The organism is Burkholderia cepacia, assembly GCF_001039005.1.
Taxonomy (GTDB): domain Bacteria; phylum Pseudomonadota; class Gammaproteobacteria; order Burkholderiales; family Burkholderiaceae; genus Burkholderia; species Burkholderia theae.
Genome location: NZ_LDWR01000012.1, coordinates 57,672 through 115,342, shown reverse-complemented (window position 1 = coordinate 115,342; position 57,671 = coordinate 57,672). Strand labels below are relative to the sequence as shown.

At 65.5% G+C, this 57,671-nt stretch carries 47 protein-coding genes and 3 pseudogenes (1 of these 50 only partly in view); 27 read left to right on the top strand and 23 right to left on the bottom strand.

Features of this window, described 5'->3' with window-relative positions:
• From VL15_RS07685 to VL15_RS07660, 6 genes and pseudogenes are all read left to right on the top strand, one after another.
• A protein-coding gene (locus tag VL15_RS07685) for a penicillin-binding protein 1A (protein ID WP_155420147.1) crosses the window boundary here: on the top strand, window positions 1-1,050 show its end. It extends 1,488 nt beyond the left edge of the window; only the last 1,050 of its 2,538 coding nucleotides appear in the window; its start codon lies off the left edge, out of view; the stop codon is at window positions 1,048-1,050.
• Between the two features lie 79 nt (window positions 1,051-1,129).
• Window positions 1,130-2,005 (top strand): PilZ domain-containing protein, encoded by an 876-nt coding sequence (locus tag VL15_RS07680; protein ID WP_048244554.1) that lies wholly within the window; start codon window positions 1,130-1,132, stop codon window positions 2,003-2,005.
• Between the two features lie 224 nt (window positions 2,006-2,229).
• Window positions 2,230-2,556, top strand: coding sequence for a DUF4148 domain-containing protein (locus VL15_RS07675; RefSeq protein ID WP_048244552.1), 327 nt, complete (start codon window positions 2,230-2,232; stop codon window positions 2,554-2,556).
• Between the two features lie 226 nt (window positions 2,557-2,782).
• A complete protein-coding gene (locus tag VL15_RS07670; RefSeq protein ID WP_329955935.1) occupies window positions 2,783-5,155 on the top strand; it encodes an RICIN domain-containing protein in 2,373 nt (790 codons plus the stop codon).
• Window positions 5,155-5,614: pseudogene (locus VL15_RS07665) on the top strand (hypothetical protein); the annotation flags it as partial. The gene VL15_RS07670 and the pseudogene VL15_RS07665, both read left to right, overlap by 1 nt.
• The gene (locus VL15_RS07660) at window positions 5,607-6,200 is read left to right on the top strand and encodes an SCO family protein (RefSeq protein ID WP_048244547.1); all 594 of its coding nucleotides are present in this window, start codon (window positions 5,607-5,609) and stop codon (window positions 6,198-6,200) included. The pseudogene VL15_RS07665 and the gene VL15_RS07660, both read left to right, overlap by 8 nt.
• Before the next feature lie 76 nt (window positions 6,201-6,276).
• Here the strand turns inward: VL15_RS07660 and VL15_RS07655 are convergent, their stop codons facing one another.
• From VL15_RS07655 to VL15_RS07645, 3 genes are read right to left on the bottom strand one after another with little or no spacing between them, the layout of a single operon-like run.
• Window positions 6,277-7,170: a DMT family transporter gene (locus VL15_RS07655; RefSeq protein WP_048244545.1), complete on the bottom strand. Its 894-nt coding sequence runs from the start codon at window positions 7,168-7,170 to the stop codon at window positions 6,277-6,279.
• Window positions 7,171-7,178: 8 nt separating this feature from the next.
• A complete protein-coding gene (locus VL15_RS07650; protein ID WP_048244543.1) occupies window positions 7,179-7,967 on the bottom strand; it encodes a DUF2182 domain-containing protein in 789 nt (262 codons plus the stop codon).
• Between the two features lie 23 nt (window positions 7,968-7,990).
• Window positions 7,991-8,593 carry a DUF1326 domain-containing protein gene (locus VL15_RS07645; protein WP_048244541.1) on the bottom strand — a complete coding sequence of 201 codons (603 nt, stop codon included), beginning with the start codon at window positions 8,591-8,593 and terminating at the stop codon, window positions 7,991-7,993.
• 340 nt (window positions 8,594-8,933) lie between these two features.
• On the opposite strand from VL15_RS07645, the gene VL15_RS07640 reads away from it, so the two are divergent.
• Window positions 8,934-9,338, top strand: coding sequence for a lysozyme inhibitor LprI family protein (locus tag VL15_RS07640; RefSeq protein WP_048244540.1), 405 nt, complete (start codon window positions 8,934-8,936; stop codon window positions 9,336-9,338).
• 49 nt (window positions 9,339-9,387) lie between these two features.
• Here the strand turns inward: VL15_RS07640 and VL15_RS07635 are convergent, their stop codons facing one another.
• Together VL15_RS07635 and VL15_RS07630 are read right to left on the bottom strand one after the other, a co-directional pair.
• Window positions 9,388-10,035, bottom strand: coding sequence for a response regulator transcription factor (locus VL15_RS07635; protein WP_006755659.1), 648 nt, complete (start codon window positions 10,033-10,035; stop codon window positions 9,388-9,390).
• Window positions 10,032-12,146, bottom strand: coding sequence for a PAS domain S-box protein (locus tag VL15_RS07630; protein ID WP_048244538.1), 2,115 nt, complete (start codon window positions 12,144-12,146; stop codon window positions 10,032-10,034). Before VL15_RS07630 ends, VL15_RS07635 begins: the two co-directional genes overlap by 4 nt.
• A gap of 320 nt (window positions 12,147-12,466) precedes the next feature.
• Between VL15_RS07630 and VL15_RS07625 the strand changes: the two genes are divergently transcribed.
• From VL15_RS07625 to VL15_RS07605, 5 genes are all read left to right on the top strand, one after another.
• Window positions 12,467-12,937, top strand: a complete 471-nt coding sequence (locus VL15_RS07625; RefSeq protein WP_048244536.1) for a universal stress protein — start codon at window positions 12,467-12,469, stop codon at window positions 12,935-12,937.
• A gap of 369 nt (window positions 12,938-13,306) precedes the next feature.
• Window positions 13,307-13,813 carry a cupin domain-containing protein gene (locus VL15_RS07620; protein ID WP_048244535.1) on the top strand — a complete coding sequence of 169 codons (507 nt, stop codon included), beginning with the start codon at window positions 13,307-13,309 and terminating at the stop codon, window positions 13,811-13,813.
• Window positions 13,814-13,999: 186 nt separating this feature from the next.
• Window positions 14,000-15,025, top strand: coding sequence for a DedA family protein/thiosulfate sulfurtransferase GlpE (locus VL15_RS07615; RefSeq protein WP_048244532.1), 1,026 nt, complete (start codon window positions 14,000-14,002; stop codon window positions 15,023-15,025).
• 443 nt (window positions 15,026-15,468) lie between these two features.
• Window positions 15,469-16,851 carry an amino acid permease gene (locus VL15_RS07610; RefSeq protein ID WP_048244530.1) on the top strand — a complete coding sequence of 461 codons (1,383 nt, stop codon included), beginning with the start codon at window positions 15,469-15,471 and terminating at the stop codon, window positions 16,849-16,851.
• 208 nt (window positions 16,852-17,059) lie between these two features.
• Window positions 17,060-17,995, top strand: coding sequence for a universal stress protein (locus VL15_RS07605; RefSeq protein WP_048244528.1), 936 nt, complete (start codon window positions 17,060-17,062; stop codon window positions 17,993-17,995).
• Between the two features lie 473 nt (window positions 17,996-18,468).
• Here the strand turns inward: VL15_RS07605 and VL15_RS07600 are convergent, their stop codons facing one another.
• Together VL15_RS07600 and VL15_RS41775 are read right to left on the bottom strand one after the other, a co-directional pair.
• Window positions 18,469-18,903, bottom strand: coding sequence for a hypothetical protein (locus tag VL15_RS07600; protein WP_048244526.1), 435 nt, complete (start codon window positions 18,901-18,903; stop codon window positions 18,469-18,471).
• 384 nt (window positions 18,904-19,287) lie between these two features.
• Entirely contained in the window at window positions 19,288-19,467 is a 180-nt protein-coding gene (locus tag VL15_RS41775) for a hypothetical protein (RefSeq protein ID WP_155420146.1), read from the bottom strand.
• Between VL15_RS41775 and VL15_RS07595 the strand changes: the two genes are divergently transcribed.
• Both VL15_RS07595 and VL15_RS07590 read left to right on the top strand, forming a co-directional pair.
• The gene (locus VL15_RS07595) at window positions 19,460-19,717 is read left to right on the top strand and encodes a DUF3562 domain-containing protein (RefSeq protein ID WP_048244524.1); all 258 of its coding nucleotides are present in this window, start codon (window positions 19,460-19,462) and stop codon (window positions 19,715-19,717) included. The genes VL15_RS41775 and VL15_RS07595 overlap by 8 nt on opposite strands.
• A gap of 329 nt (window positions 19,718-20,046) precedes the next feature.
• Window positions 20,047-21,846, top strand: coding sequence for a methyl-accepting chemotaxis protein (locus tag VL15_RS07590; protein WP_048244522.1), 1,800 nt, complete (start codon window positions 20,047-20,049; stop codon window positions 21,844-21,846).
• Window positions 21,847-21,876: 30 nt separating this feature from the next.
• Here the strand turns inward: VL15_RS07590 and VL15_RS39715 are convergent.
• Window positions 21,877-22,002 (bottom strand): annotated as a pseudogene (locus VL15_RS39715) (helix-turn-helix domain-containing protein); the annotation flags it as partial.
• Window positions 22,003-22,024: 22 nt separating this feature from the next.
• Window positions 22,025-22,273 (bottom strand): hypothetical protein, encoded by a 249-nt coding sequence (locus VL15_RS07585; RefSeq protein WP_048244520.1) that lies wholly within the window; start codon window positions 22,271-22,273, stop codon window positions 22,025-22,027.
• 619 nt (window positions 22,274-22,892) lie between these two features.
• On the opposite strand from VL15_RS07585, the gene VL15_RS07580 reads away from it, so the two are divergent.
• The 3 genes from VL15_RS07580 to VL15_RS07570 all read left to right on the top strand — a co-directional run bounded on the left by VL15_RS07580 (window position 22,893) and on the right by VL15_RS07570 (window position 27,829).
• Complete coding sequence (locus VL15_RS07580) at window positions 22,893-23,771, top strand: MipA/OmpV family protein (protein WP_048244518.1); 879 nt, start codon at window positions 22,893-22,895, stop codon at window positions 23,769-23,771.
• A gap of 66 nt (window positions 23,772-23,837) precedes the next feature.
• Complete coding sequence (locus VL15_RS07575; protein WP_048244516.1) at window positions 23,838-25,532, top strand: VRR-NUC domain-containing protein; 1,695 nt, start codon at window positions 23,838-23,840, stop codon at window positions 25,530-25,532.
• The gene (locus VL15_RS07570) at window positions 25,529-27,829 is read left to right on the top strand and encodes an ATP-dependent DNA helicase (RefSeq protein ID WP_048244514.1); all 2,301 of its coding nucleotides are present in this window, start codon (window positions 25,529-25,531) and stop codon (window positions 27,827-27,829) included. Before VL15_RS07575 ends, VL15_RS07570 begins: the two co-directional genes overlap by 4 nt.
• A 60-nt stretch (window positions 27,830-27,889) precedes the next feature.
• On the opposite strand, the gene VL15_RS07565 is transcribed toward VL15_RS07570, so the two are convergent.
• The gene (locus VL15_RS07565) at window positions 27,890-28,660 is read right to left on the bottom strand and encodes an IclR family transcriptional regulator domain-containing protein (RefSeq protein ID WP_048244511.1); all 771 of its coding nucleotides are present in this window, start codon (window positions 28,658-28,660) and stop codon (window positions 27,890-27,892) included.
• 25 nt (window positions 28,661-28,685) lie between these two features.
• On the bottom strand, window positions 28,686-29,198 hold the full coding sequence (locus tag VL15_RS07560) for a nuclear transport factor 2 family protein (protein ID WP_196319556.1): 513 nt from the start codon (window positions 29,196-29,198) through the stop codon (window positions 28,686-28,688).
• A gap of 445 nt (window positions 29,199-29,643) precedes the next feature.
• Between VL15_RS07560 and VL15_RS07555 the strand changes: the two genes are divergently transcribed.
• Complete coding sequence (locus VL15_RS07555) at window positions 29,644-31,206, top strand: LVIVD repeat-containing protein (RefSeq protein ID WP_155420145.1); 1,563 nt, start codon at window positions 29,644-29,646, stop codon at window positions 31,204-31,206.
• A 105-nt stretch (window positions 31,207-31,311) separates the two neighbouring features.
• Window positions 31,312-31,944, top strand: coding sequence for a DUF305 domain-containing protein (locus VL15_RS07550; protein ID WP_196319555.1), 633 nt, complete (start codon window positions 31,312-31,314; stop codon window positions 31,942-31,944).
• 115 nt (window positions 31,945-32,059) lie between these two features.
• On the opposite strand, the gene VL15_RS07545 is transcribed toward VL15_RS07550, so the two are convergent.
• The gene (locus tag VL15_RS07545; protein WP_048244509.1) at window positions 32,060-33,361 is read right to left on the bottom strand and encodes a UDP-N-acetylglucosamine 1-carboxyvinyltransferase; all 1,302 of its coding nucleotides are present in this window, start codon (window positions 33,359-33,361) and stop codon (window positions 32,060-32,062) included.
• Between the two features lie 187 nt (window positions 33,362-33,548).
• Window positions 33,549-34,856 carry a shikimate transporter gene (shiA, locus tag VL15_RS07540; RefSeq protein ID WP_048244507.1) on the bottom strand — a complete coding sequence of 436 codons (1,308 nt, stop codon included), beginning with the start codon at window positions 34,854-34,856 and terminating at the stop codon, window positions 33,549-33,551.
• A 356-nt stretch (window positions 34,857-35,212) separates the two neighbouring features.
• On the opposite strand from shiA, the gene VL15_RS07535 reads away from it, so the two are divergent.
• Complete coding sequence (locus tag VL15_RS07535) at window positions 35,213-36,340, top strand: 4-hydroxyphenylpyruvate dioxygenase family protein (protein ID WP_048244505.1); 1,128 nt, start codon at window positions 35,213-35,215, stop codon at window positions 36,338-36,340.
• A gap of 27 nt (window positions 36,341-36,367) precedes the next feature.
• On the opposite strand, the gene VL15_RS07530 is transcribed toward VL15_RS07535, so the two are convergent.
• From VL15_RS07530 to VL15_RS07520, 3 genes are all read right to left on the bottom strand, one after another.
• The gene (locus VL15_RS07530) at window positions 36,368-37,603 is read right to left on the bottom strand and encodes an NADH:flavin oxidoreductase (protein ID WP_048244503.1); all 1,236 of its coding nucleotides are present in this window, start codon (window positions 37,601-37,603) and stop codon (window positions 36,368-36,370) included.
• A 256-nt stretch (window positions 37,604-37,859) separates the two neighbouring features.
• Complete coding sequence (gene ribBA, locus VL15_RS07525; protein ID WP_048244501.1) at window positions 37,860-38,984, bottom strand: bifunctional 3,4-dihydroxy-2-butanone-4-phosphate synthase/GTP cyclohydrolase II; 1,125 nt, start codon at window positions 38,982-38,984, stop codon at window positions 37,860-37,862.
• Window positions 38,981-39,919: an alpha/beta hydrolase gene (locus VL15_RS07520; protein WP_048244499.1), complete on the bottom strand. Its 939-nt coding sequence runs from the start codon at window positions 39,917-39,919 to the stop codon at window positions 38,981-38,983. Before VL15_RS07520 ends, ribBA begins: the two co-directional genes overlap by 4 nt.
• A gap of 282 nt (window positions 39,920-40,201) precedes the next feature.
• Here VL15_RS07520 and VL15_RS07515 point away from each other — a divergent pair, with 282 nt between their 5' ends.
• On the top strand, window positions 40,202-41,392 hold the full coding sequence (locus VL15_RS07515) for a helix-turn-helix transcriptional regulator (protein ID WP_048244497.1): 1,191 nt from the start codon (window positions 40,202-40,204) through the stop codon (window positions 41,390-41,392).
• Window positions 41,393-41,599: 207 nt separating this feature from the next.
• On the opposite strand, the gene VL15_RS07510 is transcribed toward VL15_RS07515, so the two are convergent.
• Together VL15_RS07510 and VL15_RS07505 are read right to left on the bottom strand one after the other, a co-directional pair.
• Window positions 41,600-42,265, bottom strand: coding sequence for a cation diffusion facilitator family transporter (locus VL15_RS07510; protein WP_048244495.1), 666 nt, complete (start codon window positions 42,263-42,265; stop codon window positions 41,600-41,602).
• Window positions 42,266-42,630: 365 nt separating this feature from the next.
• Window positions 42,631-43,080, bottom strand: a complete 450-nt coding sequence (locus VL15_RS07505; protein ID WP_048244493.1) for an ester cyclase — start codon at window positions 43,078-43,080, stop codon at window positions 42,631-42,633.
• Window positions 43,081-43,313: 233 nt separating this feature from the next.
• Here VL15_RS07505 and VL15_RS07500 point away from each other — a divergent pair, with 233 nt between their 5' ends.
• The 5 genes from VL15_RS07500 to VL15_RS07485 all read left to right on the top strand — a co-directional run bounded on the left by VL15_RS07500 (window position 43,314) and on the right by VL15_RS07485 (window position 46,577).
• Window positions 43,314-43,931, top strand: coding sequence for a hypothetical protein (locus tag VL15_RS07500; RefSeq protein WP_155420144.1), 618 nt, complete (start codon window positions 43,314-43,316; stop codon window positions 43,929-43,931).
• A 177-nt stretch (window positions 43,932-44,108) separates the two neighbouring features.
• Window positions 44,109-44,816, top strand: a complete 708-nt coding sequence (locus VL15_RS07495; RefSeq protein ID WP_048244489.1) for a 2OG-Fe(II) oxygenase — start codon at window positions 44,109-44,111, stop codon at window positions 44,814-44,816.
• Between the two features lie 20 nt (window positions 44,817-44,836).
• The gene (locus VL15_RS39705; RefSeq protein ID WP_080970752.1) at window positions 44,837-45,142 is read left to right on the top strand and encodes an Ada metal-binding domain-containing protein; all 306 of its coding nucleotides are present in this window, start codon (window positions 44,837-44,839) and stop codon (window positions 45,140-45,142) included.
• A complete protein-coding gene (locus tag VL15_RS07490) occupies window positions 45,139-45,912 on the top strand; it encodes a 2OG-Fe(II) oxygenase (protein ID WP_048244487.1) in 774 nt (257 codons plus the stop codon). The genes VL15_RS39705 and VL15_RS07490 overlap by 4 nt, the downstream gene beginning before the upstream one ends.
• Window positions 45,913-46,025: 113 nt before the next feature.
• Entirely contained in the window at window positions 46,026-46,577 is a 552-nt protein-coding gene (locus tag VL15_RS07485) for a methylated-DNA--[protein]-cysteine S-methyltransferase (protein WP_048244486.1), read from the top strand.
• A 1,068-nt stretch (window positions 46,578-47,645) separates the two neighbouring features.
• Here the strand turns inward: VL15_RS07485 and VL15_RS07480 are convergent.
• From VL15_RS07480 to VL15_RS07465, 4 genes are read right to left on the bottom strand one after another with little or no spacing between them, the layout of a single operon-like run.
• A complete protein-coding gene (locus tag VL15_RS07480) occupies window positions 47,646-51,767 on the bottom strand; it encodes an SAV_2336 N-terminal domain-related protein (protein ID WP_048244483.1) in 4,122 nt (1,373 codons plus the stop codon).
• Window positions 51,767-52,786 carry an AAA family ATPase gene (locus VL15_RS07475; protein WP_053077591.1) on the bottom strand — a complete coding sequence of 340 codons (1,020 nt, stop codon included), beginning with the start codon at window positions 52,784-52,786 and terminating at the stop codon, window positions 51,767-51,769. Before VL15_RS07475 ends, VL15_RS07480 begins: the two co-directional genes overlap by 1 nt.
• Window positions 52,783-54,768: a caspase family protein gene (locus tag VL15_RS07470; RefSeq protein ID WP_048244481.1), complete on the bottom strand. Its 1,986-nt coding sequence runs from the start codon at window positions 54,766-54,768 to the stop codon at window positions 52,783-52,785. The genes VL15_RS07475 and VL15_RS07470 overlap by 4 nt, the downstream gene beginning before the upstream one ends.
• The gene (locus VL15_RS07465) at window positions 54,758-56,014 is read right to left on the bottom strand and encodes a hypothetical protein (protein ID WP_155420143.1); all 1,257 of its coding nucleotides are present in this window, start codon (window positions 56,012-56,014) and stop codon (window positions 54,758-54,760) included. The genes VL15_RS07470 and VL15_RS07465 overlap by 11 nt, the downstream gene beginning before the upstream one ends.
• A 681-nt stretch (window positions 56,015-56,695) precedes the next feature.
• Between VL15_RS07465 and VL15_RS39700 the strand changes: the two are divergent.
• Window positions 56,696-56,975, top strand: a pseudogene (locus VL15_RS39700) (IS110 family transposase); the annotation flags it as partial.
• A 293-nt stretch (window positions 56,976-57,268) separates the two neighbouring features.
• Here VL15_RS39700 and VL15_RS43105 read toward each other — a convergent pair.
• Window positions 57,269-57,442, bottom strand: coding sequence for a hypothetical protein (locus tag VL15_RS43105; RefSeq protein ID WP_230684368.1), 174 nt, complete (start codon window positions 57,440-57,442; stop codon window positions 57,269-57,271).
• Between the last annotated feature and the right edge of the window lie 229 nt (window positions 57,443-57,671).

The window sequence follows — 57,671 nt, the reverse complement described above, 5'->3', positions numbered from 1 at the left end:
CCGCCGACCGGCAAGCCGATGACGCTGCGGGACGCGGTCGCGCTGTCGCGCAACCGGATCACCGCGCAGGTGATGGAGAAGGTCGGGCCCGCGGCCGTCGCGCGGCTCGCGCGCGACATGGGTGTGCGCGAAAGTCCGCTCGAACGCGTGCCGTCGCTCGCGCTCGGCACGAGCCCGGTCACGCTGAAGGAAATGGTCGCGTCGTACGCGACGATCGCAAACGGCGGGCTGTATGTCGAGCCGCAGATGGTGACGCGCATCGAAAACCGCCAGGGCGACGTGCTCGCCGAATACGCGCCGGCGCCGCCCGAGCGCGCGCTCGATGCCGAAACCGACAAGGTGCTGCTCGGCGTGATGCGCGATGTCGTGACGCGCGGCACCGGCGGCAGCATCCGCACGCGTTTCGGGATCCGCGGCGACGTGGCGGGCAAGACCGGCACGACGCAGGACAACGCGGACGGCTGGTTCATCCTGATGCAACCCGGTCTCGTGGCCGGTGCGTGGGTCGGTTTCGACGACGGCCGCGTGACGCTGCGCAGCGATTACTGGGGGCAGGGCGCGCACAGCGCGCTGCCGATCGTCGGCGATTTCTTCCAGCGCGCGCAGCGCGCCCGGATCGTCGACACCAAGGCGAAATTCGATACCGAGCCGTCGCCCGGCTGGTTCGGGTCGCTGCGCGAGCGCGTGACGGACCTGTTCGACACGTGGTTCAGGCCCGAGCCGCAGAAGGCACCCGCATCTGTCAGGACGCAGCGTATCGAGCGTCCGCCCGAGGCCGACGAAAGCGAGGCATCGGGCGCGTCGGCGGCATCGGCGCCCGAAGCGGCGTCCGGCGGCATCGTCGAGGAATGGATACCGGCGTCTGAAGTGGCCGCATCGGCCGCCGCGCTGTCGGCCGGCGCATCGCAACAGGAGCCCGCGCAGCCCCCGGCGGGTGCCAGTACGACGAACGGAGGCAGCGCACCAACCGCAGCCCCTTCGGCCACGCCGGCCCAGCCGCCTGCGTCGGTCGCGCCCGACGCGACTGGCCCGACTGGCGCTTCGCAGTAACGGAGCCGTTCAGATTTCGCGCGATGCTGCCGTAATCAAGTTGTCACGACAGATCGCGCGGTCGCTCCGCGCTTTTCCGATGCGACTTCCCACCGACTACGTCGCGCTCGCGCGTGACGATCTCGCTGCCGGCGTCCCGCTCGGCTTCGATCTCTTCGATGCCGACGGCGCCGCGCTGCTGCCGGCCGGCACGATCCTGCGCGATCCCGCGCAGCATGCTTTCCTGTTCGACCATTTCCGACCCGTGCGCCGGCGCGATGCCACCGACATCGATCCGCCCGTGCATGGCGAGGTGCCGCCGGCCACGCGCATGGGGTTGTCGGCAGGCGCCGCGATCGGCATTCGCCGCCGGGTCGGCACGACACGCACGCTGCAGCGCTGCCGGCTGATCGGTATCGCCGCATCGGGCGCGCTGTTCGTCGAGCCGCTGCCGGCGGTCGTGCTCGAATTCGCGCGCGGCGACGACGTCGAGGCGGTGGCGATCGGCCGGGCCGCGGTGTCCCGCTTCGGCGCGACGGTCGAATCGGTGCAGGCGTCGGGCACCGCACCGTTCATGATCCTGTCGCCGCCGGGCTTCGTCGACCGGTTGCGCACGCGCGCGGAGCCGCGCGTGCCGGTGCGGATCGCGGCCTGCTGCACGGGAGGCGCCGAGGGGACGGAAGCCATCGGATTGGTGCACGACATCAGCCTGAGCGGGCTGTCGATTGCCGTCGACCGGACGATCGCCGCAACCGGTGAGCCGTTGCGCGTGCGGCTGCCGTACGCGGCGGGTGAACGCGTCGAATGGCTGGTACTCGACGGCACCGTGCGGGCCGTGCATGCGGACCCGGCCGCGCCGGCGCTGACGCTTCATCACGCGGCGTTCGGCGAGACCGGCGGTGACGATCTGGTTCACCTCAAGGCACTGCTGTTCGACAGGCTGATGGCGTTGGCGGACACCGGCCAACCGCGCTGACACGCCGGCAGCGCGCGCCGGAGGCCGTATCGCAACATTCGGCGCGTGAATGTCGATAATCATCTGATGAATGGCGTTATTCCCGCGAGATTGTGCGATTTCCGTCAACAGTGAATTTGCGATTTAAGTATTTACCCTGATAGTCGTGCCTCCTAGACTTCTACTCATGCGCAACGACTCCGAGTCCGAAGCGCCTGACAAAACAATTCTGGAGGTAACGCATCATGAAATCGCTGATCAAGGCAGTTGCACTGGCCGCCCTGGTGGCCGCACCGGTCGTCTCGTTCGCTCAATCGAACCAGCAGCCGCTGACCCGCGCGCAAGTGCGCGCCGAGCTGGTCCAGCTCGAAAAGGCCGGTTACAACCCGAACGACTGGATGAACTACCCGGAGAACATCCAGGCCGCACAGGCAAAGATCGCCGCTGCGCAGACCGGCGCGCAAGCTGACGCAACGGGCTACGGCGCGAACGCCGCCGCAACGTCGCAAGCGGGTCAGCGCGTGGTCGTGCCGGCCGCAACCGATCGTTCGTCGGTCTTCTTCGGCCACTAAGCCGGTGGCCGGATAGCGGCCTTCGGGGCCGCGGCCAACGTGGTATCGAAAAGCCCGCACTCGTGACGAGTGCGGGCTTTTTTGCGTCGTCTCCATTGAGTGGCCCACCGTACATCCCGATCCGGGGATTCGACGTTTTAATACGACCGGAAATTAAAACGGGACCACGGGGGGGATCATGCAAGTGTCTGGGCTTGCCTGGCGACAGGCGTTTTTGTGCGTGTGCATGTCGATTTTCGTTGCGTGGCTGCCTTCGAGCGCCGCGGCGGCCGTCACGGCGTCTTATTCCGACATCGTGTCGGCGGACAGCGGGCAGTGCGTCGCAATCGCCGGCAACTCGGCCGCCACCGGCGCGGGCGTCGTGCAGGTCTCGTGCGCGGGACAGGGCAACACGACGTGGTCGTTCGTGCCGGTCGGCGCGAATTATCACATCGTGTTGCAGGGCAGCGGCCTGTGCCTGAACGTGCCGGGCAGCTCGCGTGCCAGCGGCACGCCGCTTATCCAGTATCCGTGCCAGGGCGACACCCTGACCAACGACCGATGGACCATCACGGCCGTCGGCGCAAGCTACCGGATCGTGTCGGTCTCGAGCGGCATGTGCCTGAACGTCAACGGTGGCTCGCGCGCGTCGGGCGCACAGTTGATCCAGTATCCGTGCCAGGGCGCAACCGCGCTGAACGACCAGTTCAACCTGTATCTGCCGGTCGCCGCATTCTCCAATATCGTGTCCGCGAGCAGCGGTCGTTGTCTGACGGTCAGCGGCAATTCGACCAATGCGGGCGCCGCGATCGTGCAGGGCGCGTGCTCGACCCAGAGCAACGCGGGCTGGTCGCTGCTGCCGGCCGGCAGCGGCTATCACGTCGTGTCCCAGCGCACCGGGCAGTGCCTGAACGTGTCGGGCGGCACGGGAGGGAGCGGCACGCCGTTGATCCAGTATCCGTGCCAAAGCGATGCGCAAACGAACGACCAGTGGACCGTCGCTGCCGCGTCAGGCTCGAACTACCGGCTGGTGTCGGTCGCGAGCGGCATGTGTGCGAACGTGAGCGGCGGCGCGCTCACGGACGGCGCTGCGCTGGTCCAGTACCCGTGCCAGGGTGCAACCGCGCTGAATGACCAGTTCACGCTTGGCCTGCCGCAGAGCTTCCCGGTTACGCTGCCGTCGGCGTGGAGTCCCGTCATCCCGCTGCCGGTCAATCCGATCGGCATTGCGAACGTGCCGAACGGCAAGCTCGTGATGTGGTCGGCGGACCAGACCTTCAGCTTCCAGAACGACGTCGGCAACAAGGCTACGCAGACGCAGACAGCGCTGTTCGACCCCGCGACGAACCGGGCGACGCAATTCCTGGAGACGTCCGCGGGCTCTGACATGTTCTGCCCGGGCACGGCGATGCTGTCCGACGGCAGGGTGCTCGTGAACGGCGGCGACAGCAGTCCGAAGACGACGCTGTACGACTGGAACAGCAACACGTGGAGCGCATCGGCGACGATGAACATTCCGCGCGGCTATCAGGGCGACACACTGCTGTCGAATGGCTCGGTGCTGACCCTTGGCGGCTCGTGGAGCGGCGGCCAGGGTGGCAAGAGCGCGGAAGTCTGGAACGGCGCCAACTGGACGGTGCTGTCCGGCGTCCCGGAAACCGGCATCGTGGGTCCGGATCCGCAAGGCATCTATCGGGGCGATAACCACCTGTGGCTATTCGCGCAAAGCAACGGCAGCGTGTTCCACGCCGGCCCGAGTGCGCAGATGAACTGGATCTCGACCAACGGCAGCGGCACGATCCAGTCCGCCGGCACGCGCGGCGCCGATCCTTACAGCATCAACGGCACGGCGTCGCTATACGACATCGGCAAGATCCTGAAGACCGGTGGCGCGAAGTCGTACCAGCAGAACGGCAGCGCGTCGAGTTATGCATCGAATGCGGTCTACCAGATCGACATCACGCGCGGACCGAACCAGCCGGTCACGGTGCAACGCCTGAACGGGATGACCTACCAGCGCGCGTTCGCGAACAGCGTCATTCTGCCGGACGGCAGCATCGTGATGATCGGCGGCCAGAGCCTGCCGATGCCGTTCACCGACACGACGGCGATCATGGTTCCGGAGATCTGGAACCCGAAGACCCAGCGCTTCAATCTGCTGAAGCCGATGCAGACGCCGCGCACCTATCACAGCACGGCGATCCTGCTGCCGGACGGCCGCGTGTTCGCGGGCGGCGGCGGGCAGTGCGGCACCGGCTGCGTGAACAATCACCTGAACGCGGAGATCCTCACGCCGCCCTATCTGCTCAATGCCGATGGCTCGCCGGCCGCGCGCCCCGCAATCGCGAGCGCGCCTTCGGCGACGAGTCGCGGCGCATCGATCGAGGTCGCGACGCGCGGTCCGGTCGCGTCATTCGTGCTGATGCGCCTGTCGTCGGTGACGCACACGACGAACAACGATCAGCGCCGCATTCCGCTGTCCATCGTCAATGCGAGCGGGACATCGTACCGGCTCGCGATCCCGTCGGATGCCGGCGTGGTGCTGCCCGGCTATTACATGCTGTTCGCGCTCGACGCGAACGGCGTGCCGAGCGTGTCGACGTCGTTGCAGATCTCGTGATGCCGCATCCCCGATTCGGGTGGCGCGTGGCGGCGCGGCTGGCAGGCGCGTGCGTCGCCATGGCGATGTACGGCGGGAGCGCCGCCGCGGCCGGCGACCCTCCCGCGCGCGGTCAGGCGCTCTTCGGCGGCGCCGCGCCGCTGCAAGGGCGGCTGTCGACGCATCCGGACAGCCTGCCGCCGCCCGTGGTGCGCTGCGCGAACTGCCATGCGGCGGGCGCGGGGCCGGCCGTGCCGAACTCGCTTGCGCCGCGTCTCACGCACGACTGGCTGACTGCGCCGCGCGGCCGGCGCGGCGGCCCGCTGACGCGCTACGATCGCGACGCCTTCTGCGTGCTGCTGCGCACCGGCGTCGATCCGGCCTATGTCCTCGTCAACGTCGAGATGCCGCGCTACACGCTCAATGAACGCGACTGCACGGCGCTCTGGCGATATTTGAACGGAGGCGGGGCATGAGCGCGCTGGACGAGCACGCCCGTCGGCGGCGCGCGTGGCTGACGGCGGCGCTCGCGCTGGCGGCGCTGCGACCCGGCTCGGCGCCCGCCGTCCCGATCGTCGGCTATCACGGCGGGCGCGTCACGCCGCCGGTACCGGTGCCGGACGTACCGATACACACGGCAGACGGCCGCGCGACCCGTTTGCACGCGCTGCTGAACGGCCGGGTGACGGCATTGCAGCTATTCTTCACCGGTTGTTCGTCGACCTGTCCTATCCAGGGCGCCGTGTTCCAGCGCGTGCAAGGGTTGCTGGGGCCGCGCGGGCACCCCGACGTGCAATTGCTGTCGCTCAGCGTCAATCCGTTCGAGGACACGCCCGCGCGGATGCGCGCGTGGCTCGCACGCTTCGATGCGAGGCCGGGCTGGATCGCGGCCGCGCCGGAGCTGAAGGATGTCGACGTATTGCAGGCGTTGTTTGGCGGCGGCCTCACAGGACTCGACAATCACAGCACGCAGGTCCAGGTGATCGACCGAGCTGGCGCGCTGATCTGGCGAACCTACGAATTGCCGTCAGCCGAATCGGTCGCGGACATCTTGCGGCGCGCGTGAGCAGCGCGCCGAAGATGACACGCTTGTTTCTGCACCCCCGAATGAGCCGAAGCGTGCGCGATGCGCCTGCCTGGCGTCACCGCGCGGCGCTCGCGTGGCGGGCACGAGTCGCGAGCACGGCCGCGACGCCACCGAGGATGGCGGCAGACGCGAGCGCAAGCCGCCAGGTCGGCTGTTCCGACAGCAACAGCACGGCACCGCACGCGGCAAGCGGCGGCACGGACAGCTGGATCGCCGCGGCGCGCATGGCCGTGAGGTGCCGCAGCGCGGCATACCAGACGACGTAGCCGAGGCCTGATGTGAGCGCACCGGAAAGCACGGCAAGCGCGACGCCGGCCGGCGTCAGGTGGATGCGGGCGGCGAGCATGGCGCTCAACGCGAGCGCCAGCGGTGCGGCACGCAGGAAGTTGCCGGCGGTCGCCGCGACCGGATCGGCAGGCTTTCGCCCGCGAATCGAATAGATGCCCCACGCAATGCCGGCGACGGTCATCAGCGCTGCGCCTTGCGGCGTCGGCGCCGCGAGCCCAGGCGACACCAGATACAGCAGCCCGCCGAGCGCGACGCCGAAGCCGGCCCAGCCCGCCGGGGCGAACCGTTCGCCGGCGCGCCATCCGGCCGTGAACATCGTCAGTTGCACCGCGCCGAACAGGATCAGCGCGCCGGTCGCAGCACTGACGGTCAGATACGCGAACGAGAAGCACGCGACATAGGCGAACAGCATCGCCGCCGCGGGCCAGTCCGCGGGCGGCGCGGGCCGTCGCGCACTCGTGCGCACGATGATCGCGAGCATGAGCGCGCCCGACACGAGTCGCACGCTGCCGAAGCTGGCCGCGTCGATCCGCCCGGCCTGCAGCGCGAGCCGGCACAGCAGCGAATTCGACGCGAATGCGAGCATCGCGACGGACGTCAGTGCGACGACCCGCACGCCCGGCCGCAGGTGCAGCGCAAATACGGAGGCGGGCGGGCGCATCGCGGGCCTCATGCGTGGTTCGCGACGATCAGCACGGCCGCACCGAACAGCGCGGCGCCGAGCGGCGCCGTGAGTTGCCGTCCCCACGTCGCGTTCTTCTCAAGGGCCATCAGCGCGGCAAGCGACAGCATCCAGCCGAGACTGCCGGCGCCGATGACGAACATCAGCAGCATCAGCGCCCAGCAGCACCCGACGCAGAAGAGCCCGTGGCTTGCGCCCAGCGCGAACGCGTGCCGCAGCGGCGCGCGACCGCGCCAGTGGCTGATCACGAAACTGAAAGGGGTGCGGCAACGATCCAGGCAGCGTTCCTTCAGACGGCTGAACTGAAATGCGCCGGCGAGCGCGAACACGGCCGCGCCGATCAACCAGCCGCGCCACGCGAGTGCGGGTACGTGCGCAACGCCTGTCAGCACAAGGGCATGCAGGCCGTGCGCGACGAGGCCGAAGCCGCTCCACGCGGCGACGTAGCCGACGCCGACGAGCGCGAGCAGGCGCGTCTGGTCGGGGCGGCTCGCGACGACGCGCGCGAACGCGTCGAACAGCAACAGCGTCGTCGGCAGCATCATTGCCAGGATCATCAGCGTCCAGGCGGCCGCGTCGAGCACGGCCGGCAGCCATAACGCGCCGCCCGGCAGCGCGCGACAAAGCACGCTGAACGGTGCGGAGGCGTCGCCGTCGCCGTGCTCGAGATAACGCCCGTACGGACTGCGCGTCCACGCCCACAACGTGACCCACGCGAATGCAACGAGGCTCGTGAGCACAACCGGAAACAGGCGCCGGTGCAGCGACGCTGCCATGGCTGTTGCCGTGCGACCGCGATTCACGCGTCGAACAGGAACGTGCTCTGCAACGCGTTGTGATTCTTCAGATCGACGTCGATGCCGATCGCCGCATTCTTCGACCGATAGACGGGGGCTTTGCCGACGAATACGGGGGCGCCGGGCACGGTCGAGAACACGGTGTCGGTCAGCGTGGTCTGTGCACCGCTCGGGCCGAGGTACGGCTCGAGTTCCGCGTGGTAGTCGGTGCCGATCGACAGTGTGCCGCGTGCACCCTCGACGTCGAACCTGATCGGTGCGCGCTCGATCGACACGACCGTACCGATCAGTTTCGCGAGCTCGGCGATCGGGCCGCCGGCTTGCCCCGTATAGACCTTGAGCAGCGCCTGCTCCTGCGCTTCGGACGCCGTGTCGCTGACAAAAATCGCGGCCGTCCAGTTGCCTTGCAGGATATTGCCCGGCACACGACACACCGCGGCGATCGTGTTGCCGCCGACGTCGACGCCGTCGACCGTGCCCTTGTCCACATGCCATGCGACGATGGTGTCGCACACGCCGAAATCCGGATCCTCGCCGATCCAGCACGGGCACAGTACGCGACAGTTGCAGACCTCGAGCAGACGGCCTTCCAGGTGATAGCTCATGATTTCCTCCAGGGAGCGACGGCGATTGCGCGTTGCGAAGGGCAGAGGAAACCGGCTGACGAAACGTCATGCCCGCTCGGCGGCACGAACGCGAAATGCGCTGAAGAAAGCGCGGAAGCGGAGACGGGATGGATGCGATAGCGCGGGCCTGAAGCGGCGTATCGATTTTCCAGTGTAGGCGCGCGTGAACGATATGCAAGCCGGCGCGCGCTTGATGCCGGCTGACAAGCGAACGCGCGTGCGCTAGCATCGCGGACGGTGTCGCCGCGCGCCGAGGCGCGGAAGGGGCGTCAGGCTCCGCACCGGGTTCCACGACCTCAACGAACAACAAGGAGCATCCATGCGTGTCTTGACCGGTCTGCTGTGCTCGCTGGCACTGGCGGCGAACGTCGCCCATGCGCAGACGAATTGTGCGGACGCGACGGATCAGGCGGCGATGACGGTGTGTGCCGACCGCGCGTACAAGAAATCCGACGGGGAGTTGAACCGGACCTACCAGGCCGTCACCGCGCGCCTGCATGATGTACGCCCGCTTGCCGACAAACTGGTGAATGCGCAGCGCGCGTGGATCGCGTACCGCGATGCCGAATGCAATTTCTCCAGCGCGAACGCCGAGGGCGGCAGCGTGTATCCGATGGTCGTGTCGACCTGCCTCGACGATCTGACGAAGGCGCGCACCGAAACGCTGAAGGGCTATCTGTCCTGCGAGGAAGGCGACCTCGCGTGCCCGGTGCCTGCCAAGTAAAGGTCGCGCACGGTGCAACCGGCCGCATGCTGCGGCCGGACGTCGTCCGTTACACGTCGTCCGTTTCGTCGAGCAGCTTGTGCCGCATCGCGTAACGCACCAGTGCCGCTTCGTGCGGCATCTGCATCTTTTCCAGGATCCGCGTCTTGTAGGTGCTGACTGTTTTCGCGCTCACGCACAGCGCCTGCGCGATCTCGGTCAGCGTCTGGCCGGCGGCGATCCGCCGGAACACGTCGAATTCGCGGTCGGACAGCCGCTGGTGCGGCAACGTCTCGGCCGGCTCGTTCAGGCTCTGCGCGAACTGCTCGGCCATCGCGAGGCTCACGTAGACGCCGCCCGATGCCACCTTGGTCACCGCGCCGACCAACTCGGCGCTCGCGCTTTCCTTCGTCAGATAGCCCGACGCACCCGCACGGAACGCGCGCACCGCGTATTGCTGTTCCGCGTGCATCGTCAGCACGAGCACGCGCAGCGCGGGTTTCTCGTCCTTGATCTGCTTGATCAGTTCGACGCCGTTGCGGCCCGGCATCGACAGGTCGAGCACGAGCACCTGCGCGGGCGTCGAACGCACGAGCGCAATCGTCGACGGGCCGTCGCAGGCTTCTCCGGCCACCTCGAATCCGGTGGCGTTCTGGAGGATGTGCCGCAGACCGTCACGCACGAGCGTATGGTCGTCGGCGATGAGCACCTTGATCATGAGATAAGCGATTCCTGTTGAACGGTACTGAGCGGAAATGACACGGTAATCGAGAAACCGCGCGCGAGCGCGGTGTCAATCGTCACGGTGCCGCCCAGCATGTGTGCGCGTTCGCGAATGCCGATCAGGCCGAACGATTTGTCCTCGTGGGCCGGACCGCCAGGCGCCGCGCCGCGGCCGTTGTCCGCGACGCGCAACACGCAGAAGCCTTCCTCGACGTCGAGCCGCAGCGCGACGCGCGTCGCATCCGCATGACGCGCGACGTTCGTCAGCGCTTCCTGGACGATGCGGAACAGCGTGGTTGCGCCCGCGCTGGTGAAGGTGAGGCCGCCGGTTTCGATGTGACGCTCGACATCGATCCCGTAGCGGTTCGTGAAATCGTTCGCGAGCCATTCGATCGCGGGCACGAGGCCGAGATCGTCGAGCATCACGGGCCGCAGGTCGGCCGCGATGCGTCGCACCGATGCGACCGTCGCGTCGATCAGCCGCCGCATGCCTTGCAGGTGCGACTGCATGCCCTCGTCGGGTTGCGCGCGGCTGGGCACGCGCAGCTGCTGCTCGACGACCGACAGGTCCATCTTCAGCGCGGTCAGTTGCTGGCCGAGATCGTCATGCAGTTCGCGCGCGATGCGGGTCTTTTCTTCCTCGCGCACGTTCTGCAGGTTCGCCGACAGCTCGCGCAATTCCTCGCGCGACTGCTTCAGCGCGTTCTCGGCACGCAGCCGCTCGGTGATGTCGCGCAGCATCACCGTGTAGAGCTTGCCCGACGCATCGCGGATCTGCGAGATCGACGCCTCGATCGGAAATTCCTCGCCGTTGGCGCGCAGCCCGAACAGCACGCGCTGGCGGCCCATCTGCCGCTCGGAAACGCCCGTCACGCCGAACTGGTCGACGTGCTTCGCGTGCGCGGCGCGGAACCGTTCGGGGATGAAGCGCGACAGCGGCGCCCCGATCGCCTCCATCGCGGACACGCCGAACACCTGCTCGGCCATCGGATTGAAGATCACGACCGTCTGCTTCTCGTCGATCGTGATGATCGCTTCCATCGACGAACGGATGATGCCCATCATCCGCGCCTCGTTGAGGATGCCGCGACTGCTCGCGCCGGCATCCGCCGCGGCGCCGGACCGGCCGCGCACGAGCGCATGGATGAGCGCCGCGAACGCGAATGACGCGATCAGCCCCGCGGCGAGCACGGTGCCGGCCGCGCGCTGCGCGCCGGTCGCGCTCGGGCGGCCGTCCGCGGAATAGGCGAGCGTCAGCACGGTGCCGCCGAAATTCAGTTCCTCGGTGCGCCGCAACAGGTCGGGCGACGTCGACGCCTCGTCGGTCGTCGTCTCGACGCTGACGATCGCGTGCCGATCGCCGCCGGCGGTCACCCACAGGTCGATCCCGCGTTCCGCGTCGAGCGCGCGCTCGACCAGGCGCCGCGGGCTCAGCGCCGCGAACAGCATCCCGTCGGCGCCGGCTTCGCGCGTGCCGGACGGCGTGGCGGCCGCATGCGGCGAGGTGGTCACCGGCAGGAACAGCGTGAGGGTGCGCGCGTCGCGGGATGTATCGTCGTCGGCCGAGTGGACGCCGAGCGCGATGTCGCCGGACTGCAGCGCGCGCGCCAGCGGCGCCGCGTCGGACGCGCCGAAGCGCACGACCGACGAACTCGATGCAGGCGCGTTGAGCGTCGCGGCCGCGAACGCGCCCGCCGGCATCGGTCTCGCGCCGGCGAGGGCACTGCGCGTCGCGGGCGGCAGCGGGACATAGCCGATCTGCCGGACCGGCGAGCGGCCGCTGTCGAGATCGAGCGTCTCCGCATAACGACGCCATTGCTCGGACGTCATTTCCGGGACGAGATTGAACACGCCGCGCGCGCCCTCGAGCACGGCGACGCCGGACTGCAGTTCGTGGCGCAGCATCGCGGTCACGTGCGTCGTGCGGCGTTCGAAGCGCGTACGGACGGCGCTTTGCCACTGCTCGCGCACCAGCAGGGCGACGCCGAGCGACAGCACCGCGCCGGCGCACAGCGCAACGACGCCGGCCGCGAGCGGCTGGCGTAACATGATCTGGAGGCGCGTGGGCCCTCGGGCATCACGCGTCGGGGTTCCACTGGCGGTCATTCGATGGTCATTCGGTTGTCGGGGCTACCCTTGGCACTCGGGCAGCGCGGCAAAACCGGGCAAAACTCGCACCGGCTGCGTGCAACGTCTGTTTTCAAGATGAAATTGTGCGCGTTTTACACTTTTTATGTAATGGGGTCAGCTGAAAATGCGGCAAACGGCACGGAGCAGCGGGCGTGCCGGCCGCGCTTGACGCGTATCAAGAGGCGCGTCGGCGCGTGGGGCAGACTGTTCGGCAGGCAAGCCGGCACCGGGTCGGCTTGCGATAACGGGCCGCCGTTGCGCAACGCGCGACGCGTGTCCGGTCGGAGGGACGGACCATGTACAAGCGGATTTTCGTCGGGCTCGACGGCAGCCCGAGCGCGCGTCTCGCGCTGAACGAGGCGATCCGGATCGCAGCGGCGTCCGGTGGCGAGGTCACTTGCGCGTACGTTGTCGAGCACCGGCCGCAGCTTGTCGACGTCGATGCGGGCTTCGCGGCCGAGCGCGACGGCGATGCGGCTGCCACCGCTGCCGCGACGCCGGTGCTCGACGCCGCGAAAGCGGTACTCGAGCAGCAGCACGTGCAGGGCTCGGTGCGCGCGCTCGACGCATACGGCGAGGACGTCGCCACGGTGCTGATGCGCACGGCGGCCGAAGCCGACGCCGACCTGATCGTGATGGGCACGAGCGGGCGGCATGGGCTGCGCCGGCTGCTGCTCGGCAGCGTCGCGGAATCGCTGCTGCGCGCGGCCGACCGGCCCGTGCTGCTGGTGCGGCACGACGAGCCGGCCGCGCCGACGGCCGCGTGATGCACGCGGTGCGGCGCTGACGCATCAGCGATCGCGGGCAGGGGACTGCCGTTCGCACTCGCCAGATGTCTGCGTGATGAAACGCGCGACGCGCCGATCGGCGCACCGCGCGTGAATGCGTTTGTCGCGTTCGACGCATGCGCCGTCGGGCCGAGGGCGCCCCGGATGCTGCGCCCGCATGGGCGTTTTTGCGCACCCGCGGTTGCATCCCGACACGCAGTTCTGGCAGCATCGACCGGTGTCCGCTTCTTCGCCGCGTGCATGGCCGCGGCGATCGACGCCCCGGCATCCGTCAGTACCCGGTCGCATCCGCGATGAACGGGGTGTATGCCGGATGCCCGGTTCCTTACCTCTCCGACGTCATCCGCCATGCCGATTTCCGCCGCCGACCTGATTCGCCAGTTCGATCTGCAGCCGCACCCCGAGGGCGGCTATTTCCGCGAAACCTACCGCGCGACCGATGCGGTCGTGCGGCCAGCCGACGGCGCGCCGCGCGCCGCGTCGACCGCGATCTACTACCTGCTGTGCAACGGCGCTTATTCGTCGTGGCACCGGATCCGTTCCGACGAGGTCTGGCATTTCTACGCGGGCGATCCGATCGAAGTGTGGGTGCTCGACGAACGCGACGGGCTGACGATCCACCGGCTCGGCAACCCGCTTACGCATCCGGGCACCGTGTTCCAGGCGGTCGTGCCGGCCGGATGCTGGTTCGGCGCGCGCTGCGCATTGCCGGAGCACGTCGCGCTCGTCGGCTGCACGGTTGCGCCGGGGTTCGAGTTCGCGGAATTCGAACTGGCGGATCCGGCCACGCTGGCCGCCGCGTTTCCCGACTACGCGGAACACGTCGCACAGCTCGCGCCGCGTCCGGACGCGTGAGCGCGGTTGCGGCGCAGGAGCGGCCCGAAGCCCGCGCGGGCGGCGGGTGTTCCGCGCGATTGTGGCCAAACCCGTTTAGAATGCCCGTCATGCACAAGGTCGGCCGCGGACGTGCCGCGGCGGCCGTTGCGCAGCCGTCTCGACGCCCCCGGTCGCACGGCCCGCATGTCTTCCAGGAGCGCCGCCGTGTGGCACTTTCCGATTGCAATTCCATCGTCGCTCGGCCCTTGGGCCGTGTTCGCGAGCGTGTTGATCACGCAGCTCGGCGTGCCGGTGCCGGCCGTGCCGATGCTGATTCTCGGCGGCACGATGGCGGCAATGGGGCAGGCGTCGTGGACCAGCATGTTCGCGGCGGCGATCGGCGCGACGATGCTCGCCGATTCACTGTGGTTCTTCATGGGCCGTACGCGCGGCCGTCGCCTGCTGAACGGCCTCGTGCGCTTCTCGTTGTCGCTCGACACGACGCTGCGCTTCGCGCGTAACGTATTCGAAAGATACGGTGCGCCGTTGCTCGTGCTGTCCAAATTCCTGCCGGGCCTCGGCCTCGTGTCGGCGCCGCTGCTCGGCACGACCGCGATCGGCATCGGCGTGTTCCTGTTCTGGGATCTGGCCGGCGCGTCGCTGTGGGCCGCGTTCTGGCTGATCGGCGGCGCGGCCATTCACGACCAGATCGTCCAGTTCGTGCTCTGGGTGCGCGCGAGCGGCGGCACGATCCTCGACGCGTTCCTCGCGATCTTCATCACGTTCCTGCTGTACCGCTGGGTGCGCCGCGTGCAGTTCCGCCGTTATCTCGCCCAGGTACGCATCTCGCCCCCGCAACTGGTCGAGATGATGACGTCGGACGAGCCGCCGCTGATCTTCGACGCACGACCGAAAGCGATTCGCGAGCGCGAGCCGTACCGGATCGCCGGCGCGGTGCCGGTCGATCTCGATTCGCCGGACCTGCTCGACCCGGAAATGCTGAAACGGCCGATCGTTGTCTATTGCGTGTGCCCGAACGAGGCGACCGCGAAGCGCCTGATCGCGAAGATGCAGCGCAAGAAGATGATCCACAACATCCGGGCACTGAAGGGCGGCCTCGATGCTTGGGAGAAGCATGGCTTCCCGGTCGAGCCGCTGCCGGCCGACCTCGATGCGTCGCGTTATTTCGTGCGTCCCGAACACGGGGCGCTCGAAGGCGAATATACGGTGCGCGCGACACTGTCCAAATAAATGCGCGCGCGATGTCGCGCGCATTTCAATTCCCCCATCCGTTTCACGCACCACGATTTTTGCGAAAATCGGCTGGCGTGAAACGTCCGATCATTCTTATAATCCCGCCTGCATATTGCGTGTGCTTGATTGCACACATTCGACGCGCATTCGTTCGTGCCGAAAACGATTGATCCCGTTGCCGTCCGTCTCGCGCAAAGCCGCGTCGCACGGGCCGCACGGGCGTATTCAGTGAAAGGCCCGATCCGTTTTCCGGATTGTTCCGGAGAATACGGATAATCCACGGCGATTCCCATCGGATTGGCGCAGTATCCGAGTCGTTTCTCATTTGGAAATCGACGGCAGGGATTATTTCGTTTTCGGCTGCCAGTATCGGCATGAACGGTCGCGCATTGACATCGACACAATGATGGCGGCCCGCGTGCGGCTGCCAGGAGACGAACTTGAAACAACCAGAAGACCAGTTGCATCGCGGGCTGGAAGAGCGGCACATCAACCTGATGGCGCTCGGCGCGACGATCGGCGTCGGCCTGTTCCTCGGCTCGGCCACCGCGATCCGCACGGCCGGCCCGGCCATCCTGCTGACCTACCTGCTGGGCGGCATCGCGATCTTCCTGATCATGCGTGCGCTCGGCGAGATGGCGATCACCAATCCGGTCGCCGGCGCATTCAGCCGCTACGCGCGCGACTACCTCGGCCCGCTCGCCGGCTACCTGACCGGCTGGACCTACTGGTTCGTATGGATCGTCACCTGCATGGCGGAAATCACGGCGGTCGGCGTCTACATGCACATGTGGTTCCCGAGCATACCGAACTGGATCTGGGCGCTCGCGGCGCTCATGACGATGGGCTCGGTGAACTTCATCGCGGTCAAGCTGTACGGTGAATTCGAGTTCTGGTTCGCGCTGATCAAGATCGTCACGATCGTGCTGATGATCATCGGCGGCGGGCTGATGATCGCGTTCGGTATCGGCAACGGCGGTGTCGCGACCGGCATCTCGAACCTGTGGGCGCACGGCGGCTTCATGCCGAACGGCATCGGCGGCGTGATCGACGCGCTGCCGATCGTGATGTTCGCGTATCTCGGCGTCGAGATGCTCGGCCTCACGGCCGGCGAGGCGCGCAACCCGGAGAAATCGCTGACGAAGGCCGTGAACTCGGTGTTCTGGCGCGTGCTGATTTTCTACATCGGCGCGCTGTTCGTGATCATGTCGCTCTATCCGTGGGACCAGATCGGCACGCAGGGCAGCCCGTTCGTGATGACGTTCTCGCGGCTCGGCATTCCGGCCGCCGCCGGTATCATCAACTTCGTCGTGCTGACCGCGGCGCTGTCGTCATGCAACAGCGGCCTGTTCAGCACCGCGCGGATGCTCTACAACCTCGCGCAGCAGGGCCAGGCGCCCGGCAAGCTCGGCCGCGTGAACCGCAATGGCGTGCCGGTGTACGGCGTGATCGTGTCGGTCGCGCTGCTGCTGATCGGCGTGCTGCTCAACTATCTCGCGCCGCAGCACGTGTTCACGTGGCTCACGTCGGTGTCGACGTTCGGCGCGATCTGGACGTGGTGCGTGATCCTGATCGCGCAGATGCGCTTTCGCCGCACGCTGTCGGCCGACAAGATCGCGCGCCTGCCGATCCGCGTGCCGTTCTATCCGCTCGGTTCATATATCGCGCTCGGCTTTCTCGCGCTGGTCGTCGTGCTGATGGCATTCACGCCCGATACGCGCATCGCGCTCGTGATCGGGCCGGTATGGATCGTGCTGCTCGGCATCGCGTATGCGCTGTTCTACGCGAACCGGCCGGCGGCATCGGTGCCGACGAAGTCGTAAGCGGCGCGGGCAGGGGCTGCGCGATCGTTGATCGCGATCATGCGCGCGCGGGCCGGACGTCCTATGCTGAACAAATCCCTTGTCCGCGCTTCGCGTGGCTACCCGCCGATCCCTGCGACCGCGGCGGCTGTCCGGCCGCCGCGCGCCGCTTCCGCGCGAAGTTCCCGTCGTCGCTCCGCGACGACGCGCACGCACGGAGGCTTTCGCCATGCAGCCCGCCCAGTCCATTCCGACACTCGCGCGGATCGCGCTGGCCGTCGATCCGACGCCCGAATCGCTGTCCGCCGCGCGCTACGCGCGCACGCTGCTGCGTCCCGGCATGCGATTGCGCATCGTCTGCGCAATCGACAATCCGCGCCTCGTGCTGCCCGACATCCCGCGCATCGACGCGCTGCTGACGTCCGCACGCGAGGACATGATCGGAGACGCGCAAGCCATCAACGCGCGAATCGCGGCGCTGTTCGCCGACAGCGGTATCGAAGTCGAACAGACCATCGTCGATACGTCGGTCACGGGCGGTTCGGTCGCCGATGCACTGGTGAACGACACGGCGGCGTGGCGCGCGGACGTGCTGATGGTCGGCGCGAATCCGCATCACGGGCTGCTGAGGCTTGTCGAAGGCGCGGTGTCGGACACGCTGACGACGCGTGCGCGCTGTGCGCTGCTGATCGTGCCGGCCACCTATGCGCGACCGTCGGACGGCACGCTGCAGCGGCTGATGTTCGCGGTCGACGGCAGTGAGCCTTCGCTGCACGCGGTGCGCGTCGGGCTCGGCTTCGCGGCGCCGACGACGTTGCTGTACGCGGCGTACGTGATCGATCGCGCGGTTCGTCTGACCGATATCGTGCCGGTGCGCGCGCTCGAGGATGCGTACCGCGCGGAGGGCGAGGATGCGCTCGCGAAGATCGGTCCGCTGTTCCATGCGACCGGGAACCCGACCAAGCGCGGCGTCGTCGAAACCCGCCCGACGAGCGACGACGTGGCCCATGCGCTGATGCGCGACGCCGTGCACTGGCGGGCGGAGCTGCTGGTGGTCGGCACGCATGGCCGGCGCGGTCTCGCCGCCTGGCTGATCGGCAGCGTCGCGCGCCGCGTTGCGCACCTCGCGCAAGTGCCGGTGCTGCTCGTGCGCGGGGACGAATGAATCGCGCGGTGTCGAGCGCAAAGCGGGCTTGGGTTGACCTGCATCAGAAATGGCGTGTTTATCGCGTGAGACATTGACGGAACATCTGGCGATGCGGCTGGTCTGTCGAGCATGCGTAACGACGGCCACGCATGAGCACGAGCATCGATCACATCACTTCCGGAGCCGTGCCATGCATCGAATGGTGCGTCATCCGACCGAGAACTCTCTGGCACGAGGGTAGGCAGCCACCGGCTGCCTTGGAGGACGGGCGGGGTGCAAGTCACCCCGTCCGCTTTCCCCATTGATGTTTTTGGCCCCGTCGGCTTTCTTTCCTCGCGGGAATCGTTGTGCATGCCGCCGAGTTGCGCGGCGTGCGATGACGCGCGGTCGCGGCATGTGTGGCGCTGCCGTCAGTGCGCGGCAGGCGTTGCAGAGGGGAGTGCGGGATGCAGCCATGACACGGCCTCGTGCCGTGCCGGCTGCTTGCGCGCTCAGGTGATGCGAAGAATCGACCGCAGGTCGTGCCGACGGGCGGCACCGCGGCGGACACACCGGTGTTGGCGCATCGCATGCAGCGGCGCGCACACACTGCACGTGCGGTTGCGCAGACGGTTCGCGTGCGGCCAGCCGGGGCGCGCCTTGCGGCGAGGCTCCGAAACGGCCGGCGCGTCGGCCGCGGCCCGCGCGCGGAGTGCGGCGGCAAACCGTTGCAGCGAGAGTAGCGATCCCGCGACGCTCTGGTATTTTTCGCGGCCGATCTGCCCGTCCAGCGTGACGAGCAGCCCGGCTTCGCGTGCGAGCGCGAGCAAGGTGTCGAGATCGTCGGCCGGGCGGTTGCCGTCCGACGCGGCCCGGGCGGGCAGGGCACGCGCGTTGCCCGACGCGCGCCGCTGGCCGTCCCGGCCCGGAAAATTGCGATGTTTCATGGTTGGTCTCCCGCGCCGGACCCCGCATGCCGGCTCGACGGCCGGCTGAGCGATGACCCGGTATGAACGTTTCGTTCATGTACTCAGTATCGTGCGGCGATCGCGCGCTGCCAAGCGGCGCGCGCTGAAGTCGCTGTCAGGTATTGCGCGGCGCGTATCGGAATCCGCTGACACGCGCGGCGGCCGATCGGCGGGTGCGGCGGCGACCCGGCGCATTCGTTCCGATGAATGAACGGCGTGCGTCGGACGTCGCTTGACGCATGATTTCGGCCAGTCTAAGTTCCCCTCTGCATCGGCACCGCGCGGCGTTCGACCGCCCGCCCGTCAGCCGGTGCCGCGCCCCGGGGTGGCGTGGCAAGGTTTCCAGTCTCGTTCGCGGGCAGTTTACGCCGCGAACCATGCGCGGCCGGTCCGGGGACGGATCGGCACGGCGGCACGCAACGTGCCGTTGATCGCGCGCAAACACACGCGGGCGCATCGCACGCCGCGCGGCCGTCCAGTCTTTAAGCTTCCGGTACCGTCATCTTTTCGTTCCTCGACCGTCAGGAGTTCGTCGATGTCCAAGGACAATTTGCTCGATTCACTCAAGGAAGCCGCCGAACAGCGTGCGATCGGCGCGGATCAGTTGCGCGCGATGCTCGACGACGAAGTGCGCGTGTTGTCTTCCGGCGCGCGCGTGCACGACTACATCCACGTGTTCGCGATCCGGCACCTGCGCGAACGCATGCGCCAGCAGGGCGATCTCGTCGACAACGACACGTCGGCCGGTGCGCCGCCCGCGGAATCCGATCCACGCCCGAGCCATCGTCTATGACGGGCGCTCCCCAAGGCTGACGCCGCGGGCGTTACCCGTTCCGTCGCCGGGCCGCGGCCGGATCCCGCTCGACCTTCATGCAGGCGGCCGACGGCGAGCCGGCCGACCCGAAGCGCCGGTGATTCCCGCACGCAGGTTGCCGCGCTCGGCAGCCTTCGCGCGGGGCGTCAGCCGGGCGCAACCATCCTGACGATACGCCGACAGTCGCCGGCGTATTTCGTCATACGTTTCACTGAATTGTCACAACGGCCTCAAGTAAGTGGCGCGATTGCCGTTTACCCGGTGAATTCGTCCACCGGGCGTTCGCGCTCCCTTACCGAGTCGTTGCCATGTTCTCGTCCATCCGCGCCCGCATCCTTGCCGCGTGCGTCGCCATCGTCGTATTCGCGCTCGTCGCCACGACGCTGATCAATTATTTCATTGCGCACTCGTACAACGACGACGCGATCGACCGCAACCTGACCTCCGTCGCGAGCGGCCACGTGGTCGGGATCGCCGACTGGGTCGCCACCCGGAGCCGGATGATCGCATCGCTGCAGGATGCCGCGCTGGCACCCGATCCGCTGCCGGTGTTCAAGCAGATGGCCGCGGCCGGCGGCTTCACGAACGTCTACGCGGGCTACGCCGACAAGGCGTTCCGCTTCTCCGACCCGACCGGCATTCCGCCCGACTACGACCCGACCGGCCGCCCGTGGTACAAGCAGGCCGCGCAGGCCGGCAAACCGGTCGTCACGCCGCCTTACGTGGACGCCGGCACGGGCAACCTCGTGGTCACGTTCGCGGTGCCGATCCTGCGCGACGGCGCGCTGAAGGGCGTCGTCGCCGCGGACGTCGCGATGGACAGCGTGATCGCCAACGTGAAATCGATCCGCCCGACGCCCGCGAGCTTCGGGATGTTGATCGACAGCAGCGGCCACATCGTTGCGCACCCGGACCCGAAGCTCACGCTGAAGGCGGTCGCCGACGTGTCGCCCGAGCTCGGCGCGATGGGGGCCGCGTCGGTCGCGGCCGCGAATGCGCCCGTCGAGGTGAGCGTCGGCGGCGACGCGAAGCTGGTGCGCGCACGGCCCGTGCCGGGCACCGACTGGTATGCGCTGGTGCTGCTCGACAAGACCGAAGCGACGGCCGGGATGCGTTCGCTGCTGACCGCGTCGCTGATCACGCTGGTCGTGATCGTCGGCGTCGCGTCGCTGATCATCGGCGCGATCACGGCGACCGCGTTCCGCCGCCTGTCGCAGGTGCGCCAGGCGATGGCCGCGATCGGCTCGGGCGCCGGCGACCTGACGCAGCGCCTGCCGGTCGACGGCCGCGACGAAGTCGCCGACATCGCGCGCTCGTTCAACAGCTTTGTCGACAAGCTGAACGACGTGATGCGCCAGATCCGCGACGCGAGCGAATCGGTGCGCACGGCCGCGAACGAGATCGCGGCAGGCAACCAGGACCTGTCGTCGCGCACCGAATCGGCGGCGGCGAGCCTCGAGGAAACGGCTGCGTCGATGGAAGAGATCACCGCGACGGTCGGCCAGTCGGCCGCCGCGGCCGGCCAGGCCGACGAACGCGCGGCGGCCGCGTCGCGGATCGCGTCGCACGGCGGCGTGGTCGTGTCGGACGTGGTCGCGACGATGGAGAAGATCGAGGAAGCGTCGGGCCGGATCGGCGACATCATCGGCGTGATCGACGGTATCGCGTTCCAGACCAACATCCTGGCGCTGAACGCCGCCGTCGAAGCGGCGCGCGCGGGCGAGCAGGGCCGCGGCTTCGCGGTCGTCGCGCAGGAAGTGCGCAGCCTCGCGCAACGCAGCGCGCAGGCGGCGCGCGAAGTGAAGGTGCTGGTCGAATCGACGGTCGCGAGCGTGTCGGCCGGGTCCGGGCAGGTGCGCCAGGCCGGCGACACGATGCGCGAGATCGTCTCCAACGTGTCGAACGTGACGACGATCATCTCCGAGATCACGCACGCGGCGAACGAGCAGACGCGCGGCATCCAGGAGGTGAATCGCGCGGTCACGCAGCTCGACGAAATGGTGCAGCAGAACGCGGCGCTCGTCGAACAGTCGACCGCCGCCGCGACCGCGCTGCAATCGCAGGCAAACGCGCTGGCGACCACGGTCGGGCGGTTCAAGGTCGCGTGACGCGACTCGCGCAGGACGCGGCCGCGCAGGTCAGGAGCGGCCGCTGTCGCGCATCGGCGCAAGCCGGTTGCGGAGCGTCTTCAGGCTGATCCCGAGCGCCTTCGCCGCGCGCGGCTCGTTGCCGTCGAAGTGGCGCGGCGTCGCCGCGATGAAACGCAGCACGAGCCGGGTGCCGCCGTCAGCCCTGATCGCGGGGCGCGGGCGGGACGTGCGGCGCGCGACGTTCGTGCTTGTCAGCCGGCTTGGCGGGGTCGATACGGGTCGCGCCGCCGACGGCGGGCGGGTCGCTGGCCGGAAACGACTCCTCGAGCCCTTCGTCGATTCGTTCTTCGGTCTTGTCTTTGGACGGCGGGCGCGACGTGGCGAGCCGGAACAGTCCGGCAGCCGGCAACATGGTGTCGCGGCGGCCGGGGACTTGAACGTTCATGGTCGAACCTCCTTGTCGGTGATGCAGCGCGCGAGCGCCGTGCCTGCCCGGCATCGGCCGCTCGATGCCTGCGCGCCGCTGAAACGGAGAGGACATCGTGATGCATCCATCTTCGGAAAGGATACGTTACGACGCGAACGGTTGCGGCGGCGAATTCGACCGCGCGCGTGATCGGTTCGACACGGGGAAGGACGAATCGTCGGTCTATCGTCCCGAACGGCGCAGGTTCGACCGCAAGGATGAAGCGCGCGAATGGAACGAAACCGTCCATACGGCCTCGAGTGCGCGCAGCAGGCACGCGTCGCGCAACGTGCGCCGTCCGTCCGTTCGCGCTCGCACGCAGCTTCTCGCGGATGACGCCGACCCGCGGGGCGGCCGCGCTGGCCGGCGACTATCATGTCGAACGCTTCTGATTCCAACACGCTTCACCGCTTCGTTCCGGGATGCGGCAAGGTGCCCGCGTACAGTGGGCGCTTTGCGTCTGCGCGCGCGTCGCGTAGGATGTCCGTTAATTCAGCGCACACTACGTTCGCGCCGCAGGCTGCCGGCCGCTGCAGCCGAGGAGGCGCGACGCGCTTTCCCTCAGGTTCGTTTCGCGCAACCGACGGAGACCGCCTTGATGACTGTTGCTCGCCCGTTGCTGTCACCCGGCGCACGCCGGTTCGTATCCGGCCTGTCGGCCTGCGCGGCGCTTGCCGCGGCCGGCGCCCGCGACGCGTCGGCCCAGACGCCTTCGCCGCTCGGCGAGTGGCAATACTCGGCGGGCGTGCCGCTCGAGAAACTGTACGACCCGAACATTTCCACCTGGGATATCAGCGTGGGCGCCGCGATGACGCTGCAGCCGCGCTATGCGGGCTCCGACCGTTATCGCGTGTTGGGCGGCCCGAATCTCGACATCCGCTATCGCGACCTGTTCTTCCTGTCGACGGGCGAGGGGCTCGGCGCGAACGTACTGCGCGGGCCGAACTGGCGCGTAAGCCTGTCCGTCGGTTACGACCTCGGGCGTCGTTCGGCCGACGATACCGAGCACCTGAACGGCCTCGACAACATCAACGCGGCACCGGTGATGAAACTGGCGGCCGATTACGTGATCTCGAAGGAATTTCCGCTCGTGCTGCGTGCGGATATCCGGCGCAGCATCGGCGGCTCGAACGGCTGGGTCGGCGATTTCTCCGCGTACATGCCGCTGCCGGGCAGCAACGAGCATTTCTTCTGGTTCGCGGGGCCGACCGTGTCGTTCGCCGATTCGCGCTACATGAACAGCTGGTTCGGCGTGAACCAGGGCGGCGCCGCGCGCTCGGGGCTGCCGGCCTATTCGTCGGGAGCCGGGCTCAAGTCGGTCGGCGCGGGGGTGACGATGGCCTGGTTCGTGAACAAGCACTGGTTCGTCACGATCGACGGCGCGATCGAACAGCTCGTCGGCCGCGCGGCGCGCAGCCCGATCACGCAGCAGTCGACCAACGGCGTGTTCGACATGTCGGTGAATTACCAGTTCTGACCGGGGCCGGGCAGCGTCACATTTGATATGATTCCGACCTGTACAAATGTACAGTGATCAAACTCCGTGACGCCTGTTTCGCCGACGCCCCCGGCGTTTTACTACCTGACCAATTTCGAACGCGCGCTGGCCTGGCTCGGCGCGCGTTACGACGACCTGTTCGACGCGCACGAGCACGCGTTCGTCCGGCATTTCGCGACGCTGCCGCAGGCGTCGCGTGCGCTCCTCGTGCGGATGCTGATGCGCAACGGGTCCGACTTCCGCGCCAGCAAGCTCGTATATGACGAAATCGGCTGCGCGCTCGATGCGGCCGCGCCGCTCGTCGAACTCGGCTGGGTCGATCCGGCGCCCGCGCTGACGCTCGACGAACTGTTCGCGCTGTCGACCAAGGCCGATCTGCTGCGCATCTTCCCGTCGCTCGCCGCGCATGCGGGCGAGCGCAAGCCCGAATGGCTCGAACGGGTGCGGCCCGCGCACGACGTAGCACAGCCGCTCGACACATGGTGCGCACAGGCCGGCGACGTCGTGCTGCGCGTGACGGTCGGCGCGCTGTGCGACCGGCTGCGCCTGATGTTCTTCGGCAATCTCCATCAGGACTGGAGCGAGTTCGTGCTCGCCGATCTCGGCGTGTTCCAGTACGAAAGCGTGCCGATCGCGCCGTCGTCGCGCGCATTCCAGCAGCGTGGCGACGTCGACGCATACCTCGCGCTGCAGATGTGCCGCGACGCGCTCGACGTTTGGCCGGAAGATCTGCCGTTCGACGACCTGATGCGCGCGATCGATGCGGTCGACTGCGCGCAGCCGTGGCTCGCGACGCGTCGCGCGAAGCTGTTGTTCGCCCTCGGGCAGACGTGCGAGCGCCGGGCCGACTGGGCCGCCGCGCTCGACGCGTACGCACGCAGCGCGTGGCCCGGCAGCCGCCATCGGCGCATCCGCGTGCTCGAGCGCTGCGGGCGCGACGACGACGCGCTCGCGCTGGCGCTCGATGCGCGCGGCGGCTTCGAGAGCGACGAGGAGCGCCAGCGCGTCGAGCGCATGCTGCCGCGCCTGCAGCGCCGCCTCGGCCAGCGCGTCGAACGCGCGGCCACCGCGACGGACGTGCCGCGCGAGACGCTCGTGCTTGCGCGTCCCGAAGCATTCGTCAGCGTCGAGTTCGCGGTGCGCGACCACCTCGCGCAGCCGGCTTCGCCGGTCCACTACGTCGAGAACACGCTGATCAATTCGCTGTTCGGGCTGCTGTGCTGGGAGCCCGTGTTCGCGGCCGTGCCCGGCGCGTTCTTCCACCCGTTCCAGCGCGGCCCGGCCGACCTGCATGCGCCCGATTTCGCTGTGCGCCGTGCGGACGCGTTCGCCGCATGCTTCGCGCAACTCGATTCGGGTACATACCGCGACACGATCCGCGGGCATTTCGCGACGAAGGCGGGGTTGCAGTCGCCGTTCGTGTTCTGGGGCGTGCTGACCGACGAACTGCTCGACGAGGCGCTCGACTGCCTGCCGCCCGAGCACTTGCGGCTGTGGTTCACGCGCCTGCTCGCGGACATCCGCAGCAACCGCTCTGGGCTGCCCGATCTCGTGCGCTTCTGGCCCGGCGAGCGCCGCTATGAGCTGATCGAGGTGAAGGGCCCCGGCGACCGGTTGCAGGACAACCAGACGCGCTGGCTCGCGTACTGCGTCGCGCATGGCATTCCGGTGCGCGTCGTCGATGTCGAGTGGGCCGGCGCGGGCGTCGCGCAGGCCGAAGCGGCGGGATTGTCCGCATGAGTTACGTCGTCGCGGTGCGGGCAATGTGCGAGTTCACCGCGCGGCGCGGCGATCTCGACCTGCGCTTCACGCCCGCGCCGACCGCGCTCGAAGGCATTGCCGGCCACGGCGCGGTCACGTCGAATCGCGGCGCGCGTTACGAAACCGAGATCGCGCTGACGGGCACGTGGGGCACGCTCACCGTGCGCGGCCGCGCGGACGGCTACGATCCCGTGTCGAACCGGCTCGAGGAAATCAAGACCTATCGCGGCAGCCTCGACGCGATGCCGGCCAACCACCGCGCGCTGCACTGGGCGCAGGCGAAGATCTACGCGCACCTGATGTGCGACGCGCGCGGTCTCGCCGAAATCGACGTCGCGCTCGTGTATTTCGACATCGTGTCCGAGCGCGAGACCGTGCTGACGGAAACGCTGGACGCGAGCACGCTCGCGGCGTTCTTCGCCGAGCAGTGCACGTGTTTCGTCGGCTGGGCCGAACGCGAGACGGCCCATCGCGCCGCGCGCGACACCGCGCTGCGCGCGCTCGCGTTTCCGCACGGGCAGTTCCGCAGCGGCCAGCGCGAGCTGGCAGTCGCCGTCTATCGTGCCGCGCGCGACGAGCGTTGCCTAATGGCGCAGGCGCCGACCGGCATCGGCAAGACGCTCGGCACCGTGTTCCCGCTGCTGAAGGCGTGCGGCGAGGGCGAGCTCGACCACGTGTTCTTCCTGACCGCGAAAACACCCGGCCGCGCGCTCGCGCTCGAAGCGGCGACGACGCTCGGCGCCGGCACGCCCGCGCTGCCGCTGCGTGTGCTGGAGCTCGTCGCGCGCGACAAGGCGTGCGAGCATCCGGACAAAGCGTGCCACGGCGAATCGTGCCCGCTCGCGCAAGGCTTCTACGACCGGCTGCCGGCAGCGCGCGACGCGGCGATCGGCGCCGGGCTGCTCGATCGCGACACGGTGCGTGCTGCCGCGCTCGCGCACGACGTCTGCCCGTACTACCTCGCGCAGGAGCTCGCGCGCTGGTCGGACATGGTGATCGGCGACTACAACTACTACTACGACAGCAGTGCGATGCTGCACACGCTCGCGCAGCAGAACCAGTGGCGCGTCGGCGTGCTCGTCGACGAGGCGCACAACCTGCTCGACCGCGCGCGCAAGATGTACAGCGCGTCGCTCGATCCGTTCGCGTTCGCGGCCGCGCGCGAAGCCGCGCCCGCCGCGCTGCGCAAGGCCTTCGACCGGCTCTCCCGCGCGTGGGGCACGGTCAATCGCGCGCAGGCCGAGCGCTATGCGGCGTATCCGGACGTTCCGGGCCCGATCGTGTCGGCCGTGCAGAACCTCGTCGCGGCGATCGGCGAACACCTGACCGACGCGCCGCGCGCGAACGGCGACGCGCTGCTGCGGTTTCATTTCGAGGCGATCCAGTTCGGCGTGCTCGCCGACGCATTCGACAGCGCATCGATCTTCGACGCGACGCTGCACGGCGAACCGATGCCGCGCCAGCCGGCGCTCGACGGCGTCGCGTCGGCTCGCCGCCGGCACCGCGTCCAGTCGACGCTGTGCGTGCGCAACGTGATCCCGGCCGCCTTTCTTGCGCCGCGCTACGAAGCCGCGCGCGCGACCGTGCTGTTCTCGGGCACGCTGAGCCCGTTCCACTTCTACCGCGACACACTCGGGCTGCCCGGCGATACGGGCTGGCTCGACGTCGACGGGCCATTCCGCGCCGAGCAACTGACGGTGCGCGTCGCGAGCCACGTGTCGACACGCTGGCGCGACCGCGACCGTTCGCTCGAACCGATCGCGGACCTGATCGCCGCGCAGTACGCGACACGGCCCGGCAACTACCTCGGGTTCCTGAGCAGCTTCGACTATCTCGGGCGGGTGGTCGCGCTGATGCAGACGCGCCACCCGGACGTGCCCGTGTGGGCGCAGGCGCCCGGCATGGCCGAAAACGAGCGCGACGCGTTTCTCGCGCGCTTCGATGCGGGCGGGCGCGGCGTTGGTTTCGCGGTGCTGGGCGGCGCGTTCTCGGAAGGCGTGGACCTGGTCGGCGAGCGGCTGATCGGCGCATTCATCGCGACGCTCGGGCTGCCGCAGGTCAACGACGTCAACGAGCAGATGCGGCGTGCGATGGACGCGCGCTTCGGCAACGGCTACGACTACATGTACCTGTATCCGGGGCTGCAGAAGGTCGTGCAGGCGGCCGGACGCGTGATCCGCACCGAGCGCGACGAAGGCGTCGTGCATCTGATCGACGACCGTTACCGGCGGCGCGAAGTGCGCGATCTGCTGCCTCGGTGGTGGCGGATCGGGTAAGGGTGAAGTTGACGCGGTGCAATTGCTTTCGCAGCGCGGATGCGCCGTCTTCGCAGGTTCCTACAACACGTTGAGCATCGCGAGCGCGGCTTCCTGCAGGTGCGGCAGCACGCGCCGCACGGCGGCATCGGTCGTCTCCGTGCCGATCGGCATGTTCGTGCTCAGCGCGGCGACCACGTCGCCGTGACGGTTCTTCAGCGGCACCGCGATCCCGCGCACGCCGACCTGCAATTGCTGTTCGATCGCCGCGAAACCCGCGTCGCGCGCGTGGTCGACCTGTTCGAGCAGGCGCGCCTTGTTGGTGATCGTGTGCGGCGTGAACGGCGGCAGTTCGGTGTCGTCGAGCCACGCGCGCACGGCTTCGCGATCGGGATGATGGGCGAGCAGCACGACGCCCGGCGACGTGAGCGGCGCCGGCACGCGCGCGCCGAGCACGAAGCCGGTCGTCATCACGCGCGACACGCCGTTGCGCGCGATGAACACCAGCTCCCATCCGTCGAGCACGCTCACGTAGGCCGATTCGTTCAGCGACGCGCTCAGTTGCTGCAGATAGGGCTGAACCGTGCGCGGCAGGCGTGCCGAATCGAAGTACGACCAGCCGACCCGCAGCACGCGTGGCGTGAGGCCGTACAGCTTGCCGTCGGTGTACACGTAGCCGAGCGATTCGAGCGTCAGCAGGTAGCGCCGCGCGGCCGTGCGCGTGAGGCCGGTGCGCGCGGCGGCCTGCGTGGGCGTCATGCGTGCGTGCTGGCTGTCGAAGGCTTCCAGGATCATCAGGCCTTTTTCGAGGCCGGCAATCCAGTCGCGTCGGTCGAGTTCGGGCTTTTTCATCGTCGGAAAGCGGTGCGGTGATCGCTCAGGAGTGGGCGATTATCGCGCAAATTGACGGGGGCGGAGCGGCTTTCGATGCGCCCTTCGTGGCCGTTTTTTGCGGGCGAGACGTCAAATCCGTGCGCGACCAACGCCCAATCGATGAGCTCGCTCGATACGCGTCGATTTCCTGGTGTTCGTAGCACAGCGCCGCAATCCGCCATCGCGCATCGCGGACGCACCAGAGCTCAATAAAATCGAAACGCGCGTCGATCGTCCCATCCCTCCTGACGGACGCGATACCCGATATCGTTGCCCATGGTCCGCGCTCGACGATCTGTCTGACTTCATCCCGATACGCACCCGGGGCGGCGGCCGACGCATGGTCGCCCGCCAGGACGCGAATGCGCGTCAGAAACCGGGCCTTCGTGCGGACGCGATTCTCGTGCTGGATGAAGAAATGCGGGCTCGCCACGAAATCGAGCTGTTCGACATCCGTATGACGATACGCGTCGATCCAGACGTCCCGCATTTGCGTCAGAGTGAATCGGGGTTTCATGTGAAGTGCCATTTCCCGTCGGGTCGCGGATTCGGCGGCCGTGATCGGCCTCGGTGCGGGAAGGGAGATCGCCTACGTTTGCGACTGGCGCCGAATCAATCAGACAAGTCCGAATACGCTCTCTCATCGGCCGCTGGCGTCGTGTTCCTGATGCCTGCGGGCGCCCACCGCGATCGCCGATCGCCGACCTCTCATCCGATTTCGCTACGCTCCGCAGCCGACGCCGCGTCATGCCGCCGCCGCTTCGTGCGTAAGAATCGAGTCAGTTTGCTTTCCTAACGTACTGAGGCGCCGAGTCGGCCCCAATGAAGAAGTGGGCCGAATTGCGACCCGGTGCTTGATAAAAGATCGACCTGGCACACCAATGCATAATTAAACGGAGACAATCGTGACGAGAACAAGGAGCACACGCCGTTCCTCTCGCTGGCTTGCGATTCTGCTGGGCATGGCTTCGAGCCTCATGGGCCCGCTCGCCTGGGCGGGCACCGCAAACGACATCTCGACCAATGGCACAACGGCAGTCCCTGCTGCCCATTGCGGAGCAGGCTCCACGCCCGAGACCGCGCTGCAAGGGGAAGTCCCGCTTGCCGACCGGCAGAACGGGCGCAACCAGCAGGGCTACACCTGCAATATGGCGCTGGTCGGCCAGTATCGCGGCGAAGGCGCGTCATGGGTCAACGCGTCGACCGGCACCTGCGCATACATGGCAACGTCGTGGTACGGGATCCCTCAAAAGACGCGCGAAGGCTTGCAGGTGGTCGACGTCAGCGATCCGGCGCATCCCGCGTTCTCGACCAATCTGACCACCAATGCGATGTACACGGGCACTTGGGAGACGCTCAAGGTGAACGACCAGGGCACCATGCTGGCGGGCGCGGGCGTCGGCCCTCTGATCGGCGTCGGCATGTTTGATTTGTACGACGTCAAGGATTGCGCGCATCCCAAACTGCTCAATCGAATGCTGTTGAGCAGCAACACGCCGCCGCTCGCGAATGCGGCGCACGAAGGCGGCTGGTCGCCGGACGGGCGGACCTACTGGACGACCGGTTTCGTGCCGGGCAGCATGACGGCCATCGACGTCAGCAATCCGTCGGCGCCCAAAACGATCTACCTGAACGGATCGACGCTGGTGACCAATCACGGTTTCTCGTTCAGCCCTGACGGCAACCGGATGTATCTCACAAGCGCGCTTCCCGCGGGCGTCGCGATCGTCGACGTCAGCGACATCCAGAACCGGCTTCCGCTGCCGGTGGCTCGGCAGGTCAGCGCGATTTACTGGACCGACGGCTCGGTCACGCAGAAGACGATTCCGGTCACCTACGGCGGCCGCAATTACCTGATTGTTACGGACGAGCTCGACAACGGCGGCGTGCGCTTTATCGACATCACGAACGAGCAGCAGCCGCAAATCGTTTCGCACCTCCGCCTCGCGATTCAGCTTCCGCAGAACCGTTCGGCGGCTGTGGCCGACAGTGCGGGCAATGGTGCGTTCCAGTACGACGTGCACTATTGCAACGTCGACCGGATCGCCAATCCGACCGCGCTGGCGTGCGGATATTTCCAGTCGGGCATACGCGTCTTCAATATCGTCGATCCGATGCATCCGAGGGAAATCGCCTACTACAATCCGCCGGCACGTCCCGGCGACCGAAACACCTTGCCGGGTTCGGAGCATGCGATGCTGCCGATCCAGTACCCGTTGATCAATGGCGGTGTGGTCGATCCGGTCAAGCTCCTGGCCGGAACCTTGACCGGCGGGCGAGCGAATCTGTCCACGGACTGGTGTTCGTCGCCGCCGCGTTTCGTCAATGGCCAGCTTTGGGTCACCTGCCAGGACAACGGATTCATGGTCCTCAAGTTCAACAACGGGGTGTATCCGGTCGGGGCAGCGTCCGGCAGCGCCGCAGTACAGTCGTTGGACGTGCGGAGCGCGATGGCGTCGAATGCGGGCCCGGCAGGCTGGCTGCTTTCGGTCGTGTCGACGGTGCGTGCGGCGATCTTTGGCTGACGTCTCGGGGGCGCCATGAAACAGATTCGCGTCAAAATGCACGGTGCACTCGTACCGGTCGCACTGTGTGCCCTGATCGCGGCAGGCGCGGCGCTGACCGGATCGTTGCATCGCGCGTCCGCGGTCGAACCGGCCACGGACGCGCGCGAAACCGTGCTCGTCGTCAACGCCCGGAGCGCCAGCGCGGAAAGCCCGGTCGACGTGGGCTTCGCCCAGGATATGTCGCTGCATCATGAGCAGGCTGTCCTGATGGCACAACTTGCGTACGACAAGGGGTCGCTTCACGTTCGTGCACTGGCCGAACGCATCCTGCATGAGCAACTCGTCGAAATCGGCCAGATGCAGGGATGGCTGATGCTATGGCAGGCGCCTCGCACCACACCGCGGACTGACATGGCCTGGATGGTCGACGCCTACCGGAACGCGCGACGCTATGACGAGGAATACGAGCGCCTGATCGACCAGTGCCACGCAAACCGGAATGCGATGCCGGGGCTCGCGACGAACGCGGAGCTCGATCGGCTGATGCACAGCAGCGGCGACGGATTCGATGCGCTGTTTCTGAGCCTGATGCTGCGGCACCATGCGAGCGCGCTCGCGATGGCCCGCTTCGCCGGCGAATACGGCCACCGCTTGATGGTCCGCGCGGTTGCGCAGTCGATGGTCGCCGGTCAGCGGCAGGAAATTGCGGAGATCGGCGTGCTGGCCGCGATGGGCGCCCGTCCCAAAGCGGGCTGAGCGTACCCGGATAACCCGCGTGGCCGCGCCGCTCGCCTGCTGCGCGGCCACGTCGGGTGGCGCGCTAGCCGGGCAGTCGCACGGCCGGCGCGAGGATGCCGCGGAAGGTCCCGCCTTACTCGCTGCTCGTCCACTCGACGTTCGCGCCGACCGAGCGCAGGTTCTCGACGAAGTGCGGATGCGCGCGGCGGATCGGCAACGCATTCATGATTTCCGAGCGGCCTTCGATGCTCGCGGCCACCATCAGCAGCGCGATCGCGACGCGGATGATGTACGGGCTCTCGACGCGCGCCGGCGTCAGTTGCAGCCCGCCGAACGTGATCAGCCGGTGCGGATCGGACAGCAGCACGTGCGCGCCGAACTTCGACAGTTCGCCGGACCAGCCGAGCGCGCCGTCGTAGACCTTGTTCCAGAACATCGCGCTACCTTCCGCGCGCACGCCGAGTGCGATGAAGATCGGCAGCAGGTCGACCGGCAGGTACGGCCACGGCGCGGCTTCGACCTTGGTCAGGATGTTCTGCGTGAACGGCCGGCGCACGCGCAGCGGGCCGTCGCGTTCCGCGCGCGACCAGCCGTCGCGGTGCGTGACGTTCACGCCGAACTTCGCGAACGTGCGGTCGATCAGCGGGAAATGCTCGGGCGACGAGTTGCGCACCGTGATGTCGCCGCCCGTGATCGCGCCGAGCGCGAGGAACGTCGCGATCTCGTGGAAATCCTCGGCGAAGCGGAACTCGCCGCCGCCGAGCTTGCCGCCGCCCGTCACGCAGAGCCGCGACGTGCCGATGCCCTCGATCGTGACGCCGATCATCGCGAGGAACTGGCAGAACTCCTGCACGTGCGGCTCGGACGCCGCGTTCATCAGCGTCGACGTGCCGCTCGCCGTCGTCGCACACAGCGCGAAGTTTTCGGTGGTCGTCACCGACGCGTAGTCGAACCAGTGATCGTTGGCCGTCAGCGGGCCGTCGGTGCGGACGATCAGCGAATCGGACGTGCGCTCGATGTGCGCGCCGAAACGCTCGAACACCTCGACGTGCGGATCGATCTCGCGTACGCCGAGCGTGCAGCCTTTCACGTCGTTCTCGAGACGCGCGACGCCGAAGCGCGCGAGCAGCGGCGGAATTAGCATGATCGACGAGCGCATCGCCTCGGGCAGGCGGTGGACGGCCGGATCGAACTTCGTGTTGCGATGGTGGAGTTCGAGCAGGCCCGTCGTGAAGTCGACCGACACATCGCTGCCGAGCGTGCGGAAGATGTCGAGAATCTTGCGCACATCGGTGATGTCCGGCACGCCGACGAGGCGCAGCGGCTGATCGGTCAACAGGGTGGCGCACAGAATCGGCAGGACGGCGTTCTTGTTCGCGGACGGCTTGATGTCCCCGCGCAGCGGAGTGCCGCCGTGGACGATGAGATTCGACATGATATGGGGGCGTATCGGTGACTGACGTAGGCCCATATGATGCCATTGGTCGGCGGGCGGCGTGGAATGTTCAGAGGGGAAATGGGGGATTGGCACGCGTAACTGACAGTGTTTGACGTCGCGCCCGCGATGCAGATGTGCGGAGGGATGGCCGACCGCGAGTCGGGTCGGCCATCCGGTCAGGCCGTCACTGCGCCGCCCGCATCCGCGCGGCGACCACCAGCGAGATCAGGCAACCCACCGCGAGATAACCGGCGACGAGATGCCACGAACCGCCGGCCACGCTGACGAGGCCGACCGCGATGAACGGCGTGAAGCCGCCGCCGACGACGCTCGCGAACTGGTAGCCGACGCCCGCGCCGCTGTAACGGTATTCGGCGCCGAACAGCTCGGTGAACAGCGGCTGCTGGACGCTCACGACCATGTCGTGCGCGGCATTCGCGAGCAGGATCGAGAAGATCACGATCCACGCGATCGACCGCGCCTCGAGCGCGACGAAGAACGGCACCGCGGACGCGACGCCGATCAGCGCGCCGATCAGGTAGATGCGGCGCAGGCCGTAACGGTCGGCCAGCCACGCGAAGCACGGGATCGTCACGCAGCTCACCGCGCCGACCAGCAGCCCGATGTTCAGGAACAGGTCGCGCGACATGCCGAGGTTGCTGGTCGAATAGCTGAGCGCGAACGCGGTGACGATATACATCGTGAACAGTTCGGCGAGCCGCAGCGCGATGATCAGCAGGAACGCCTTCGGATGGCGCGTCAGCGCTTCCAGCACCGGCAGGCGCAGCTTGCGGTTGCCGTGTTCGACCTTCTCGACGAATTCCTGCGACTCGTCCATGTTCTTGCGCACCCACAGCCCGATCAGCACGAGCACGATGCTGAACACGAACGGCAGGCGCCAGCCCCACGACTTGAATGCGGCCTCGCCGAGCGTGTGGCTCAGGATCGACACGATGCCCGTGGCCAGCACGAGCCCGACACCGTAGCCGACCTGCACGCCGCTGCTGTAGAACGCCTTCCTTTGCTTCGGCGCGCTCTCGACGGCCATCAGCGCCGCGCCGCCCCATTCGCCGCCGACCGCGAAACCCTGGACCGCGCGCATCAGCACCAGTAGCACGGGCGCCCACCAGCCGATCGTCGAGAACGCCGGCAGCAGGCCGATCGCGACGGTCGACAGCCCCATCAGCATCACGGTCAGCACGAGCATCCGCTTGCGGCCGAGCCGGTCGCCGTAGTGACCGAACACGACGCCGCCGAGCGGCCGGAACAGGAAGCCGACGCCGAACGTCGCGAACGCCGCGAGGGTGCCCATCGTCGGGCTGACTTTCGGGAAGAACTCGGAATTGAATACCAGCGCGGCGACGATCCCGTACAGCAGGAAGTCGTACCAGTCGACGACAGCGCCGACGAAGCTGCCGATCGCGGCCTTGCGGGCCTGGCTGCGCGCGCGGGCGCCGGCGGCGGCGTCGAGGGTGTCGAAGGTTGGGGTCATTGCGGTGTCTCCTGGTACGGCGCATCGTTAATCGTGGCGGCGCCGCGTCCGATGCTGCATTGAAGTCGATGGGTGAACGGAGAATAGGGCGCGCGCCGTACGGCGGCAATTGGCCAATCGGATAAAGTGCGCGATTATCGTTCAAACCCGTGCGATTATCGAACGCTTTCCGGGTTTGCACTAAGCGTCTTACGGATATCCCGTTCGGCCAGGGTGTGCCGCCGTGAACGATTTGGTTAAAATCTGCAGCATCGAAAACTCGCCCGTTCGGGGCGGAGGCCCGGCCGCCACATCGGCCGCGCATGCCGCACGCAACGGGTGCCATCCCCACGGACCGCATGCCCCCGGAGACTGGAATGCCCGGCAATTCCCACCCCCTGTCCAGCGATACGCCGCCCGTCGCCGACCCGGCCGCCAATCCGCTCGGGATGGCCGGCCTCGAATTCGTCGAATTCGCGGCGCCTGTGCCGGAAGCGCTCGCGCAACGCTTCGAGCAGTTCGGGTTCAAGGCGATCGCGCGGCATGTCAGCAAGAACGTCACGCTGTACCGGCAAGGGCAAATGCATTTCCTGATCAACGCCGAGCCCGAGTCGTTCGCCGCGCGCTACGCGGAGGAGTACGGGATGGGCGTCTGCGCGATCGGACTGCGCGTGGCCAGCGCACGGCGCGCGTTCGAGCGTGCGATCGAGCTCGGCGCGTGGGCATTCGAGGGCGAGCGGGTCGGCGTCGGCGAGCTGAAGATCCCGGCGATCCAGGGTATCGGCGATTCGCATCTCTATTTCGTCGATCGCTGGCGCGGGAAGGACGGCCAGCGCGGCGGCGTCGGCGACATCTCGATCTTCGACATCGATTTCCGACCGATCGACATCGCGACCGCGCATACCGATCTCGACTGCGTCGGTGTCGGCCTGCAGCAGGTCGACCATTTCACGCAAACCGTCGGCGCGGGGCGCATGCGGGAGTGGCTGGATTTCTACCACGATCTGCTGCACTTTCGCGAGATCCATGAAATCGACGCGCACTGGCATGTGTCGGAGGACTCGCGCGTGATGGTGTCGCCGTGCGGCGCGGTGCGGATTCCGGTCTACGAGGAAGGCACGCGGCGCACCGAGCTGATGCACGCGTATCTGCCCGACCATCCGGGCGAGGGCGTGCAGCACGTCGCGCTGGCCACCGACGACATCCTGTCCTGCGTCGATGCGCTGCGCGCGAACGGCGTCGAATTCATCGAGCCGCCCGCACGCTATTACGACGACGTCGATGCGCGGCTGCCGGGGCACGGCGTCGATCTCGACGCACTGCGCCGCCGGGCGGTGCTGGTCGACGGCGAGATCGGCAACGACGGCGTGCCGCGCCTGTTCTTCCAGACCTTCGTCAAGCGCCGGCCCGGCGAGATCTTCTTCGAGATCGTGCAGCGCAAGGGGCACCACGGGTTCGGGGAAGGGAACCTCGCGGCGCTCGCCCGGGCGCGCGACGCGGGCTGAGCGCCGAGCCGCGTCACTCGTCGGACCTCACGCGCCGGCTGCCGGCACCCGGTTCGGCGCGGGGTCGTTCGGTTCGCGCAATACGCACGCCGTGCCGCCCGGTGTGTACATCGACACGACACAGCGGTTGCACGACGTACAGCCCGACTGCGCGAGCCGGCCGTCACGCAGGCCGTTGACGAAACCCGGCTCGAACACGAGCGCCCGTGCGAGCGCGACCGCATCGAACCCTTCGCGCATCGCGAGCTCGACGTTCCCGCGCGAACGCACGCCGCCGAGGTAGGCGAGCGGCATCCGGACGGCCGCACGCACCTTCTTCGAATGTTCGAGGAAATACATCTCGCGAAACGCACCCATCTTCGGTTCGGTGAGCTTCTGCAGTGCCATCGCGGCACGCACGATCGCATTGTCGGCGTTTGCACGCGCGTCGCCGGGCAGCGGACTGCCGAACAGTTGCCACACCGACTCGACGTTCATCCCGCCGCTCAGCACGAGCAGGTGCGCACCTTCGGCTTCGAGCCGCCGTGCGATCTCGCACGCGTCGTCGGCCGTTCCGCCGCCGCGCACGCCTTCGGTCACACCGATCTTGCAGACCACGGCGAGATCGCGGCCGACCGCGTCGAGCACGCGGCGCAGCACCTCGACCGGGAACGCCGCGCGCCGTGCCGCGTCGCCGCCGTACGTATCGCGGCGGCGGTTATACAGCGGGGACAGGAACTGGCTGAGCAGATAACCGTGGCCCATGTGGATCTCGACCGCATCGAAACCGGCATCGCGTGCATGCCGCGCCGCCTGAGCGAATTCGTCGGCGACCGCCGACATCTGGTCGTGCGTCATCGCCCGCTTCAGGAAGCGGCCGCTCATCACGCCGACCTTGTTGAAGCCGCCCGACGCGCTCAATGGCCGTTTCGTCGACAGCGACGGCAGGAACGTGAAGAAGCCGCCATGCGTGATCTGCGCGGACGCGGCCGCGCCGTGGCGATGGACGGCGTCGGTCAGCGCGCGGAATTGCCGGACCGTCGGCACGTCGAGCCGTGCCTGATCGACGAACGTGCGGCCGTCGTCGCTGATCGCGCAGTACGCGACGGTCGTCAGCGCGGCACCGCCTTCGGCAATGCGCTCGTGAAAACCGACGAGCGCGCGCGACGGCACGCCGTTCGGCGTCATGCCTTCGTTGGTGGCGGATTTGATCAGGCGGTTGCGCAGTGTCAGCGGGCCGATCTGCAGCGGGCTGAACGCGGTCGTGAGGTCAGCTGAATCCATGAGGGCACGGGCGTCGGGAATAGGCACGGCGATCATTGTGCGACGGTGGTGCGGGCGCGCATCGTCCGGGTGGACGAGCCGTGATGGCGGAGGGCGGCGAGCCGCCCTCCGAGCAGACATCAACGATGGCAAGCAGCGGCCAATTACAGGCTTGGGGCTGTATTCCACACAAACAAACGATCGCCTGTAACGCGAAAACCCGATCAACCCACCCGACTACGAGCGCCGCACACGACGCCCGCCCGTCACCCGAGCATCAAGCCGCCCGCAGCGGGTTCGCGTGCGCACCCCGCGCGCTTTCCGGATCGTCGTCCCCGAGCGGAATGAACGCCATGATCTCCAGGTCGTGCCCCGATAGCGCCGGCAGTCGGAACGGACTCGACAGCACGTTCAACCGCCGCACGCCGATGTCGCGCAAGATCTGCGAACCGATCCCCGTCACGCGTCCGTCGCGCCGCGCATGGGCGGCCGGCATCCGCATCGCGTCGCCGCGCATGTCGCAGTCGAGCAGCACCGCGACCCCGCAGCCGGCCGCATCGATCCGCTGCAGCGCGGCGTGCAGCGGCCACGAATGCGCGGACGGCTCCGCGTCGAGCAGGTCGAGCAGCGAATGGCATTCGTGCACGCGCGTCAGCACGGGCGTCGCCGGATCGGGTTCGCCGCGCACGAGCGCGAGATGCGGCGCGCCGTGCACGGTGTCGCGATACTCGATCGCGCGGAACCGTCCCCACGGCGTATGCAGCGGCCGCTCGCCGATGCGTTCGACGAGCGATTCGTGCTCGCGGCGGTAGTGGATCAGGTCGGCGATCGTACCGATCTTCAGCCCGTGATGCGCGGCGAACGCCTTCAGTTCGGGCAGCCGCGCCATCGTGCCGTCGTCGTTCATCACCTCGCAGATCACCGACGCGGGCGTGAGCCCGGCGAGCGCCGCGAGATCACAGCCAGCCTCGGTGTGCCCCGCCCGCACCAGCACGCCGCCCGGGCGCGCGGCGATCGGGAACACGTGGCCGGGCTGCACGAGATCGTCGGGGCGAGCGCCCGCACGGACCGCCGCGCGGATCGTATGCGCGCGATCGGCCGCCGAAATGCCGGTCGTCACGCCTTCGGCCGCCTCGATGCTGACGGTGAACGCGGTGCCGAACGGCGTGCCGTTGTGATCGGCCATCGGCGGCAGCCGCAGTTGCTCGCAGCGCTCGGCGGTCAGCGTCAGGCAGATCAGGCCGCGCCCGAAGCGCGCCATGAAATTGATCGCGTCGGGCGTCACGTGATCGGCCGCGATCACGAGATCGCCTTCGTTCTCGCGATCCTCTTCGTCGACGAGCAGGACCATCCGGCCCGCACGAAGCTCGTCGACGATCTCCAGCGTGCCGGCGAGCGTCATTGCGCCTCCGTCGCGTCGAATGCGCGGCGCAGCGCGTCGGCGCCGAACGTCAGCACGCGGTCGGCCGCATCGACGGCGCCGAGCATGCTCGCGAAACCGTGCAACTGGCCGGGCCAGCGCACGAGCGTCACCGGCGTGCCGGCCTGCGCGAGACGCAGCGCATACGCTTCGGCCTCGTCGCGCAGCGGATCGAATTCGGCGCTGACGATCGTCGCCGGCGCCGCGCCCGCGACGTCCGGCGCGGCGAGCGGGCTCGAGAGCGGCGACGCGCGATCGGCGCCGGCGTCGAAATAATGGTGCTTGAACCAGCGCATCATCTCCGCCGTCAGGAAGTAGCCGTCGCCGAGCGATTCATACGACGGATGCTCGGTCGCGCAATCGACGACCGGATACAGCAGCAACTGATGCGCGATGCCGATGCCCGAGCCGCGTAACTGCAGCGCGGCGACCGCCGCGAGATTGCCGCCGGCGCTGTCGCCGGCCACGGCCACCGCGCCGGGGCGCGCGCCGAGATCGCGCGCACTGGCGGCGGCCCAGCGCACGGCATCGCACGCGTCGTGCGCGGCCGCCGGGAAGCGTGCCTCGGGCGCGAGCCGGTAGTCGACCGACAGCACGAGCGTGCGCGCGCGTGTCGCGAGGCTGCGGCACAGGTTCGCGTGCGAATCGATGCCGCACGACACGAAACCGCCACCGTGGAAGAACACGGTCAGCGGCAACGGCCCATCGGCATCGGGCCGATATAACCGCGCGGACAACTGCCGGCCCGAGGCGGGAATCCGCCAGTCCTCCTCGGCTGCGACGGCATCGCCGGGCGCGAAGGCGCCGCCCGCGGCAAGGCTCGCACGGTAGGCGGGAACGGTGAGCTGGGCGAAATCGATCGCGGGGGCTTGGGCGAACGCGGCGAGCAGCGCCTGCGCCTGGGGGTCGAGCGGCATGGGAACTCCTGTCTGAATCGGATGCGGTCTGAATCAGGTAAACCCGTGTCGCGGTTTTCCCTGAGTCCGGGCCGGACGCTTGCCGGCACGGCCTGACGGGCATTCCAGCGCAGCGGGCAGGGCGCCACATCATCCGATTGGACGATGGTTCGCCCGCCCGGATGGCCAATTCTCACTATTCAGTGAATCCCCCCGATGACGCCGGAATTTAGACGCGTCCTAATCATGGGGGCGAGACCAAATCGCACTGGAAACATGTCGTATGGAGGATGGAGCGTGCTGATGGAGACGAGATGGGCTCCGCAAGAGAGCCAGGCAACAAGTGACGAGGCCGATATCGGCGTCGCCGATTTCAGCGAGCTGATGGCACGCATCTACCAGGGGCCGCTGGAGACGCCGCCGTGGGCCGGTGCGCTCGAACTCGTCCGCCGCTGGCTGCAGGCGAACTACGTGACGCTGATCCTGCGCGCGGCCGCGAGCGACCGCCGCGCGCCGCTGTCCGTGCACGCATCGGAATTCGGCCCGGTCGTCCCGGGCGACGGCCAGGCGGCCTACAACGATTACTACTATTCCCTCGACCCGTTCGTCGGCCTGCCGGCCGATCGCGTGGTGACGGTCGACGACGTGTTCGGCGACACGGGCTGGCTGTCGAGCGAGCTGTACAAGCAATTCCTGAAGCCGCAGGACGTGCGTTATATCCTCGGCGCGGACCTGCGCACGCCGTCGGGCGTCGAGTGCCGGTTCCGCGTGTGCCGCAACCATGCGTCGAAGCAGTTCTCCGCGCGCGACAAGGCGATCTGCGCGCTGCTGCTGCCGCACCTGAAGCGTGCGATCGAACTGCATTCGCGGCTCGATTCGGCCGAGGTCGAACGGTCGATCTATGCGAACGCGATCGACCGGATGCAGGTCGGCACGATCGCGCTCGACGAGAACGGCACGATCATCGACATGAACAGCGTCGCCGACGAGATCCTCAAGCAGAACAACGGTCTGACGATTGCGCGCGGCACGATCGAGGCAACCGACGCGCAGGAGAACCGCACGCTGAAGCGGCTGATCCGCCACGCGGTGATGGGACACCACGGCACGGCCGCGGCGACCGTCGAGGCAATGCCGATCACGCGCAGCTTCGACAAGCCGCGCCTCGGGCTGCTGGTGCGCACGGTGCTGCTGTCCGACTGGTCGGAGGACAACAAGCGGCGGCCGGCCGTCACGCTGTTCCTGCGCGACCCCGACCGCAAGCCGCAGGGCGCGCAGGAAATCATCCGCAAGCTGTTCGACCTGACGCCCGCCGAGACGTCGCTCGCGCTGCTGCTGACGAACGGGCTGACGCTCGAGGAAGCGGCGGACGAATCGGGGATCAGCAAGAACACGGCGCGCACGCACCTGCGTGCGATTTTCTCGAAGACAGGCGTCACGCGCCAGGCGACGCTCGTGCGGATCCTGCTCGGGAGCGTGGTGCCGCTCGGGTAAGCGGCGGGCGATACCGAACCATCGGGGCCGGCCGCATTCGTCCGGCGATTCATCGGTATGGGGCAACGCGTCGCGTGCCGATGACGACATCACGCAAAAGAGGCTCGCACTACGCGAGCCTCTTTGTCATTCTGCCCGGCCGATCACCGATTGCGAGTGTTGGAAGGAGTCACACCTCGGCGCAATGCCCAACGATGCCGCCCGCGTTCACGACCCGCGCGTCGAACGGTTCGCCCACTCCGCCAGCGCCGGCCACTGCGCACAGCCGCGCCGGATGAAACCGGCGCCCGTGCGGATCACGAGTGCGCCGATCGCAAGCGCGGCCACGTCGTCGAGACGGCCGAAACCGACCAGCGCCGCGCTCATGGCGAGCGCCGCCAGCAACGCCGACAACGCATCGGTCCGCACATGCCAGCCGCTCGCCTCGAGCAGCGCGGAACCCGTTTCGCGCGCCTTGTGCAGCATCCAGTACGACAGCGCGGCCTTGCCGGCGAGCGTCACGGCGACGAGCGCGAGCGTCGTCGCGACCGGCTGCACGACGGGCGGCGTATCGAACCGGTTCATCGCGTGCCAGATCATCTGCGCGCCCGTCGCGGCGAGCAACGCGCCGAGGCCGGCGAGCGCGAGCGGTTCGTAGGTCGGGCGCCGCTCCGGCGGCAGGCGCGCGTCGAGCCGGCACGCGACGAGGATCAGCGCATCGGCCGCGAGATCGATCGCCGCGTGCGCGACGTCCGCAAGCAACCCCGACGAATGCGCGGACCACGCCGCGACCGTCTCGACGGCGAGCAGCAGCAGGTTGATCGCGAGGCTGACGGCAAGGGCGCGGGACGTGGCCGCATAAACGTGGGGCGTGGCGCGCGACGTGCGCTGCATGGCGGATTCGTCTGTCGATGGCGTGGGTCAGCCCCGAACGCTACCGGTCGACGGTGGCAGGTAAATGACAAGCGGCGGACGTGGCTCGGACCGGACCCGATTCCGGTGCGCCGTCCTGCAACGCGGCGCACGGCATCCCGGGCGGCGGCGGTAAGCATGTCCGGCATGAGCGCTCAATGGTCACGGCTTTTGCGGCGCTTGCAGCGGCGTTTGCCGAGCGGGCGGGTCGGGACGGAGATGACGGATGGGTCAGCGCGCTCCCGTTACCATTCGCGCATTAAAAAAGCACGAATCGACTTGAGCCGATCCGTGCTCGTGGTTTTGCTACGGCCAATATCCGACCGGTGAACCGACCGTGTCCGCGCTCAGGCTTTCTTGATCAGCTCGAGTTGCGTGAGTGCCGTCACGCCGTCGTCGAGGCCGAGCTCTTCGACGATCAGACCGTCCTTCAGGCGAAGGACCGTGGTCCCGGTGAAGTGCATTCGCCGGCCGGTCGAGGCAGGCAGCGACCCGATCAGGAAGTCGCTGAACGCCGGGCCCGTGTGCGTGCCGCCACCTTCCCACTGACCGACCACGTAGTCGCCTTCGGCGATCAGATCGGTGACGCCCCAGAAGTTGAGATCCGGGAACGCCGCGCGGAAGTCGGTCATGAATGCCTTGATATCCTCACGGCCACGACGTGGCTCATGGAGCGAGTACTTCAGCAGCATGTCCGGCGCCGCAATTTCGTCGACGATGCGGAGGTCGCATTTCTCGCCCCAGAAATTCGTGAACCAGCGACCGACGACTGCCTTGTTATCGTCTTCCTTCGACATGTTCGACTCCTTGGTGATCTCGGTTGATAGAGAGACGGAGTGGCTCCGCTCGGAACGAACGATAGCGATCGAGCATCCGCACTTCTATTCGTTTCTTGTCGTTCCATTCAACGAATCGTCGTCAGCGTTCACGGCATCGATTCGGGAAAATTAGAAAGCAAGAAACGGATCGAATCATTCGTCTCCAACCGATATCGTTCTCGACGAGAAAGCGAATCGCACGTGTAGCGGAAGTGCACACGATCACCCGTTCACAAAGTCAAAGACCGGAAGTGTTGAACATCGATTCTCAATTCGTCACCGAGTGCGAAAAGACTGACAGCGACGTAGAGGCGATCCTGCACGTGCTGCACGCGCAGTCTCAAATTTCGGCGCCGATGGACGAAACGCGATTGGACCGGCTGGTTGCTCGATCGCTGGATCTCGATGAGCACGCTGCGCTGTCGCTGGAGGCGTTGGCCGGCGAAACGCATGTCAGCGCGATGAGAACATCGGCCCACTTCCTCACCGTCCTGAAACAGGCGATCACCGAATTGAGACTGTCGCGGCTGTTCTGTTCCAGCAGCCAGGGGGAATTCCATCGGGGTATCTGCCCGGCCGCCTACGACGAGCGATCCGGGGAACACCATCCGGCAGAAATGGCCGCATGGCGGGCCGGTTTTCGCGCGATGGCCCCGGAGCAACAAATGATGGCAGCGACGATCGTGTGGATGTATCGGTCCGGAGCCGATTCCATTTGGTTACGACGGGTACCGTGCACGTGGCGCGCGAGCGAGGCATTGCGCTACATGCGCGACGCCGGTTGCCTGACGATCTGGATCAGGTTGATCGCACGATTTCCCGGTTGGTGAATCGCATCGCGGTACGCGAGTACTACCGCAAGAAATGGAGTTCGGCTCGGAGCTGTCGCATGTAAATTCGAGGTATTCCTTTCCATACCGACGAGGCGTCGACCGCAAACGCGAGCGCCTGCGATGCGAAGCCAAATCTTGAGCGTGCCGAACTCAAACCCCAACATCACTTCCAAAATGACCGAAACTGCCATCAGCTGCGCCGCGCCGGACTGGATCGACATCGGCGCGCAACTCGATTCCGAGGGATACGCGCTGCTGCCCGGTGCATTTGACCGCGACGAGACCCGTGAACTCGCACGCCAGATCAGCGAGGACGGGGTGGGGCGCCGCGTGTCGCTCGATTCGCTCGCGTTGGGGCGCGGGGAAATCTTGCGCTTCGGTGCGCAACTGCCGGAGCCGCTGGCGTCCTGGCGTGCCGCGCTGTATCGAGATCTTGCACCCATCGCCAATCGCTGGAACGAGATCCTGGGTGTCGAGTATCGATATCCATTGGAATTGAACGCTTTCCTGCGGCGTAACAGCGACGACGGGCAAAGCCAACCCCTGTCTCATCTGAACCGACTCGGTGCCGGCGATCATTTGGCGCTGCATCAGAGCAACGATGGCGAGCACGTCTTTCCGATGCAGGTCGTCGTGCTGCTGAGTGAAGCCGGCAAGGACTTCACGGGTGGAGAATTTGTGCTCACCGAACAGCGGCCGCGAATGCAGTCGCGCCCGATGGTTGTGCCGCTCATGCTGGGAGACGCCGCGATCATCAGCACCGCACAGCGCCCCTTCAAGGGGACCAAGGGCTACTACCGCGTCAATCTCAAGCATGCGATCAGCCGCGTTCGCGGCGGTGAGCGGCTTGGCGTCGAGCTGTCTTTTCACAATGCCCATTGACGGGCTGGAAGACAGCGAACGTGACGCAATCCACGCGATTCAAACTGATCGGCCGAGACGGCAAGCCGTACGACAGCGACGTGCCAGGCACACTCGGCGGGCATCGACGCAACCGCATCTACGGCCGGCTCGATTGCCGGTCCGCGTTGCGGGCAATCGCGCGTGGCGAATACGTCAAACACCGCGTGTTCTTTCAAGACGAAGCGACCGCTGTAGCGGCCGGCTATCGTCCGTGCGCAGTCTGCCTGCCGGAAAAGTACACGGCGTGGAAGGCGGCCACGGCATCGCATTCAAATAAAACACGTACTACGGAGCCGCACTCATGACCAGACAGGCAACGCTGTTGCTCGACGCCGATCCTGTGGATGTCGACGGGGAATCAGCCGACACGTCGGTCGACGCCAAGATCGCAGCGATCGATTGGGCGGCATTTGAGCGAGACCTGACGCACGACGGGTACGCGATACTTCCCAAACTGCTCGCGCCGTCGCTCTGCAGCGAGGTAGCAGGCTACTATCCCCAGGAAGCGCGCTTTCGCAGTCGCATCGTGATGGAGCGATACGCGTTCGGCCGAGGCGAATACAAGTATTTCGCACGACCGCTGCCCGACATCGTCGGTCAACTGCGTGAATCGCTTTATTCACGGCTGGCGCCCATTGCGAACCGCTGGCATGGCTTGATGCGGATCGACGCCCGGTTTCCTGCGACGCTTTCGGAATTCCAGACCGTGTGCCGTAACGCAGGACAGACCCGGCCGACGCCACTGCTTTTGCGCTACCGTGAGAACGACTATTGCTGCCTGCACCAGGATCTGTACGGCGAGTTCGTGTTCCCGTTGCAGGCGATCTTCCTGCTCGACGAGCCCGGGCGGGATTTCGACGGCGGCGAGCTCTTGTTGACCGAAAGCGATCCGAAGAAGCCGGGCCGGGCCGAGGTGGTGCCGCTTCGGCAAGGCGACGCGGTCGTTCTTGCGGTGAACCATCGGCCGGTGAAGTCGTCGCGAGGGTTCTATCGAGCCGCGCTCCGGCATGGCGTGAGCCGATTGCGCCGCGGCGAGCGGCGTACGCTCGGCGTCATTTTCCACGACGCGAAGTAGCATCGGAATGCACGCAGAAGAACACGAATGAGAGCGCAAGAGACGGAGTTCGGCTGCGGCTTCACACAGATAAAGTAGGTGCACCGTAACGTGCTTTCGATCGGGAGCGAATCATGCAGCTTTTTCAGAGTCATCTTGAAACCCCGATGGGTGGCATGTTGCTTGTCACCGATACCCAGGATGCGATTCGCGCACTCGAGTTTGCCAGCCACGCCACGCATCTGCGTCGTGGCCTGCGCGAACACTATGGGGTGACCGAAGTCACGAGCCGCCCGGCGCCGGAAGTGATCGAGCGTGCCATCGACCGATATTTTGCGGGTGAGTTGACCGCTATCAACGCGTTGCCGACCGCAACGGTCGGCACCGATCTGCAGCAGCGCGTGTGGGGCGCTTTGAGGCGCATTCCGCCGGGCACGACGACGACATACGGAAAGCTCGCGAAGGAACTGGGCTTTGAAGACCCCCGCGCCGCGATCGACATTGGGGCAGCCAATGGCGCCAATCCTGTCGCGATCGTGGTGCCGTGCCACCGGGTGATCGCAAGCAACGGCGATCTGAAGGGGTATGCGTGGGGCCTGGACCGGAAGCGCTGGCTACTCGCGCACGAGAAGGTACCGGCATTCTCCGGCCAGGTTCCGCATTCGATGTCGCTCCCGGGGTTCTGAATATTCCCGAATCGCGTACCACGGCGGACATGTAGCCGCCGTGGGCGTGTCTCCAGTCACGTCACTTTCAACTGCCCGTAATCGTCTCGGGCACTTCCGACCTTGCACGCTCTCCCGGATCTCGTCTGGAACGATCCCGCCGCGAGCGACATTGAACGGGGGACGGCTCAGCGGTGATGGATATGCCATTCCGGTTGCCGTCGGTGTTTGGCCGCCGTCCAGCATGCGGAAATGCTGCGCCCGCAGCGATCCAGCGACCCTCGCCGCCGTTCCGTCAGCGCGGATGTGAATGCCGTAGTCGCCAGTTGTCCAGCAGGCGCTGGTTTTCAAACCGCCGATCCACCTCCCAGTCCACATCCAAGATGCGCGGCGTGAAGCCGCCCAGCCTGACCGGGTAACGCTTGGGTCGTGCCGCCGGATCCCTCGCGAGGGGGGGGCGGCTACAAAATCGTGCACACCGACAACCGAGACGTCTGGTTGCAGAATTCTGTAACTCCCCTCCAACGGCATTTAGCGGCTCTGCGGCTAGGCGGTTACAGAATTCTGTAAATCCTCCTACCGAACTGACGAAAGCCGATCTAGTCTTCAGGCCATGCCCTTGCTAGCCCTTGGATAGTGATAGTACTAGGAGGTCCCAATGGCGAGCGCCGTAGTTGAAGGAAACTGCCCCGGAATAGCCGAGTATTCGGAGCGCCGAGTGTGCGGGAAATTGGTCAATCTTTCCGAGTGGCCGACGTTTAACGAGGCATGGCATGCCGATAATCGTGCTGGACGCGATGGGCCTGGCAAGCTTGGCGGCCGCACGCACCGATGGTTGGTCGCCGTCGGTGCGGATGCCGTCGTCGCGCTCAATAACGGCTACCACCGGGCGTTCCTGCTTGGGGCCGTCGCGGCGGTCTTGGCTTCGGCGCCGACGTGGTCGTTCATGCGGCCCCGCGCGGGGCCAGCCGCAAGGTGAGGCGTCGTCTACGGCTTCGATCTAAGGCAAGCCTACGTACTCCTTCCCGCCGATGCTTGGTCGTTTGGCGGAAATCACTGACGAGCTTCCGGAATTCTCGATCCCGTCGCTCAAGAGGGGCGCGCGTTTTCACCCAATTGGTTACCGCGCCATTTCGCCGATTCAATGATCCGTAAATCATTTCGAGCAAAATCCACAATTTCTCCTGCTATGTTGTTGTTCCGGGGGCGATTGACAAATGACTCCACACGCAACAGGGCTGAGGGGGAAAGCTTGCTTAACAGATAGCAAGTATCGATATTGATCAAACTCAGCGATGCGACTTGTGCTGACGTCACCAGCAACGAGGCGTTGGGGACATTGGAAAATTTCTGCAACTGTTTATCTCGAAATTGACCGGCTCCAAGCATAATTGGAGTCAGTGTCGGTTCTGGAATTTCCCTCAAAAAATTCATTGCTAGTGTGGCGGTAGCGATGTCTTTTGTTATAAAGATGACTTTCCCAGGTTGCCTTCCCGAGCGCAAGCGCTCATCGAATATTTTTTTGTAAATCTCTTGAAATATCTTTACATCCTCAAACAGTCGATGCTTATCGATTTTGTGGCCGAGCAAAACTCGATCACGACGAATTCGCGGTGCGACCAAATAGCCCGCCTCCACGGCTTGATTGCGGCTGTACTGTGCGATAAGCGGACCGAAAGCCCCGATCGCAGAACGCCCTAATAGTAACCGCTCATCGCCGAATTGAATTCGAATTGCTCTCTTAAATAATTTTAGATTTGTGAGCGACTGATGATGCAAATTCAGGCCTATGATCAAGCAAGCGCGATCCTCCGCATCTCGCAGTTTTCTCAAGCAATGCGCCGTTGTTACTATGATGTGCCGCCGTTTTTTCGATAAGAGATAATCTAACTCATCGCCTGAATTAACAGTCGATGTCAGCGGCTGGCCGGATAGCTCGACTGCTTTGGAGCGAAGAAAAGAATCACTGATATCCGCGGCAATTGACGTGCTGTTTGCAACAATGATGTACGGCAGATTCACTGTCTGTTTTAGGCGACGGCATTCAATAACGTAGTCAATCAGTGTATTGGTCACTCCAGTGCCGATGGGCTGCAATACAAGCCCTATGCGACCGCCATTTAAGTTGGCGTTTTCGGTTGCCTGAACGGCCATCCGCGACAACCAGTGTTGGTAGTCACGGAGCTGAATATTGGCAGTCACGGGCGGCGGATGCGGCGTAGTCCCACGCAGGGTGCGCCGTAGCGCTTCGACTTTGGCCAGGATCTCTGCTGCGCCGGGCTCACTGCTTTGGTCTGCGATCTCCGCAGCCTTGTGCAACTCCATCATGGCAATGGCTTGATGGTTATCGTGTTGCGCCAAGGTCGCGGCGTGGAGGTGCCATTTGGCCCGTAACAGGCCCTTGTGCACGCTTGCCATGCGATGGCAGAAGCTGCGCCACGCCGTCATCGGGCCGACTTCCATCGCATACGCTATAAAGCCATCTCCGATTCTGTTGCCGGCATCGGGAGGGCTGCGCTCCAGCCACTCTTCCAAAGCGGTTCTCGCTGAATCCAACTCAGGCCAATCCGACTCCCCCCCCTCTACGCGCTTGAGAATCCATGCTGTCCATTGCTCCATGGCCGGCGCGGCAAGTTCGGGATATTGCGCGCGAAGACATGCTGCATACAGAGGAACAAGTCGCAGCGTTTCGCGTTGCTGGACGAGATTCAGGGCATGTGCTGCTTCCCAGATGTTCGCGGCGTCCGGCACGTCGTCGCTACGCGTGGAGGTATTGCGCGGTAGCGCAATGATGGCATTGGCCAGATTGTCAGTGGCCCCATCCATGGGGCCGTGGGCCAGCAATGCCAGGCGTTGAAGCGGTTTAACGTTACGTCCCAACTTGAACGGCCAGCGCAGGCATAGATCGTGATAGTACGGTGTACAGCGACGTACCAAATCGTCAAAGCAATTCTCTGCTTCAGGCAAGCTAGCGGACGCTTTGAACGTTTGCCGGTCAAGACCCAGCCAATACGACAGGTTATCTTGCAATAGTGAATTGTTCAATATCTTGGCTGCGATATACAGTGCTTGCGGCAGCCCGAATAGCGCTTTGGCAATAGCGCCGATCAACTCATACTGCGGCATTGCGCTGTCGCTCAGACGGCGCAGCAGCGTCGTGCTCGTTTCGACATTCAGACCGTCCAGTTTCATCACAGTCCAGTTCTCGCGCCGAGTCGAATCACCGACTGCGTACCGTCCGGCAAGCAGCATAGGGAAGTCGTAGGCCTGACGATTCAGTGCAACGCATTCTTCGTAGGCAGCCTCGGTATCGATATCGTCGATAACGACCAGACGCCTGCTTTGACGTAGGCGGTCAAAAAGCCAGTCGGCGGAATTGCCTTCTTGTGGCCGGTCTGGCCAATGAGTCGCCAGCGTGTCCAGTAGTGGAGTGCCTGGTGTGGCATTCACGCGTACGTAGTCCGCGGCCTGGTGTTGTGTTGGCAACCCATGCGACAGGAAGTAATCCAATAAGGATGTCTTGCCGATACCGGCGGGACCGGTGATCATAAGCGGTGTCGCGGACTCGGTTTGGGCGACGGCCCGCCATGCCCGAAGGTGCCCGAGTTCCTGTTCTCGGCCCACAAAGACTTGTGGCTCTTCAGGGGGACGCGTCGATGCCTCGACCGAAACCTCTGGCGCCCGCCAGTTTTCCAGAACCGTACGAGAGACGTCTGCGAATGGCAAGGCCCACTCGCTCAACCGGGCATTCCCGGCCGGGGATTCAAACGTGGCCAAGTGAGCACTCTCTCGTCTAGCGCTCTCCGCGAGCGCATCACCCACCCGTCGCAGTTGTTCCTTGATGCGGTCTTCTTCGCTATACCGGAGCTCTTTGAACAGTGCTTCGGCCACGCCCGCAAAAAAACGGTAATGCCGCTCTTGTCCGCCATCATCGATTGTTTGGCGCTGCAATAGGCCGCCTACCAGCACTTCGGCCAATACCCCCTCGTCAGTGTCGGGCTGCATCGTCCGTTGCACCAAGCGCATGATGGGTAGCGTGACAGGATCGATGCGTGAGAGGAACACTGCCATGTCGTAGGCGGCAGTCGAAACGATGCTGCGATACAGTGCGACTCGTTCGCCTGGAGTTGGCGCGGTATCCGGAGCAGGCTCGGTCATTTCGGTCTTCGGGATGCTGATATAGACCCCAGGCATGGCGCCGCCCTGGCTGCTAATGCCGCGTGCCCATGCACCGATACTCGCGGGATCCAACTCAAGCAAGGGAATAACCAAGCCCTCGTCTTCGCTGTCATCCAGCCACCACGGCGCTTCGTAGCCCATTCGGGTGTTGGGCCCGGCGGGAGCCGAGGAATACAGCATCAGACTCGGGGCGCCAATGTGAGTATGGCGCCACGCGGCACGCGGCAGCATGTGCAACATGCTCACGGATGTCCTCTGTCCCAGGCCGTGGATGAACCGCTGTACGCTACCATTGCGCCACCGTTTACTGGTTCCATCCGTGGCAAAGATCACCAGTCTGCCGTGGTTGTCGCCGGCCAGCGTTTGCATGCCATAGTCGCGGCCGTTGCCTATGTTCGTCAGACGCAAATGGACGTCTCCGCTGAGACGGTAGACGTCCACGTGGCGCAAGCCGCTATCCTGGCGCAGGATCGTGGCAAGTTCGCCCAGCGCTTGGCGGCGAATCTCCGCACTCGTACAGTCTTCGATCACCAGCGCCACGTCGAACTGTCGCTCGCGCCTGGGCCGCATGATTGGTAACCAGACACCGCTGTCGGCTGCGTGTGTGGCGGTCGCTTCTTCATCTAATATTCCGTTTCGCCACGATGGTACACGCCGCGCAAAAGGCGTCAGGGCACGCCGGTAGTGCTCCGTTGCCGCGATACGTGCTACACCCGGCACGAGCAGTGTGTCGCCGCGCAAAGTGCCGGTGACTGTATCGGCATACAGCGACTCCCTATGTACTTGCGGCACCGGGGAAGAGGCCAGGGCAGCGGCAGGCTGCGGTCTGATCGCTGTCGACTCGTCGGTAACGGGGGGGCTGACTTCGGCCGCTTCGGCGCGCATCTCATCCTCGCCCTCTGCCTCCCGTGCTGGGCGTTTGGCCTCGTTTGCGGCGTCGATACGGGCCGCCAGCCAGACGATATCCAGGACTTCGTCTGCACCTGACGTCAGTCCAGCCGTGGCCAGACAATGAATGAGGGCCTCGTGCATCAGCTCTTTCGTCCCAACCCGGTTTGCAGTCGGTTACGGAGGGACGCTCTATCATCGTCGTTCATTGCGTAGGCGCCCATGACCAGTTGCGCTGCATTGAGCAAATGATCCGTCGCTAACAACTCGCCGCGTTGGGCGCGATCGATAAACTCGGTGATCAAGTCGCTCGAACGCTCCGCCATAGACGCGCCCAAGTGCGCCGCGACAATGGCAGTCAAGCGCTCGCGGTTCGCAAACGGGTCGGGCATTCGAAGCTGCAGACACCGGCGAAGAAACGGGGCTGGAAAATCACGCTCACCGTTGCTGGTGAGAATGACCAGAGGAAATTCATAAGACTCGACTCTGCCGTCGGTAATTCGGACTTTGCCGTTGCCGCCAAAGCCTTGCACCTCAATATCTTGTCGGCCTAGGCGACTCAATTCAGGAATATGAAATCGGCCTTCGTCGAGAATATTGAGTAGATCGCTAGGCAGGTCGAAGTCGGCTTTGTCGATCTCATCGATCAAGAGAATCCGCGGTCGGTGCGACGGTAGCATGGCCGTACCGAGCGGACCGAGTTCAATGAAATTCCCGATGGTGACAAGCTGCGTGTTCACTGCGTCTTGCTGCTGGTGTTGCACGCGACCGATCGCGTCATAGCTGTACAGCGCGTCGCGCAGTGTGCTGCGTGAGGTCACCCCCCAGCGCAAGGGCTCACCCAAGCCCAACTCATAGGCAATGGAATCGACCAGCGTAGATTTGCCGCTGCCGGGGCTACCGGTGACCAGCAAGGGGCGGCGAAGGTGGATCGCGGCATTAACCATCTGGATGGCGTCGTCGTCCACTTGATAGGTTCTACCGTTATTGATAGTGGCAGCAGCCAAGGGTGGGCGCTTCTCGTCTGCCGGTACGCTCTCGGGCAAGGCACGACGCGGCCGCCATGGTGGCGGTTCGGGCAGATCCCAGCATTCGCGCTCCTGGCGGTTGCCGAGGTAGACACGCCAGTCGGGCCGGAGCTTGTCGTTGCGAGGCTTCTTCATGATGGGTCGTGAAATCGATGTTGATGACGGGCGGCTTTGGGAAGGTATTCTGGTAAATCCCATACGATGCCCAGCCCCTCTATCGTGGGCATTTCATAGTCGTTCGCTTGCTCGTGCGGCACCCGAAGTGGCGCACGAGCAAGTTCATGGCGATCAAACGAACGCTGTACCTTGGCACGCCTGATTTCACTCTGGCCCGGATCGTCTGGCTGTGGTAGCCATAACAAGCACGGAATTCCCGCCCGCAACGATGCAGCAAGGGAGTGAATCCTGGTATCTTCCGAATCGGAAGATACATGCTCAAGAGCAAGGCAAACAGGACCCGGAGTGCCAATTTGCTGCGCGGTTGCATCATAGAACTTCGGGTTGGCACCGTCTGCGCTGCCAGCGTTCAACCAAACAAGGCGAGCGCTACCGCCGTTTGTGATGTAGTTGGATATAGCGAGCTGCGTCTCTCGGCGACGGCTGACGAATCGAGGGTGCAAATTCGACACCGTGAGCGGCTCAGCCCAATGATAAAGAACCTGATAGCCGGCGATTAGAGGGCGGCGGTCACCAGTTTCCGAGTTTACGATGATGTTCTCAAATCCGGCGATCAACAATTCGGTCGGAACGATGAAGCCGATGCGTAAATCCTGATTGTCATAGATATATCCCAAGGCCGTATCAATGATGTCGGGTAGATGTTCTTGCAGCGTCGGCAGAGGGTTGCCTGGAGCGCAGGCTATGGTCATTCGTTGGGTGTCCGATCGATCATCAGGCGTTTCCAGCCACCACTGAATGGCTGCGCTGTCGCGCTGCTCCATCAGCACAAACAAATCAGCATGCGGTCTCTGTGCGACCCTAAGCTCTGCGTCCAGTTTCCCCTCCAGAAGCATATAGGTGCCATCGGGGGCATTGGCACGGGCCCATTGCGCCAGTTCTGGCTTGTTGCAGATGTCCGCGAGGCGTTTAGCGAACTCGATCAACGGCGGTGCGGCATCATCAAACTCCGGCCGGGTATCGTCCAGGTCTTTGATATATGCCTGAAGGTCGGTGCCAGTGACACTCCGGCCAGAAGAAGGCAGTGAGCGCAGATAAGCGCGCTGGGTCGATTTCGGGTTCAACCTCAGACCCGCAGTAACGCTTAGCAAATCCCGCGCAAGGGAGGACAGCGGCGGATTCGCGCGTCCCCGATGATCGACTGAATAGCCATCCTTGCGCAACACCGGATATTGGTCTTCCAGTTCCGGGTGATGCTCGATCGCCTTAAAGGCCGCTTCAACGTCCGCCAAGGTGCATGAGTTCTGGTTGGCCAGAGCTTGCAGGAAGAGGGCGGAAAATACGCCGCGCTGCTTCTCCTTGTCGTCTTTCGTCTGCTGTCCCTTGGATGCGGCATAGATGTGGTATTGCGTCGTCGCCAGCGCGAACTCGCCGGTGCCGGAGAGCGCGACCACCATGGGCTGGTTGGTCTCGCCCAGCGAGCCGAAGCTGGTTGCACAAACATCAAAAATCAATACCTGCTTCTGCACATGCTCCATCGAGCGGCAGGCGGCGGCGCGCAGCATGTGCTGCACACAAATGCACTTGGGATTGTTGGGCTCCGCGTCGGTCGTCAACAAATACTGGCGCCATTCGCGGTCGTCCAACACACCATGACCGCCCCAGTACACCAGGAGCGCGCATGGCTGTCTTCGCAGTGTCCTGAGCTTCGGAAAGAGTTCTGCGGCGAAATAGCTGCTGATTCTATCGGCAGTGGCAAGCCTCTCAGAAATCTCGTCCCGCAGTCGCGCTTTCCAAGCTTTGATCTCTGGTTCTTGCCAGCTCGACTCAGAGAGAAAGACAGCGATGTTCTTCAGCGGGACACCCTGGCCCAGCAACCAGTCGGCAAATCGCTGCGCGTCCCGCGCCGGGCCGGCAAGCGTCCAGTCAGGCCCATACCCATAGTGATCAATACCGACCACAACGGCGTAAACTTGGTCAGGGGCGACATCAAGCATCATCGAACAAGTTGAATACTTGGCGCCAGAAGGGCTCATGGCTCAGGTACGCACTATGCGCTGCCGGAAACGACAACTTGCTCGTTACGCGGTAGTCCTTCACCAGATCACCGAAGACTCCCTGTCCCAAGTAGCTGAGCAAGTCATTGGGATCGTAAAAGTTGCTCCAGGCAGGAAAGTTCGCCGGTAGCTTCCTGTCATTGGGCAATGTGCGCAAGGCATTGATTTCGTAGAGGAATGACGCTTGCGAACCGAAGGTAATCAAATGCTTGAGATTGTCTCGCCTCCCTCGTTCGATCAACGTTTCCACACAAGCGATGCCGCCCAGGCTGTGCGCCATCAAATAGACTTCATGATGGGAAAGTGCGACGAGTTTGTCCCAGATGAAGTCGCGCAATTCCGCGCCACGCGCCTGGTACACCAAGATGTCGCCAGCCGCCGGTGCCGTGCCATCAGTCAGTTCCGCACGATTGCGGCGCGAATACCATGTGCCTATTGACGCGCCTACTGACTGAAGTGGGTTCAGTAACAGGCCAGCCACGCCACGGGTATCGAAAGCTATTGCTTGGGCGATGATCTTAGTCAACTCCTTGCAACCGTCTTCGTCAGGTACCGGTAATCCATTGAACAAGGCCTGCTTCAACACTGAAGCAAGCACGGCCCGCGCCAGCACCTCGCGGTGGCCATCCTTCCCCGAAACCGGACTTCTTTGGGCATCGACAAAGGGCTCGGACGCGATTATCCATTCAACAATCGTCTTAAGGCTGGCAGCGGCGTCCACTACACCATCTGGCGCAGGAACGGTGTACGGGGCAAGTGCGTCGACCACGCCCTGGTTGCCGGGCAAGGCGGCAAATTTCGCCCGCAACACGTCTGCGGGTGGTGTCTGGTTCGGAGAGCGTACGGCCGCAGACGAGTGCCCCCCGTCACCCCGTAAAACAAAGGCCTGCAACTCGAGCAAAGGATTCAGCAGTAGCAAATCCCAGGATTGCTCCGGCGCGGAGCTCTTCTCGTCGCGACGCCCGGCAGTTTCTTCGTACAGGGGGACAGACGCCCCCCCAAACTTAAGTCGCGCACCAAGCTCGGCGCCCCAAAAACACTCAGCGAAGCGCACGGGTTGACGTGTCGTGCCGGCTTTCGATTTTTCGGCACCGTAAAGCTTTAGTTTCTGCTCGATAAGGTATTTTGATGCCAAATAGCCAGATTCCCGTACGCCTGTGCCATGTACGAACAGAAGGATTTTTGCCATTGGTGGTCCTGGGATATTTTTTGGCGTGATGGTGCCGCTGGCGGCGCCACATCAACTGCCGATTTCTTATTCGAGGTTACCATGTTTCACAGGAATTTTATTGGCATATATCTCTTTTTGGTGTAGGAGCCGAGGGTCTTCAAGGGGGGGGCTTCGTCCGCCTTTAAGGGATGTTTTTGGCGGCGATCATCGACGCTCTTGGGGGGGGGGGCAGCCTCTCGCTGGGCTTTTCATTGGCCTCGCCGTTTAGGTAGTTCGCGGCGACATGGTGCGCGCAGACTTGGGGAGGGCCTTCGTGCGAATTTGTTGTGGTGGGGCAAAGGTGCCCCGTGGCTCGCGACTTCGATTGCGCCCCTCGGTTGCGTGATACGAGGCGTCGCAGGCGAGTTGTTTGGTTGCAAAATTTTGTAACTCCCCTCCAACAGCATTCAGCGGCTGGGTGGTTGGGCGGTTGCAAAATTGTGCAAATGCTCTTTGCGCAATATTGTTCTTCTATCAGATGGTTGCAGAATTTTGTAACTCCTCCCGAACTGTGAACCGTACCGAGTTTTATGGAGGCTCCAACTCTTGAGAGAAATGGTATGGACGCCTCCCTCCCGTATCGTGAGGCGCAGGCCTTCGACATGAGCGAGCGCATAGCGCAAGATCACCTGGATCTTCACGGCGAAGCGGAGGCTAGCGATGAATCTGACACCAGTTGGAATCGACATTGCAAAGACGGTTTTCCAGGTGCATTACGTAGACCATGACACTGGCGAGGTTGCGAACAAGCCAATCAGACGCGCTGCGTTTCTTGAACATTTCGCGAACTGGTCCCCTTGCCTTATCGGAATGGAAGCGTGCGGCGGAGCGCATCACTGGGCACGCAAGCTGGTGCTGATGGGGCATCAGGTCAAGCTGATGCCAGGGGAATTCGTAAAGGCGTTCAACATCCGCAACAAGAACGACGCGGCGGATGGCGCCCTAGTCAGAAACAGTTGCGAGCGCCGCGTAGCAATTCGCACGCGCGTCATGAAGTGCGCGGTGTCGTCCGCCGTGTTTGCGGTAATACGCTTCCATTTTGTGGTGATCCAACGACGCGCCTCCAAGATGGCAAGCCTGCGAACCAATCGGTACGTCGCCGAGCAGGTCAACCAGTAGCTCCCAGTCCCCGCCGTAATCAAAACACAGTATCCGTGGCTCAGGCTCGCCAGAAAATTGATGGAGCCCCCCCCAAGCAACGTATCGTGCAATCTTTCGCGCGTGAACCCTCGATCAGGGAACTGGCAAGATCGCCGCGCGCACGAACTCGCTGCAGCTCCGGAGATCGAAATCGGAGCGCTCACCATAAAATTCTCGACCGTCCGCGGACACGATCGCGATGCGGATCAGGTCGCAATCCAGAAAATCAGTGAACTCGGTGTCCACGTATAAACGCAAGGGTGTCACGCGCCCTCCACAGGTGCCGCCGGTACATAGGCATCGCATCTAGTGTACGGAAATGCAGTACCCGCAGCGACCCAGGGCCCGTCACATGCCGCTCGGATAGGTACAAAATTGCGAAGACCGCCGCCAGCTGTCCGTCATACGACACCATTTGTAAGCGACCGCCCTCGCTCCAATTCCAGTCGACTGCTGTGTCGCCGCGCCTTATTGGACAAGGCTTCGCCGCACGTCA

Bases quoted from the DNA above. Each gene is read 5' to 3' on its own strand.
- VL15_RS07680 (WP_048244554.1), top strand. From the start codon at position 1,130: ATGCGACTTCCCACCGACTACGTCGCGCTCGCGCGTGACGATCTCGCT.
- VL15_RS07675 (WP_048244552.1), top strand. From the start codon at position 2,230: ATGAAATCGCTGATCAAGGCAGTTGCACTGGCCGCCCTGGTGGCCGCA.
- VL15_RS07670 (WP_329955935.1), top strand. From the start codon at position 2,783: ATGTCGATTTTCGTTGCGTGGCTGCCTTCGAGCGCCGCGGCGGCCGTC.
- VL15_RS07660 (WP_048244547.1), top strand. From the start codon at position 5,607: ATGAGCGCGCTGGACGAGCACGCCCGTCGGCGGCGCGCGTGGCTGACG.
- VL15_RS07655 (WP_048244545.1), bottom strand. From the start codon at position 7,170: ATGCGCCCGCCCGCCTCCGTATTTGCGCTGCACCTGCGGCCGGGCGTG.
- VL15_RS07650 (WP_048244543.1), bottom strand. From the start codon at position 7,967: ATGGCAGCGTCGCTGCACCGGCGCCTGTTTCCGGTTGTGCTCACGAGC.
- VL15_RS07645 (WP_048244541.1), bottom strand. From the start codon at position 8,593: ATGAGCTATCACCTGGAAGGCCGTCTGCTCGAGGTCTGCAACTGTCGC.
- VL15_RS07640 (WP_048244540.1), top strand. From the start codon at position 8,934: ATGCGTGTCTTGACCGGTCTGCTGTGCTCGCTGGCACTGGCGGCGAAC.
- VL15_RS07635 (WP_006755659.1), bottom strand. From the start codon at position 10,035: ATGATCAAGGTGCTCATCGCCGACGACCATACGCTCGTGCGTGACGGT.
- VL15_RS07630 (WP_048244538.1), bottom strand. From the start codon at position 12,146: ATGACCGCCAGTGGAACCCCGACGCGTGATGCCCGAGGGCCCACGCGC.
- VL15_RS07625 (WP_048244536.1), top strand. From the start codon at position 12,467: ATGTACAAGCGGATTTTCGTCGGGCTCGACGGCAGCCCGAGCGCGCGT.
- VL15_RS07620 (WP_048244535.1), top strand. From the start codon at position 13,307: ATGCCGATTTCCGCCGCCGACCTGATTCGCCAGTTCGATCTGCAGCCG.
- VL15_RS07605 (WP_048244528.1), top strand. From the start codon at position 17,060: ATGCAGCCCGCCCAGTCCATTCCGACACTCGCGCGGATCGCGCTGGCC.
- VL15_RS07600 (WP_048244526.1), bottom strand. From the start codon at position 18,903: ATGAAACATCGCAATTTTCCGGGCCGGGACGGCCAGCGGCGCGCGTCG.
- VL15_RS07595 (WP_048244524.1), top strand. From the start codon at position 19,460: ATGTCCAAGGACAATTTGCTCGATTCACTCAAGGAAGCCGCCGAACAG.
- VL15_RS07590 (WP_048244522.1), top strand. From the start codon at position 20,047: ATGTTCTCGTCCATCCGCGCCCGCATCCTTGCCGCGTGCGTCGCCATC.
- VL15_RS07585 (WP_048244520.1), bottom strand. From the start codon at position 22,273: ATGAACGTTCAAGTCCCCGGCCGCCGCGACACCATGTTGCCGGCTGCC.
- VL15_RS07580 (WP_048244518.1), top strand. From the start codon at position 22,893: ATGACTGTTGCTCGCCCGTTGCTGTCACCCGGCGCACGCCGGTTCGTA.
- VL15_RS07570 (WP_048244514.1), top strand. From the start codon at position 25,529: ATGAGTTACGTCGTCGCGGTGCGGGCAATGTGCGAGTTCACCGCGCGG.
- VL15_RS07565 (WP_048244511.1), bottom strand. From the start codon at position 28,660: ATGAAAAAGCCCGAACTCGACCGACGCGACTGGATTGCCGGCCTCGAA.
- VL15_RS07560 (WP_196319556.1), bottom strand. From the start codon at position 29,198: ATGAAACCCCGATTCACTCTGACGCAAATGCGGGACGTCTGGATCGAC.
- VL15_RS07555 (WP_155420145.1), top strand. From the start codon at position 29,644: ATGGCTTCGAGCCTCATGGGCCCGCTCGCCTGGGCGGGCACCGCAAAC.
- VL15_RS07545 (WP_048244509.1), bottom strand. From the start codon at position 33,361: ATGTCGAATCTCATCGTCCACGGCGGCACTCCGCTGCGCGGGGACATC.
- shiA (WP_048244507.1), bottom strand. From the start codon at position 34,856: ATGACCCCAACCTTCGACACCCTCGACGCCGCCGCCGGCGCCCGCGCG.
- VL15_RS07535 (WP_048244505.1), top strand. From the start codon at position 35,213: ATGCCCGGCAATTCCCACCCCCTGTCCAGCGATACGCCGCCCGTCGCC.
- VL15_RS07530 (WP_048244503.1), bottom strand. From the start codon at position 37,603: ATGGATTCAGCTGACCTCACGACCGCGTTCAGCCCGCTGCAGATCGGC.
- ribBA (WP_048244501.1), bottom strand. From the start codon at position 38,984: ATGACGCTCGCCGGCACGCTGGAGATCGTCGACGAGCTTCGTGCGGGC.
- VL15_RS07520 (WP_048244499.1), bottom strand. From the start codon at position 39,919: ATGCCGCTCGACCCCCAGGCGCAGGCGCTGCTCGCCGCGTTCGCCCAA.
- VL15_RS07515 (WP_048244497.1), top strand. From the start codon at position 40,202: ATGGAGACGAGATGGGCTCCGCAAGAGAGCCAGGCAACAAGTGACGAG.
- VL15_RS07510 (WP_048244495.1), bottom strand. From the start codon at position 42,265: ATGCAGCGCACGTCGCGCGCCACGCCCCACGTTTATGCGGCCACGTCC.
- VL15_RS07505 (WP_048244493.1), bottom strand. From the start codon at position 43,080: ATGTCGAAGGAAGACGATAACAAGGCAGTCGTCGGTCGCTGGTTCACG.
- VL15_RS07495 (WP_048244489.1), top strand. From the start codon at position 44,109: ATGACCGAAACTGCCATCAGCTGCGCCGCGCCGGACTGGATCGACATC.
- VL15_RS07490 (WP_048244487.1), top strand. From the start codon at position 45,139: ATGACCAGACAGGCAACGCTGTTGCTCGACGCCGATCCTGTGGATGTC.
- VL15_RS07485 (WP_048244486.1), top strand. From the start codon at position 46,026: ATGCAGCTTTTTCAGAGTCATCTTGAAACCCCGATGGGTGGCATGTTG.
- VL15_RS07480 (WP_048244483.1), bottom strand. From the start codon at position 51,767: ATGCACGAGGCCCTCATTCATTGTCTGGCCACGGCTGGACTGACGTCA.
- VL15_RS07475 (WP_053077591.1), bottom strand. From the start codon at position 52,786: ATGAAGAAGCCTCGCAACGACAAGCTCCGGCCCGACTGGCGTGTCTAC.
- VL15_RS07470 (WP_048244481.1), bottom strand. From the start codon at position 54,768: ATGATGCTTGATGTCGCCCCTGACCAAGTTTACGCCGTTGTGGTCGGT.
- VL15_RS07465 (WP_155420143.1), bottom strand. From the start codon at position 56,014: ATGGCAAAAATCCTTCTGTTCGTACATGGCACAGGCGTACGGGAATCT.